General features: G+C 65.1%; 30 protein-coding genes (2 of these 30 cut by a window edge). 15 read left to right on the forward strand and 15 right to left on the reverse strand.

Annotated features, from left to right (window positions below; translation table 11 throughout):
- From J5M73_RS23935 to J5M73_RS23950, 4 genes are all read left to right on the forward strand, one after another.
- Positions 1-5,796 carry the 3' portion of a non-ribosomal peptide synthetase gene (locus J5M73_RS23935; protein WP_102861761.1) on the forward strand. Its footprint begins 3,501 nt before the window's first position, so only the last 5,796 of its 9,297 coding nucleotides appear in the window; its start codon lies beyond the left edge, outside the window; it ends in the stop codon at positions 5,794-5,796.
- 68 nt (positions 5,797-5,864) lie between these two features.
- On the forward strand, positions 5,865-6,923 hold the full coding sequence (locus tag J5M73_RS23940; RefSeq protein WP_060840287.1) for a TauD/TfdA family dioxygenase: 1,059 nt from the start codon (positions 5,865-5,867) through the stop codon (positions 6,921-6,923).
- A gap of 10 nt (positions 6,924-6,933) precedes the next feature.
- Positions 6,934-10,005 carry a non-ribosomal peptide synthetase gene (locus J5M73_RS23945; protein WP_102861760.1) on the forward strand — a complete coding sequence of 1,024 codons (3,072 nt, stop codon included), beginning with the start codon at positions 6,934-6,936 and terminating at the stop codon, positions 10,003-10,005.
- Positions 10,005-20,567 (forward strand): non-ribosomal peptide synthetase, encoded by a 10,563-nt coding sequence (locus J5M73_RS23950; RefSeq protein ID WP_102861759.1) that lies wholly within the window; start codon positions 10,005-10,007, stop codon positions 20,565-20,567. Before J5M73_RS23945 ends, J5M73_RS23950 begins: the two co-directional genes overlap by 1 nt.
- A gap of 665 nt (positions 20,568-21,232) precedes the next feature.
- Here J5M73_RS23950 and J5M73_RS23955 read toward each other — a convergent pair.
- From J5M73_RS23955 to pvdM, 6 genes are all read right to left on the reverse strand, one after another.
- On the reverse strand, positions 21,233-23,710 hold the full coding sequence (locus tag J5M73_RS23955; RefSeq protein ID WP_159426431.1) for a TonB-dependent siderophore receptor: 2,478 nt from the start codon (positions 23,708-23,710) through the stop codon (positions 21,233-21,235).
- Positions 23,711-23,823: 113 nt separating this feature from the next.
- Entirely contained in the window at positions 23,824-25,479 is a 1,656-nt protein-coding gene (locus J5M73_RS23960; protein ID WP_060840283.1) for a cyclic peptide export ABC transporter, read from the reverse strand.
- A gap of 324 nt (positions 25,480-25,803) precedes the next feature.
- Positions 25,804-26,823 (reverse strand): GNAT family N-acetyltransferase, encoded by a 1,020-nt coding sequence (locus J5M73_RS23965; protein ID WP_060840282.1) that lies wholly within the window; start codon positions 26,821-26,823, stop codon positions 25,804-25,806.
- Positions 26,824-26,855: 32 nt separating this feature from the next.
- Entirely contained in the window at positions 26,856-27,746 is an 891-nt protein-coding gene (locus J5M73_RS23970) for a formylglycine-generating enzyme family protein (protein WP_060840281.1), read from the reverse strand.
- Between the two features lie 47 nt (positions 27,747-27,793).
- A complete protein-coding gene (locus tag J5M73_RS23975) occupies positions 27,794-29,080 on the reverse strand; it encodes an aminotransferase class V-fold PLP-dependent enzyme (RefSeq protein WP_102861758.1) in 1,287 nt (428 codons plus the stop codon).
- Between the two features lie 32 nt (positions 29,081-29,112).
- Positions 29,113-30,462, reverse strand: coding sequence for a pyoverdine-tailoring dipeptidase-like protein PvdM (gene pvdM, locus J5M73_RS23980; protein ID WP_102861757.1), 1,350 nt, complete (start codon positions 30,460-30,462; stop codon positions 29,113-29,115).
- Positions 30,463-30,635: 173 nt separating this feature from the next.
- Here pvdM and J5M73_RS23985 point away from each other — a divergent pair, with 173 nt between their 5' ends.
- Complete coding sequence (locus J5M73_RS23985; RefSeq protein ID WP_102861756.1) at positions 30,636-32,264, forward strand: PvdJ/PvdD/PvdP-like protein; 1,629 nt, start codon at positions 30,636-30,638, stop codon at positions 32,262-32,264.
- Between the two features lie 52 nt (positions 32,265-32,316).
- Here J5M73_RS23985 and J5M73_RS23990 read toward each other — a convergent pair whose 3' ends face one another.
- From J5M73_RS23990 to J5M73_RS24010, 5 genes are all read right to left on the reverse strand, one after another.
- Positions 32,317-32,754 (reverse strand): SMI1/KNR4 family protein, encoded by a 438-nt coding sequence (locus J5M73_RS23990; RefSeq protein ID WP_102861755.1) that lies wholly within the window; start codon positions 32,752-32,754, stop codon positions 32,317-32,319.
- 28 nt (positions 32,755-32,782) lie between these two features.
- Positions 32,783-33,082, reverse strand: coding sequence for a DUF3349 domain-containing protein (locus J5M73_RS23995; protein ID WP_102861754.1), 300 nt, complete (start codon positions 33,080-33,082; stop codon positions 32,783-32,785).
- Between the two features lie 116 nt (positions 33,083-33,198).
- On the reverse strand, positions 33,199-34,590 hold the full coding sequence (locus J5M73_RS24000) for an efflux transporter outer membrane subunit (RefSeq protein WP_102861753.1): 1,392 nt from the start codon (positions 34,588-34,590) through the stop codon (positions 33,199-33,201).
- Between the two features lie 7 nt (positions 34,591-34,597).
- Positions 34,598-36,571: a MacB family efflux pump subunit gene (locus tag J5M73_RS24005; protein WP_102861752.1), complete on the reverse strand. Its 1,974-nt coding sequence runs from the start codon at positions 36,569-36,571 to the stop codon at positions 34,598-34,600.
- Positions 36,572-37,744 carry an efflux RND transporter periplasmic adaptor subunit gene (locus tag J5M73_RS24010; RefSeq protein WP_102861751.1) on the reverse strand — a complete coding sequence of 391 codons (1,173 nt, stop codon included), beginning with the start codon at positions 37,742-37,744 and terminating at the stop codon, positions 36,572-36,574.
- 322 nt (positions 37,745-38,066) lie between these two features.
- Here J5M73_RS24010 and J5M73_RS24015 point away from each other — a divergent pair, with 322 nt between their 5' ends.
- The 4 genes from J5M73_RS24015 to J5M73_RS24030 all read left to right on the forward strand — a co-directional run bounded on the left by J5M73_RS24015 (position 38,067) and on the right by J5M73_RS24030 (position 41,870).
- A complete protein-coding gene (locus tag J5M73_RS24015) occupies positions 38,067-38,549 on the forward strand; it encodes a sigma-70 family RNA polymerase sigma factor (RefSeq protein WP_102861750.1) in 483 nt (160 codons plus the stop codon).
- Positions 38,550-38,746: 197 nt separating this feature from the next.
- The gene (locus tag J5M73_RS24020; protein WP_102861749.1) at positions 38,747-40,084 is read left to right on the forward strand and encodes a SidA/IucD/PvdA family monooxygenase; all 1,338 of its coding nucleotides are present in this window, start codon (positions 38,747-38,749) and stop codon (positions 40,082-40,084) included.
- A gap of 278 nt (positions 40,085-40,362) precedes the next feature.
- Complete coding sequence (locus J5M73_RS24025; protein WP_102880155.1) at positions 40,363-41,079, forward strand: MgtC/SapB family protein; 717 nt, start codon at positions 40,363-40,365, stop codon at positions 41,077-41,079.
- Positions 41,080-41,414: 335 nt separating this feature from the next.
- Positions 41,415-41,870 (forward strand): response regulator, encoded by a 456-nt coding sequence (locus J5M73_RS24030; RefSeq protein WP_102861747.1) that lies wholly within the window; start codon positions 41,415-41,417, stop codon positions 41,868-41,870.
- A gap of 92 nt (positions 41,871-41,962) precedes the next feature.
- Here J5M73_RS24030 and J5M73_RS24035 read toward each other — a convergent pair whose 3' ends face one another.
- Positions 41,963-42,871, reverse strand: a complete 909-nt coding sequence (locus J5M73_RS24035; RefSeq protein WP_102861746.1) for a LysR family transcriptional regulator — start codon at positions 42,869-42,871, stop codon at positions 41,963-41,965.
- Positions 42,872-42,968: 97 nt separating this feature from the next.
- Here J5M73_RS24035 and J5M73_RS24040 point away from each other — a divergent pair, with 97 nt between their 5' ends.
- The 3 genes from J5M73_RS24040 to J5M73_RS24050 all read left to right on the forward strand — a co-directional run bounded on the left by J5M73_RS24040 (position 42,969) and on the right by J5M73_RS24050 (position 46,192).
- Positions 42,969-43,844 (forward strand): pirin family protein, encoded by an 876-nt coding sequence (locus tag J5M73_RS24040; protein WP_207816283.1) that lies wholly within the window; start codon positions 42,969-42,971, stop codon positions 43,842-43,844.
- A 144-nt stretch (positions 43,845-43,988) separates the two neighbouring features.
- Complete coding sequence (ycaC, locus tag J5M73_RS24045) at positions 43,989-44,615, forward strand: isochorismate family cysteine hydrolase YcaC (RefSeq protein ID WP_102861744.1); 627 nt, start codon at positions 43,989-43,991, stop codon at positions 44,613-44,615.
- 134 nt (positions 44,616-44,749) lie between these two features.
- Positions 44,750-46,192 (forward strand): mechanosensitive ion channel family protein, encoded by a 1,443-nt coding sequence (locus J5M73_RS24050; RefSeq protein WP_207816286.1) that lies wholly within the window; start codon positions 44,750-44,752, stop codon positions 46,190-46,192.
- Positions 46,193-46,211: 19 nt separating this feature from the next.
- On the opposite strand, the gene J5M73_RS24055 is transcribed toward J5M73_RS24050, so the two are convergent.
- Positions 46,212-46,976 carry a helix-turn-helix transcriptional regulator gene (locus J5M73_RS24055; RefSeq protein ID WP_102861742.1) on the reverse strand — a complete coding sequence of 255 codons (765 nt, stop codon included), beginning with the start codon at positions 46,974-46,976 and terminating at the stop codon, positions 46,212-46,214.
- 99 nt (positions 46,977-47,075) lie between these two features.
- Between J5M73_RS24055 and J5M73_RS24060 the strand changes: the two genes are divergently transcribed.
- The 3 genes from J5M73_RS24060 (at position 47,076) to J5M73_RS24070 (ending at position 50,430) form a co-directional block, all read left to right on the forward strand.
- Entirely contained in the window at positions 47,076-48,206 is a 1,131-nt protein-coding gene (locus tag J5M73_RS24060) for an MFS transporter (protein ID WP_102861741.1), read from the forward strand.
- Between the two features lie 148 nt (positions 48,207-48,354).
- Positions 48,355-49,428, forward strand: coding sequence for an NAD(P)-dependent alcohol dehydrogenase (locus J5M73_RS24065; RefSeq protein WP_102861803.1), 1,074 nt, complete (start codon positions 48,355-48,357; stop codon positions 49,426-49,428).
- A 90-nt stretch (positions 49,429-49,518) separates the two neighbouring features.
- Positions 49,519-50,430, forward strand: coding sequence for a universal stress protein (locus tag J5M73_RS24070; RefSeq protein ID WP_102861740.1), 912 nt, complete (start codon positions 49,519-49,521; stop codon positions 50,428-50,430).
- A 32-nt stretch (positions 50,431-50,462) separates the two neighbouring features.
- Here the strand turns inward: J5M73_RS24070 and J5M73_RS24075 are convergent, their stop codons facing one another.
- Both J5M73_RS24075 and J5M73_RS24080 read right to left on the reverse strand, forming a co-directional pair.
- Complete coding sequence (locus tag J5M73_RS24075) at positions 50,463-51,200, reverse strand: Crp/Fnr family transcriptional regulator (protein WP_102861739.1); 738 nt, start codon at positions 51,198-51,200, stop codon at positions 50,463-50,465.
- A gap of 68 nt (positions 51,201-51,268) precedes the next feature.
- Positions 51,269-57,671 carry the 3' portion of a glycoside hydrolase family 94 protein gene (locus J5M73_RS24080; RefSeq protein ID WP_207816288.1) on the reverse strand. 2,288 nt of this gene lie beyond the right edge of the window, so the window shows 6,403 of its 8,691 coding nt (coding positions 2,289-8,691); its start codon lies off the right edge, out of view; its stop codon occupies positions 51,269-51,271.

The following is a 57,671-nucleotide window of genomic DNA, read 5'->3' on the forward strand; positions in this document are numbered from 1 at the left end:
CAGCAGGCCTATGCCGAGCCTGCCAGCCACTTCGACTTGTGGCAGTGCCGGGTCGAGCATGACCAGGCCCTGGCGGCAGTGTGCGACGAGGCCCAGCGCAGCCTGGACCTGCAAGCCGGCCCCCTGGTACGCGCGGTCCTGGTGGAGCACGAGTCGGGTCGCCAGCAACTGTTGCTGGTGATCCACCACCTGGTGGTGGATGGGGTGTCCTGGCGGGTGCTGCTGGAGGACCTGCAACAGGCCTACCGGCAGTTGGCGGAAGCTCAGACGGTGCAACTGCCACCCAAGACCAGTGCCTATCAGGCCTGGGCCCGGCGCTTGCGGGAGCATGCGCCGCAGCGCGAGACCGAACTGCCGTACTGGCTGGCGCAGCAGAGCGGAGCCGGCGACTTGCCCTGTGACAACCCAGCGGGCGGCCTGCAGAACCGTCATGGCCGCAAGATCGAGTCGCGACTGGATGTGGGGCTGACCCGCAAACTGCTGCAACAGGCTGTGAGCGCCTATCGCACCCAGGTCAACGACCTGCTGTTGACCGCCCTGGCTCGCGTACTGTGCCGCTGGACCGGGCAGGCTTCGGCCCTGATCCAGTTGGAAGGGCATGGTCGCGAGGACCTGTTCGACGATCTGGACCTGACCCGCACCCTGGGCTGGTTCACCAGCCTGTACCCGGTGCGCCTGCAGCCGGCCGAGCAAGCTGGGGCTGCAATCAAGGGGATCAAGGAGCAACTGCGCGCGATCCCCGGCAAGGGGCTGGGCTACGGCTTGCTGCGCTACCTGGGCAGCCCGGCCCAGCGTCAGGCGCTGGCGGCATTGCCGCAGCCACGGATCACCTTCAACTACCTGGGCCAGTTCGATCGCCAGTTCGATGAGCAGGCGTTGTGGACGCCGGCCAGCCAGAGCAGCGGGCAGGCTCAGGACCCACAGGCACCCCTGGCCAACTGGCTGACCCTGGAAGGCCAGGTCTATGGCGGCGAACTGGCGTTGCAGTGGGGCTACAGCGAGGAAATGTTCAGCGACTCCAGCATCCAGCGGCTGGCCGATGACTACCTCGCCGAGCTGCGCCTGCTGATCGAGCATTGCTGTGGGCTGGATCAGGCCCAAGCTACGCCTTCGGACTTCCCGCTGGCACGGATCTCCCAGCAACAGCTCGACGCGCTGCCGGTGCCGGCGGCTGCCATCGAGGACCTGTATCCGCTGACGCCGATGCAGCAGGGCATGCTGTTCCATACCCTCTACGAGCCCCAGGAACAGGCCTACATCAACCAGTTGCGCCTGGACATCCACCGCCTTGATCCCCAGCGCTTTGCCGATGCCTGGCAGAGTGCCCTGGATCGCCACCCGATCCTGCGCAGCAGCGTGCACTGGGAAGGGCTGGACAGCGCCCATCAGTTGGTCAGGAACCGGGTCAAGGTGCCGTTGCAGGTCTTGGCATCGGCCCCGGCGGATCTCGATCTACTGGCCGCGCAAGAGCGTTCCCGGGGGTTCGAGCTGGATCGGGCGCCCTTGCTGCGCCTGCTGCTGGTGCCCATCGCCGACAACCACTGGCACCTGATCTACACCTGCCACCACCTGCTGCTCGATGGCTGGAGCAATGCCAGCCTGCTGGCCGAAGTGATCCAGTTGTACGGCGGCGCTCGCTTGCCGGCGCCCCAGGGTCGCTATCGCGACTACCTGGGCTGGTTGCAGCAGCAGTCAGCCCCGGCTGCACAACAGTTCTGGAGCGAGCGCCTGCACGCCATGGACTCGCCGACCTTGCTCGCCGACGGGGTGCGCAAGCCGGTGTCGGGCAGCGGCCATGGGCAGCACCTGGAAGGGTTCGACCAGGCGCTGACACAACGCCTGGGCAGCTTTGCCCGGCAGCAGAAGGTCACCCTGAACACCGTGCTGCAAGCCGCCTGGGCGCTGTTGCTGCAGCGTTATTGCGCGCAGCAGTGCGTGATCTTCGGTGCCACCGTGGCGGGGCGTTCGGCGCCGCTGCCGGGTATCGAGCAGCAGTTGGGGCTGTTCATCAATACCTTGCCGATCATTTGCCAGCCACGTTCGCAGTGCAGCGTGGGGCAATGGCTGGAGCAGATGCAGGCGCTCAATCTGGGCCTGCGCGAACACGAGCACGTGCCGCTCTACGAGATCCAGGGTTGGGCCGGGCACCAGGGCGCCCCCTTGTTCGACAGCCTGCTGGTGTTCGAGAACTTCCCCGTGGCCCAGGCCCTCAAGGAGGGGGCTCCGGCCGGGCTGCAGTTCTCCGGCCTGGCCAACCACGAGCAGACCAGCTATCCGCTGACCCTGGGCATCGAGTTGGGCGAGCACCTGAGCCTGGACTTCAGCTATGACCGCAGTCGTTTCAGTGCTGATCAGGTCCAGGGCTTCTGTGCCCAGTTGCGGCATTTGCTGCTGCAGTTCATGTCCGATCCCGACGCGGCCCTGGGGGGCTTGCAGTTGTTGAGTGAACAGGCGCGCCAGGACTTGCTGCAGCACAGCCAGCTGGCCGAGGTGGTGCCCGCCCAGGCGCCGCTGGTGCACCAGCGGATCGCCGCGCAGGCGGCGGCCACGCCCGAGGCGCTGGCGCTGGTGGTCGATGGCGAGCAACTGGACTATGGCCAGTTGAACGCCCAGGCCAACCGCCTGGCCCATTGCCTGCAAGCCCAGGGGATTGGCCCGGGGGATCGGGTCGGCCTGGCACTCAAGCGCGGCCCGCAACTGATCGTCAGCCTGCTGGCGGTGCTCAAGAGTGGCGCGGCCTATGTGCCCCTGGACCCGCAATACCCGCAAGAGCGTCTGGCGTTCATGATTGCCGACAGCCGCCTGAGCCTGCTGCTCAGCGACACCGGCACCTGGGCCGCGCCGCTGCTGCCCGACAGCGTGCTGCATTGGGATCTGCCGAGCCTGGCGCAACGCTTGAGCCATTGCTCCAGCGCCGATCCGCAGAACCGCGCCTGCCCGCAAGACCTGGCCTATGTGATCTACACCTCGGGCTCCACCGGGGTCCCCAAGGGCGTGGCCATCGATCACCGGGCCTTGTCGGCGTTCTGCGAAGCGGCGGCGGATTATTCGGCGCTCACCGCCACCGACAAGGTGCTGCAATTCGCCACCTTCAGCTTCGACGGTTTCGTCGAGCAGTGTTACCCAGCCCTTTGCCTCGGCGCGGCCCTGGTGATGCGCGGCGACGAGCCCTGGGCCGTCGAGCAACTGGCGGCGGTGATCGTCAGCCAGGGCGTGACCCTGGCCGACCTGCCGGCGGCTTACTGGCACTTGCTGGCCAAGCAGTGCATGGCCGACGGTATCCGCAGCCTGGGGCGCCTGCGCCAGGTGCATGTCGGCGGCGAGGCGATGTCGGTGGAGGGCTTGCGCCTGTGGCACGCCGCCGGGCTTGGGGGGGTACGCCTGCTCAATACCTACGGCCCGACCGAGGCCACCGTGGTCTCCAGTGTCCACGACTGCCGGGAGCAGGATGCCAGCGAGGTCTACGGCATCCCGATCGGCCAGCCGATCATCGGCCGCGCCCTGCGGATCATCGACGGCGACCTCAATCTGCTGCCCGAAGGCGGCACCGGAGAGCTGTGCATCGGTTCTGCGTCGAGCCTGGCCCAGGGGTATTTTGACCGGCCGGGACTGACCGCCGAGCGCTTCATTCCCGACCCCTTTGCCGGTCAGCCCGGCGCCCGGCTGTATCGCAGTGGCGACCTGGCGCGTTACAACCCGCAAGGGGCGATCGAGTACATCGGCCGCATCGATCATCAGGTGAAGATCCGCGGCTTCCGCATCGAACTGGGGGAAATCGAGGCGCGCCTGTCGGCTCGGCCAGATGTGCGTGAGGCGGTGGTGCTGGCCGTGCCGGCCAACAACGGCATGCAACTGGTGGCCTATGTGGTGCCCTCTGCGTTGCCTGGGGATACCGACGACGGCCTGGGCGATGCTCAGGCACAGGCCGAGCGTTGCGCGCTGATCAAGGCCGGGCTCAAGGAAACGCTGCCGGATTACATGTTGCCCAGCCACGTGCTGCTGTTGCCGCGCCTGCCCCTCAACCCGAACGGCAAGCTGGACCGCAAGGCCCTGCCCAAGCCGGACTTGAGTGCCTTGCAACAAGCCTATGTGGCCCCGCACAGCAAACTGCAGCAGCAGGTGGCGGCGATCTGGCAGAGCGTGCTCGAAGTCGAGCGGGTCGGCCTGCAGGACAACTTCTTCGCCCTGGGCGGGCACTCGTTGCTGGCCACCCAGGTCATCAGCCGGGTGCGGCATGAGCTGGGCTTGCAGGCCGCGCTGCGGACCCTGTTCGATGCGCCCGACCTGCAAGCCTTTGTCGCCGCCCTGGGCGCCACTGAGGCTCCGGAGGCGGCCCCGGCCTTGTGCCGGGTGGATGACTCGCGGCCACAGCCGTTGTCCTTTGCCCAGCAGCGCTTGTGGTTCCTCTGGCAGTTGGAGCCGCAGAGCTCGATGTACAACATCGCCCGGGCCCTGGAGTTGCGTGGCGAGCTGGACATCGAGGCGGTGCGGCAAGCCTTCGAATCACTGATGCAGCGGCATTCGGTATTGCGTACCACCTACAGCGAGGTCGAAGGCGAGAGCTGGCAGCACGTCCATCGCCACCTGCCGCTGTCGTTCGTGTTCGATGACCTGTGCGCCTTGCCAGTGGCCGAGCGCGAGACCATGGCCCAGCTGCAGTTGCAGCAACAGGCCGCGGAGCCCTTCGACCTGATCGCCGGCCCGCCGATGCGTGTACGCCTGCTGCGGCTGGAGCCGCAACGGCACCTGCTGCTCATGACCCTGCACCACATCGTCGCCGACCATTGGTCGTTCGGCATTCTGCCGACCGAGTTCGTAAGCCTGTATCACGCCCATCGGACCGCCACGGCCAGCCCGTTGCCGGAGTCGGCCCTGCATTACGTGGACTTCGCTGTCTGGCAGCGCCAATGGCTCGAAGGCGGTGAGCTGCAGCGTCAGCTCGATTACTGGCGTGATGTCCTGGGCGATGACCATCACCTCACGCGCTTGCCCGCCAGTGCCACGGTGCAGCCAGGGCAGGCGCCGTCACCCTTGTGCGATCTCCACGAGTTCCATTTTTCGGCGGCTCAGAGCCAGGCGCTGCGCGCCTTTGCCAGTGCCCAGGGGGTGACGTTGTACATGCTGCTGCTGGCAGGTTTTGCCCTGGTGGTGGGGCAGCGCAGCGACAGTTCGCGGGTGCGTCTGGGGACCGATATCGCTAACCGCAATCACGCCGGCGTTGAAGATCTGGTGGGCTTCTTCGTTAACCAACTGGTATTGCAGATAAGTGTCGAGGAACAACAGTGCGTCAGCGACTTGCTGCAGGTGACACGGAGCACGGTCATCGGTGCTTCGGATCACCAGGACCTGCCTTTCGAGCGCCTGGTGGAGGCGCTGCGGGTGGTCCGGCGCGCCGGTCGTTCGCCGTTGTTCAGCATCAAGTTCATCTATCAGGAAAGCCTTGATCAGCCCTTGTCGATCGACGGCCTGGACGTGCAGCCGGTGGCTGCCGGCAGGGCTGCCGCGGAGCTGGACCTGGTGGCCGAGTTCGTCAATGCGCCCCAGGGCATCTACCTCGGCCTGAAGTGCGATGCCGGGCTCTACACCGCCGCGGACATGGCGTGCCTGTTCGAGCAGTTGCAGGCGGTGTTCGAGCTGATGGTGGTCGATACCCAGGCGCCGTTGGCGGCGTTGCTGAACCAGGCACGGGATATCCAATACCTGCGCGAGCGAGACCAGTTGCAACAGCGCCAGGCCCTGCTCAAGCAACAGCACCCGATTCAGCGGCGCCGTCCAGGACGGGTGCCGGTCGAGTGAAGCCATATTGAACAATCATGCAGGCGCGTGCGATCGCCGCGCCTGATACCGCGAATCGGAGGTGGGTCATGTCGAAATTCGAGTCTCAAGCCATACCGGCATTGGGCAAGGGACGGCGCAAGAGCTTGAGCCTGGACCAATCCAGCCTGGTGACGTTCACGCCGCTGTTCGAGAACAGCTCGATTCCCCTGCTGTGTACGCCGAACGTTCCTGGCGTGGGGCTGGCGCAGTGGGCCGGGGAAAACCGCGAGCTGCTCCAGGAAAAGCTCGACCGGCACGCAACGTTGTTGTTCCGCGGCTTCGCGGTGCAGGACATCAACGAATTCAACCAGTGCGTCGATTCGATTTCCGGTGGTGCCCTGGAGTACCTGTTCCGGGCCTCGCCGCGGACCCAGATCACCAAGAAACTCAACGTCTACAGCTCCACCGACTACCCGGCCGTGGAAAAGATCTTTCCCCACAACGAGCACTCCTATTCCCCGGTGTTTCCGCTGCACCTGTATTTCTACTGCGACGTGCCGTCGACCACCGGCGGCGAGACGCCATTTGGCGACACCCGGCATTTGCTGGCGCGGATCGATCCACAGGTGCGCGAAGAGTTCCAGCGCAAGCGCGTGCTCTATGTGCGCAACTATGGCGACGGCATGGGGCTGCCCTGGCAGACCGTGTTCCAGACCGACAACCGCGCCGAGGTCGAGGCCTATTGCGCGAAGATCGGCGTGACCCCGGAGTGGAAATCCGGCAACCGCCTGCGCACCCGGCAACAGGGCCCGGCCATGGTCCGGCATCCGCGTACCGGCGAGAGCGTGTGGTTCAACCATGCGACGTTCTTCAATGCCCTGACCCTGCCAGAGAGCATCCGCGACAGCCTGCTGGCGGAGTTCGCGCCCGAGGACCTGCCGCAAAACACCTTCTTTGGCGATGGCAGCCCGATCCCCGATGACTACATCACCCATCTGCAACAGCTCTATCGCGAGGTGATGGTGGAGTTTCCCTGGGAGAAGGGCGACGTCGTGATGCTCGACAACATCCTCACCCTGCACGCCCGCAACGAATATTCAGGCCCGCGCAAAATACTCACAGCCATGGCCGTCCCGCTGAAAAGCACCGACGTGGCCATTGGTTAAGGACATCAGCATGACCGACTTTTCCCAAGCAGAGACGTTTCAGATTTCGGCCCAGCAGGCCGCGATTCTTTCCCAGCAGCAGTACCTGGGCCAGCCGCTGGCGGCGCAGGCGCTCCTGTCCTTCGACACGCCGCCCGAGCGTGCTGTGCTGGAGGCCGCACTGAACGAGGTGTGCCAGCGCCACGAAATCCTGCGCACCCGCTACCGGCAGGTGCCCGGCTTCAAGCAACCGGTGCAGGAAATCACCCCCCAGGTGCGCCTGCGCCTGTCGCTGGAAGCGGGGCGCAGCCTGCAACAGGCCCGTGCCGAGGATCGCCTGGCCCTGGCCGAAGTGCCCCTGGTGGCCTCGCTGCTGGATCGTCAGTTGCTGATCAGCGTGACCCTGGCCAGCTGTGACCGCCAGTCTCTTTCATTGCTGATGACCGAACTGCAGCAACTGTGCGCGGGACGGCAGTTGCCAGCGTTCGACAGCCTGCAGTACGCCGATTACGCCGCCTGGCAGAGCGAGCTGGGGGAGGAGGCGATCGGTCGCGAAGGCCTGCAGTTCTGGCGCACTCTGTATGCCGGACACCAGCCGGGCGTGCGCCTGCCGTTCGAGCGCCGCCTGGACTTTGCGCCGCAGTTGCAGGAATGCCGCCTGGACACCGATCTGGCACCGGCATTGCGCCAATTGGCCAGTGCGGCCGAGCTGAGTGTCGAGGACAGCCTGCTGTTCCTCTGGGCCGGTTTCCTCGCCGGGCTGAGCCAGCAGGACTCGCTGTTGGTGGCGCTGACCGTGGACGGTCGCAGCGACCAGTTGCAGCAGACCCTGGGCCATTTCAGCCGGCGCCTGCCCGTGGCCGTCACGTTGCAGCCCCAAGCCACCTTGCAGGACAACCTGCAGGCGTTCCGTCATCAGCTGGACCTGAGCCGCTCTTGGCAGGATTGCCTGAACGAGCTGGAAGCGTTCGGCGCCGAGCAGCCCCGTCCCCTGGACCTGGGTTGCTCCTACAGCGAAGGCGCCGAGGTGCAGGAGCTGCTCCTCGATCGGGCGTACTTCGAGAAGCTGCACCTGCAGGCCCGGGCCGAGGCCGACCAGCTGTCGCTGCAACTGAGCTGGCAGCCCCGTCTGCTGCCCGACGGCCTGCCTGCCGCCTGGCTCGAACAGTTCGCCCAGTGGCTCAAAGCGGCCGCCGCGGACAGCAGCCTGACCCTTGAGCAATTGCCGTTGGTCAGCGCTGATCAGGCGCAGCGCCTGTTGCAGGATTTCGATCGCAGCGCGGACCTGAGCGCCGCCGATGCACCGCTGCTGCACCAGCTGTTCGAAGAGGCCGCCCGGGCCTTTCCCGAGCGTGCCGCGATCCATGTCGATGGCCGGGAAATCACTTACGCCGAGCTCGACCGTCAGGCCAATCAGCTGGCCCACAGCTTGCGCCAGCAAGGGGTCGACAGCGACGCCATCGTCGGGGTCTATGGGGCGCGTTCCATCGAGATCGTGGTGGCCCTGCTGGGGATTCTCAAGGCCGGTGGCGCCTACCTGCCGCTGGACCCGGCCTATCCCAGCGAGCGCCTGTCCTTCATGCTCGAGGACGCAGCGGTGCGCTGCCTGATCAGCCTGCAACCCCTGCATCCGGACATCGTCCTGCCGGCCGACCTGCCCCAGATCAGCCTGGACCCTCAACTGTTGAGCGGCAACGCCCAAGCGCTGCCCAGCCGCAGCACGGGCGACAACCTTGCGTATGTCATCTATACCTCGGGCTCCACCGGCAAACCCAAGGGCGTGATGGTGTCCCACGCCAATGCCAGCACCTCGACCCTGGCCCGCGGCGCGTTCTACCAGGCGCCCCTGGAACGTTTCCTGATGCTGTCCTCGTTCTCCTTCGACAGCTCCGTGGCGGGGATCTTCTGGACCCTGAGCCAGGGCGCGACCTTGTACCTGCCCAGCGAAGAACAGCACAAGGACCCGCAGCAGGTCGCCGAGCTCATCGACGCGCAGCGGATTTCCCACTTTCTGGCCCTGCCATCGTTCTATGCGCAAATCCTCGAAGCCCTGCAGCAGCCGTCACTGCGCTGTGTGATCGTGGCCGGCGAAGCCTGTCCGGTGGAGCTGGCCCTGCGGCACCGGGAACGGCTGCCCGAGACCTTGCTGGTGAATGAATACGGCCCTTCGGAAAGTGCGGTCTGGTGTTCGGCTTTCGCCGTGGAGCAGCCGCTTGTGGATGAGCGGGTGGCCATCGGTGGCGCTATCGCCGGTACGCGACTGCGGGTGCTGGATGAAGAAGCCGGACTGGCCGGTATCGGGCGCGAGGGCGAGCTGTTCATCGGAGGTCCGGGCCTGGCCCGTGGCTACCTCAAGCGTCCGGCCCTGACCGCCAGTCGCTTCCTCCCGGACCCGTTCGCCAGCACCCCCGGTGCGCGCCTGTATCGCACCGGGGACCGGGTCAGCAGCTTGCCCCAGGGCACGCTCGACTACCTCGGTCGGATTGACTTCCAACTGAAGATCCGAGGCTTTCGCATTGAGCTGGGCGAGATCGAAAGCCTGCTCGGACAAGCTGCCAATGTGCGCGAAGCCGCTGTCGTGGCCCGGGACACGGCGGCCGGCAAACAGTTGGTGGCGTATGTGGTGCTGGCCCAGGTCGACGACCGCGAGGCCCAGGAGCAGGCCCTGCTGGCCCAGCTGCGCGAGCAGTTGCCCGAGTACATGGTGCCGTCGTTCCTCAGTGTCCTGGAGCGTTTCCCCCTGACCCCCAACGGCAAGCTGGACCGTAACGCCCTGAGCGCTCTGGAGCTGCAAGGCAGCGCCTATGTGGCGCCGCGCAACGAGCTGGAGGCCACCCTGGCCGCCATCTGGCAAGAGGCGCTGCAACTGGAGCGGGTCGGTGTGCATGACAACTTCTTTGCCCTGGGCGGCCACTCGCTGCTGGCCACGCGCATTCGCTCCAAGGTGCAAAGCGAGCTCAACCTGTCCTTGCCGCTGCGGGTGTTCTTTGAGGGCGAAACGGTGGAGCTGCTGGCCCGACAGGTCGAGCTGCATCGTGATTCCGGGGTGACAGGGGACAAGGTCGATGCCTTGGAAGCCCTGTTTGCGGAGGCCCAGGAGTGATGAATCCGTTACCCGAGCGCATGCTGGCGCTGTCCAAGCGGTTCGCCGCGTTCAGCCCCCAGGAGCGTAGCGCCTTGCAGCGCAAGATGATCGAGCAGGGGCTGTCCCTGGACCTGTTGCCGATCCCTGGGCGCAGCCAGGACCAGACGCTGATGTGCGCGTCCTATGCCCAGCAGCGCCTGTGGTTTCTCTGGCAACTGGAGCCCACCTCCAGCGCCTACAACCAATTGGCGGTGCTGCGCTTGCAGGGCGACCTGCAGGACGCTGATCTGCAACGCAGTATCCAGTACCTGATCGACCGCCATGAGGTGCTGCGCAGCACCTTCAGCCTGGACGGCCAGCAAGTGATGCAGGTGATTCATCCGCAGCGCGAATTCCTCCTGCAACGGCTGGATTACAGCCACCTTGAGGACGCCGGCCCACAGGTGGCCGAACAGGTGACGGAGCAGGGCGAACGCCCCTTCGACCTGGAGCACGACCTGCTGTTGCGGGCGACCCTGATCAAGCTCGGGCCCCAGGAACATGTGCTGCTGTTCTGTACCCATCACATCATCAGTGATGCCTGGTCGCTGCCGATCCTGGTGGGCGAGGTGACCAGCGCCTATGAGCACTGGCGCCAATACCAGCGCGCGCCGGACCTGGCGCCGCTGGCGGTGCAGTACGCCGACTTCGCCGTTTGGCAGCGCCTGTGGCTGGAAGCCGGTGAAGCCGAGCGGCAGCTGCAGTACTGGCGCGAGCGCCTGGGCAGCGAACCCTTGACCCTGGAACTGCCTCTGGACCGGCCGCGCCCGCCGCTGCGCAGTGCCCGGGGCGGGCGCCACGCCATGGTCTTCGATCAGGACCTGGACCGCGGTGTGCGCGAACTGGCCGCGAGTACCGGCTGCACCCTGTTCATGGTGCTGCTGGCGTCCCTGCAGGTGCTGCTGCAGCGCTACAGCGGTGCCCGCAGCATTCGCGTGGGCACGCCGGTGGCCAACCGCACGCGGGCCGAAGTCGAGGGGCTGATCGGCTTTTTCGTCAACACCCAGGTGCTGCAGGCCGAGATCGACCCGCAGCAGTCATTCAGTGCCTTGCTGGCCCAGGTCAAGACCCGGGTGCTGGAGGCCCAGGCGCATCAGGACCTGCCGTTCGAACAACTGGTCGATGCCCTGCAGCCTGAGCGCAGCTTGAACCAGAGCCCCTTGTTCCAGGTGCTCTACAACCACCTGGCGGGGGACAACGAAGGCGCGCGGGTGGAGATTCCCGGGCTGAAGATCGAGGCCCTGGCCAGCGACAGCGAAGCCGTGCGCTTCGACCTGACCTTCAACACCCATGAAGAAGGCGGACGCCTGCAGGGGGCGCTGGTCTACGCTAGCGACCTGTTCGACCCGCAGACCATCGAGCAGATGGCCCGGCATTGGCACAACCTGTTGCAGGCGGTGGTGCGCGAACCGCAGCGTCGCCTGGGCGAACTGCCGATGCTCGATGCGGCAGAGCGCACGCAGATACTGGAGCAGTGGAACCTCGGCAGCGCCTTTGAGCGTCCACCCTTGTCGGTACCGGCCTGTGTCGAGGCGCATGCGCTGCGCAGCCCCGATGCGCCGGCCGTGGTCTGCGCCGGGCAGCAACTGACGTATCAACAGCTCAATGCGCAGGCCAACCGCCTGGCGCGTCAGCTGCGCGAACGCGGCGTGGGGCCGGATGTGCTGGTGGGCATTGCCGCGCAACGCTCGATCGAGATGATCGTGGGCCTGCTGGCGGTGCTCAAGGCCGGCGGCGCCTACGTGCCTCTGGACCCCGAATACCCGCAGGAACGCCTCAACGGCATGATCGAGGACAGCGGGATTACCCAGTTGCTGGCCCAACAGCAGCTGATCGGGCGTTTTGCCGATCTGCCCGGGCTCTGTATCGAGCCCCTCGAGGATTCGCCGGCACGCCAGGCCCTGAGTGCCGACAACCTCGAACCCCTGACGGCTCCCGGACACCTGGCGTACGTGATCTTCACGTCCGGCTCAACGGGGCGGGCCAAGGGCGTGACCATCAGCCACGGCGCCCTGGCCAACTACGTGGCGGCCATTCATCAGCGTCTGCCGCTGGCGTCGGCCCGCAGCATGGCGCTGGTGTCCACGCCGGCGGCGGACCTTGGGCACACGGTGCTGTTCGGTGCCCTGTGCGGCGGCCAGGCGCTGCATGTGATCAGCGCCGATCTGGCGGTGGACGGTGCGGGCCTGGGCCAGTACCTGCAACAGCAACAGATCGATGTGCTGAAAATTGTCCCCTCGCACCTGGCGGCGCTGTTGGGTGAGGACAATGGCGCGGTGCTGCCACGTCAATGCTTGGTCCTGGGTGGCGAAGCCTGCCCGGTGAGCCTGGTTGAGCGCATCCAGCGCCTGGCGCCGCAGTGCCGGATCGTCAACCACTACGGGCCGACCGAAAGCACCGTGGGCGCCCTGACCCAGGCCGTGGAGGGCGACTGGTCCCAGGCTGCGTCGATTCCCCTGGGCCGGCCGCTGGCCAATGTCCGCGCCTATGTGCTGGACAGCGAAGGCCAGCCGGCCGCCGTCGGCAGCCTGGGCGAACTGTATCTGGCCGGTGCCGGACTGGCCCGTGATTACCATCGGCGCCCTGAGCTGACCGCTGCCAGCTTCATCCCCGATCCTTTCGACCCGCAGGGCGGCGCCCGCCTGTACCGCACTGGCGATCAGGTGCGCTACCGCCGTGACGGCAGCATCGAGTTCTGCGGGCGCATCGACCAGCAGATCAAGATTCGTGGCTTCCGGGTCGAGCCGGGAGAAATCCAGGCCTGCCTGCACAGTCATCCCTGGGTGCGCGAGTGTGCGGTACTGGCCCTGGATGGACCCCAGGGCAAGCAGTTGGTGGCCTATCTGGTGTGCCAGTCCGGGCTCGACCCGGATCAGTGCAAGGAAGGGCTCAAGCAGCACATGAACGCGCACCTGTCGGCCCATCAGGTGCCCAGCCATCTGCTGTTGCTGCCGGCGCTGCCCCTGAGCCCCAACGGCAAGCTGGATCGCCAGGCTTTGCCGCGCCCTGAGCAGGGCCGTCCGCAGGACCTCTACCGTGCGGCACAGAACCCCGTGCAACAGACACTGGTGGATATCTGGCAGGAGGTCTTGAACCAGCCGCGAATCGGTATCAACGACAACTTCTTCGAACTCGGTGGCGACTCGATCATCGCCATCCAGATGGTCAGCCGCGCACGCCAGGCGGGCTTGCAGATTTCCTCCCGGGACGTGTTCCGCAGCCAGAGCATTCTTGAGCTGGCAGCGGTGGCCAAGCAAGGCACGGCCTTGTTCATCGATCAGGGACCGGTGCGTGGCCCGATGCCGCTGACGCCGATCCAGCAGGTATTTTTTGCCAGCGACATTCCCCAGCGCCAGCACTGGAACCAGTCGCTGCTGCTGACCCCTCGCGAGCCGTTGCAGGTGCCGCTGCTGGAGCGCGCCCTGAACCAACTGCTGGTGCAGCACGATGCGTTGCGCCTGAGGTACCGACAGCACGCCGGCCTCTGGCAGGCCGAACACCAGGAGCATCCCGAGCCGGTCAGCCTCTGGCGGCAGTGGGTGGCGGATGCCGCAGCTATTCAGGCACTGGGCCAACAGGCCCAGAGCAGTCTCGACCTGGAACAGGGGCCGCTGTTGCGCGCGGTGCTGATGGACCTGGACGATGGCAGCCAGCGTTTGCTGCTGGTCATCCATCACCTGGTGGTGGACGGCGTGTCCTGGCGGATTCTGCTGGAGGACCTGCAAAGCCTTTATCGGCAGTTGGCCGAGGGTGCGGTGCCGGTCCTGCCGTCCAAGACCAGTGCTTTCCAGGATTGGGCCGTGCACCTGCAAGACTGGGCGCAGCGCCTTGGGCACACCGACGAACTGGATTACTGGTGCCGGCAACTGGAGCAGGCGCCTCAGGGCCTGCCCCTGGACTATCCCGCCGGGGCGAACCTGGCGTGCCATGGCACGGCGATCAATGCCCGGCTGCCTCGGGAGCTGACCAGCCAGCTGTTGCAGGAAGCCCCCAAGGCCTATCGCACCCAGATCAACGACCTGTTGCTGGCCGCCCTGGCGCGCGTGATCTGCCGTTGGACCGGGCATTCGCAGATGCTGGTGCAGTTGGAAGGTCACGGGCGCGAGGAACTGTTTGCCGATGTCGACCTGTCGCGTTCGGTGGGCTGGTTCACCAGTCTCTATCCGCTGTGCCTGACTCCGGCGCAGCCACTCTCGGATTCGATCAAGGCGGTCAAGGAGGACTTGCGTCGGGTCCCGGCCAATGGCCTGGGTTATGGCGCGTTGCGTTACCTGGGGCCGGACGCGGTCCGCGAACGCCTGCAGGGGCTTGCGCAGCCGAGGATCACCTTCAACTACCTGGGGCAGTTCGACCAGAGCTTCGACTCGCAGTCACTCTTGGCTCCGGCGCCGGAAGCGGCCGGTGACGAACGTCACCACGAGGCGCCACTGAGCAATTGGTTGACGGTCAACAGCCAGGTCTATGGGGGCGAACTGTCCCTGAGCTGGAGCTTCAGCCATCAGTTGTTCAAGCCGCAGACGGTTCAGCGCCTGGCCGATGATTACCTGCTGGAACTGCAGGCGCTGATCGAGCATTGCACCCTGGATACCTCGGCGGGCGTCTCGCCATCGGACTTCCCCCTGGCCGGGTTGAACCAGGCTCAGCTGGATGCGCTGCCGGTGGCCCCACGTACCATCGCCGACTTGTACCCCTTGTCGCCGATGCAGCAGGGCATGCTGTTCCACACCCTCTACGAGCAGGCCAGCGACGATTACGTCAATCAGCTCCGGGTGTCGGTGCAGGGCCTGGACCCGCAGCGTTTCCGCCGGGCCTGGGAAGATGCCCTGCAGGCCCACGACATCCTGCGTACCTCTTTCCACTGGCAAGCGGAGCTGGAGCAACCGGTGCAGATTGTCCAGCGTCAGCTGGTGCTGCCGTTCCGGGTGCTCGACTGGTCGGACGGGCAGGCCAGCGAGCCTGCCCTTGACGCGCTGGCCGGCGAAGAACGCAGCCTGTGTGCGCATTTCGACCGTGCACCGTTGTTGCGCCTGTGCCTGGTGCAGACCACGGCCCAGGACTACCAACTGATCTACACCAACCACCACATCCTGATGGATGGCTGGAGCAGTTCGCAGTTGATGAACGAGGTCCTGCAACGCTACGCCGGGGTGGTGCCGCCACAGGCTCCGGGGCGTTATCGCGACTACATCCAGTGGCTGCAACGCCAGGATCTGAGCGCCTGTGAACGTTTCTGGCGCGAGCAACTGGGGCGTTTATCGACCCCGACCCGGCTGGCAGGCAGCATCGCCCTGGAAAACCCGGGCGCGGATGCCGGCCATGGCGAGTTCCACCATGATTGGACCCAGCCGTGGACCGAGCGCCTGGTGGCCTTCGCCCGGCAGCAGAAAATCACCGCCAACACCCTGTTGCAGGCGGCCTGGCTCCTGCTGTTGCAGCGCTATACCGGACAGAGCACCGTGGCCTTTGGCGCGACGGTGGCGGGGCGTCCTTCGGAGCTGCCGGGGATCGAGCAGCAGATCGGTCTGTTCATCAATACCTTGCCGGTGATCGCCACCCCCGATGCGCAGATGAGCGTGGCGCAGTGGCTGCAACAGGTGCAGGCGCACAATCTGCAACTGCGCGAATACGAACATACGCCGCTCAACGATATCCAGCGCTGGGCCGGCAGCAGTGGTGAAGCGCTGTTCGATACCCTGCTGGTCTTCGACAACTACCCGGTGGCCCAGGCCCTGGAGCAGGAGGAGGCTTCCAGCGTGCGCTTCGGTGCCGTGCACAGTCGTGAACGCACCAACTATCCGTTGTCGGTGGCGGTGGCGCTGGAGCAGCGCCTGAGCATCAGCTACGGCTATGCCCGGGAGGCCTTCAGCGCGGCGGTGATCGAGCGCCTCAACGGCCATCTGCTGCACCTGCTGGCGCAACTGATTGATAACCCCCAGTTGCAACTGGGCGCCATCGAGCTGCTGACCCCGGCCGAGACGGCGAGCCAATGCATAGCGCCCGTCGCGCCGGGGATCGAGCCGGCGGTACACGAGAGCATCGGTGCCCTCGCACAACGCTGGCCGGAGCGTCAGGCGGTGCTGTTTGCCGGGCAACGCTTCACTTACGCAGAACTGGACCAGCGGGCCAACCGCCTGGCCCATGAACTGGTGGCCCGTGGGGTCGGCCAGGAGGTCCGGGTCGGCGTGGCATTGCCCCGGGGCGAGGGGCTGCTGGTGGCCTTGCTGGCGGTGCTCAAGGCCGGCGGCGCCTTCGTGCCGCTGGATCTGAGCTACCCAGCCGACCGCCTGGCCTACCTCATGGCGGATTCCGGCATGGCCCTGTTGCTCAGTGACACCGAGTCGTTGCAGCGCCTGCCTTCGGCCGCCGGTCTGGCGGTGCTCGATCTGTCGCGCCTGGAGGTCGGGCAGCATCCGCTGACCGCGCCTGCGGTAACAGTGGCGCCAGAGAGCCTGGCCTATGTGATCTACACCTCGGGTTCCACCGGTCAGCCCAAGGGCGTGACCGTGGCCCATGGTCCGCTGGCGATGCACTGTCGCACCACCGGCGAACGCTATGGCATGACGCCCGAGGACTGTGAACTGCACTTCCTGTCGTTTTCCTTCGACGGCGCTCATGAACGCTGGCTGACCGCCTTTGTCTGCGGCGCCAGCCTGCTGCTGCGTGACGACAGCCTGTGGACCCCGGAGCAGACCTGTGAAGCGATTCGCCGCCATGGCGTGACCATGGCCGGTTTTCCTCCGGCGTACCTGCATCAGTTGGCGGAACATGTGCAGCGGGTCGGCAATCCGCCGCCCATGCGCCTCTACAGCTTTGGCGGCGATGCCATGCCGCAGGCCAGCTTCGAGCTGGTCCAGCAGGTGTTGCGTCCCCAGTACATGATCAACGGTTACGGGCCCACCGAAACCGTGGTCACGCCGCTGGTGTGGAAAACCGCTGCCGGTGAGCCTTGCAAGGCTGCTTATGCGCCCATCGGCCATTGCGTCGGCGAGCGCAGCGCCTATGTCCTGGATGCCGATCTCAATCCCTTGCCAGTGGGGGTCGCCGGAGAGCTGTACATCGGCGGCAATGGCTTGGCGCGAGGTTATCTGCAACGTTTCGCGCAGACCGCCGAACGCTTTGTTCCCGATCCCTACAGCCCCTTGGGGGGACGTCTGTATCGCACCGGGGATGTGGTGCGCCAGGGCAGTGACGGGGTGTTCGAGTACCTGGGGCGTATCGACAACCAGGTGAAGATCCGTGGCTTCCGCATCGAGCTGGGCGAAATCGAAGCGCGGTTGATGGCCCACGAACAGGTCAGCGAGGCGGTGGTTCTGGCCCAGGACACCGCCCATGGCCGGCGGCTGGTGGCTTATCTGGTGCCGGCCGCGACCGCGCGTGAGGACGAGCAAGACCAGGAAAGGTTGCGTGAAACCCTGCGCCAGACGTTGAAGGCCTGCCTGCCCGACTACATGGTGCCGTCCTATTGGCTGTTTCTCGAACGCTTGCCGCTGTCGCCCAATGGCAAGCTGGATCGCAAGGCGCTGCCCATGCCGGAAATGGTCCAGGCCAGCCACGCCTATGTGGCGCCACGCAGCGATCTGGAGAAGCGCCTCGCACAGATCTGGCAGGACGTGCTGAAGCTGGCGCAGGTCGGTCTGACCGACAACTTCTTCGAGCTGGGCGGGGACTCGATCATCTCCCTGCAGTTGGTCAGTCGAGCGCGTCAGGCCTCGATCCGCTTTACCCCCAAGGACCTGTTCGAGCAACAGACCATCGGAGGGCTGGCGGCGGTGGCGCAGTGCGGGGTGCAGGACGACATCGACCAGGGACCGGTGAGCGGCGACATGCCGCTGCTGCCGATCCAGCGTCTGTTCTTTGCCGAGCCGATTCCCCAGCGGCACCATTTCAATCAGTCGGTGCTGCTGATTCCGGCCACGCCCTTGAACCCGCTGGCCCTGAAGCAGGGCTTGCGAGCCTTGCTTGAACATCACGACGGATTGCGTCTGCAGTTCCAGCAGGGGAGCGCAGGCTGGAGTGCCAGCCATGGTCCGCTGGATCAGTCCGGGCCCGGTCCGGACCTGTTGTGGCAGGCCGAAGCCGCCAACGCCGCCGAGCTGGAGCAGCTCTGCGAGAAGGTCCAGTGCAGCCTCGACCTGCAGCGCGGGCCTTTGTTGCGGGCGCTGTTGGTGACCCTGGCGGACTCCACTCAGCGCTTGTTGCTGGTGGCCCATCACCTGGTGGTGGATGGCGTGTCCTGGCGCCTGTTGTTCGAGGACCTGCAAAGCGCCTACACCCAGGCGCTGGCCGGGCAAGCGCTGCAGTTGCCTGCCAAGAGCAGTTCCTATCAGGCCTTTGGCCGACGCCTGCAAGCCTATGCCCATGGGCCCGAGGCCCGGGCCGAACTGGCCTACTGGCGCGCGCAACTTGCGGGCGCACAGGCATCGTTGCCTGGGGTCGAACCTGGCACCCAGGCCTTGAGCCGTGACGCTGGCAGCGTGCAGGTCCAGCTCGATGCCGCGACCACCCAACGCTTGCTGCAACGCGCTCCAGCCGCCTACCGGACCCAGGTCAACGATCTGTTGCTGGCGGCCCTGGCCCAGGTTATGGGGCAGTGGACCGGACAGCCTTCGACCCTGATCCAGCTGGAAGGCCACGGGCGTGAGCAACTCTTCGAGGACCTGGACCTGAGCCGCACCGTGGGCTGGTTCACCTCGGTGTTCCCGGTGCGCCTGAGCGCCGGGGACAGCGCCGAGTCTTCGATCAAGCGGATCAAGGAACAGCTGCGGGCCATTCCCAACAAGGGGATCGGCTACGGTGCCCTGCGTTACCTGGGGGATACCGCCAGTCGCGAGGCGTTGCAGGGGCTTGCCCAGCCTCGGGTCACCTTCAACTACCTGGGGCAGTTCGACGGCAGTTTCGATGATCCTCAGGCGCTATTCATTCCGGCGCCCGAGGCCCATGGCGCGGATGCCAGCATCGATGCGCCCCTGGGCAACTGGCTGTCCATCAGCGGCAAGGTGTACGACGGCCAGTTGCGCCTGGACTGGAGCTTCAGTCAGCGCATGTTCGACAGTGCGCAGATCGAGTCTTTGGCCCAGGACTATGTCCAGGCGCTGCAGGCACTGGTGGAGCATTGCTGCCAGGCCCGCGGCGGCGTTACGCCATCGGACTTCCCGCTGGCGCGGCTGACCCAGGAACAGCTCGACGCCCTGACGCTGGTGCCGGCGCAGATCGAGGACATCTACCCATTGGCGCCGATGCAGCAGGCCTTGTTGCAGCATGAGTTGCAGGACCATGAGGCGGGGGACTTCGTCAACCAGATGTGCATGGATGTGCAAGGCGTCGACCCGCAGCGACTGCGTCAGGCCTGGCAGCAGGCCATGGATACCCATGAGATCCTGCGCAGCCGTTTTGTCTGGGGCGGGTCCCTGGTGCAGCCGCTGCAGGTGGTCCACAAGCAGGTCGAGGTGCCGTTCCAGGAGCTCGACGGTACTGTGTTGAGCAGCGCTGCGCTGGAGCGTCTGGCCCTGGCTGACCGGCTCAAGGGCTTCGACCTGTCCCAGGCGCCGTTGCTGCGTCTGCAGGCGATCAAGCTGGGGGAGGGACGCTACCGGCTGATCTGTACCAACCATCACATCCTGTTGGACGGCTGGAGCGGGTTCCAGTTGTTCAACGATGTGTTGGCGGCCTACACCGGGCAGGCCATCAGTCACCGACCGGCTGGCTACCATGACTACATTGCCTGGCTGCAGGCCCGTGACCAGCAGGCCGACGAACGCTTCTGGCGTGAACAGCTCAAGCCACTGAAGGTGCCGACCTTGCTCAGTGCCTGCGCGATGGCCCAGGGCGATCGGCAGCGGGGTGGGCATCGTCAGCATTACTTCGAGTTCGACGAGGCCCAGACCGAGCAACTGACCCGTTTCGCCCGGCAGCAGAAGATCACCGCCAACACCCTGGTGCAGGCGGCCTGGCTGTTGCTCCTGCATGTGCATTGCGGTCAGTCGACGGTGGCCTGCGGCGCCACCATCGCCGGCCGCCCGCCACAGCTCAAGGGCATCGAGCAGCAGTTGGGGCTGTACATCAACGATGTGCCGCTGGTGGCCAGTATCGAGCCGGGTCAGCGTGTGGGTGATTGGCTGCAGGAACTGCAAGGGCGCAACCTGCTGATGCGCGAGCACGGTTACAGTGCCTTGAGCGATATCGAACGCTGGGCCGGGTTGCCGGGCGGGGAGTTGAGCGACACGGTGATCGTGTTCGAGAACTATCCGGTCAGTGCGGCGTCGGCGGGTGGGGATGTCGGTGATTTGCGTCTGGAGAGCATGCACAGCTTCGAGCAGACCAGTTCGGCGTTGACTTTGTATGTCGAGCTCAAGGGGCAGTTGCAGTTCCACTATGACCATCGTCTCAATGCCTTCAGCGAGGCGGCGGTAGAGGCGCTGAATCTGCAGTTGGTGCAGATGCTCTGGCTGTTGGCCGATGGTTCGGCGGAGCGGTCGCTGGCGCAGGTGTTGGCGCAGCAGGGCGGGACGCCGGTTAGGCGGGAGGTGCTGTTAGGGGTTTAGGTATCGTTGATTGGTGTGATGGGCGGGAGGACAGGTGACTGTTCTCCCGTTTTTTTTGGATGGGGGAAATCTGGTGGTGGTTGGGCTTTTGCGGCGTGGGTTGGAGTACAGGTCCATTGCTGCGGGGCTGGCCGCTGGCGGTTGGGAGGGGGCATATCCATTGCTGCGGGTGCGGCGGCTGGCGGTTTCGCCCTTACGGCGAGTCACTTTGGGGCCCCAAAGTAACCAAAGGGCTTTGCCCCTCCACTCGGTGCCTCGCATAGCGAGGCATGCCCGAACTCCGGCATTGATCCGTGGGCCGCCGCCACCGGCCATCCCTGGCCGGGTGGCGCCTAACCCGGCATCCCTGCCGGGTTACCCACGGCTCAATACCTGCGTTCGGCCATCGTGGTTAACGGGGGCGTTCAGATCAAGATCAAGATCAAGAGCCAGACGGCGGCCTTGCGGCCGGCCTGAAGCTGAACGCGCGCACTCATTCCCCTGAAGCTGGCTTGCCAACAAGGCTTTGGCTCGGGCGCTGTATGGCTTGCGGGCCTCTTCGCCGGAGCGCAAATCCAATGGCAATGCCGAAGACTGGGGGCGAAACGTCGGGTCGAGGCTGGCGCCTCGGGCAAAAAAATCCCCGCCCCGGTGACCGGGGCAGGGAGGGGTTCAACTGGAGGGAATCAGAAGCTGTATTTGACGTTGAACATGACGTTGCGCGGGTCGCCGTAGTAGATCGAGTTGTAGGTGCCGATACCGCTGTAGTAGTTGCGGTCGAAGACGTTGTTCAGGTTGACCGTGGCCTTGAGGTTCTGGTTGAAGTCGTAGCTGCTCATCAGGCCCACCACGGCGTAGCTGGCACGGGTGAATTTGTGGCTGGGCAGTTGGTTGTAGGCGGCATCGACGAAGCTGTTGTCGACGAAGGAGGTCGAGCTCTGCCATTGCATGTTGCCGCCTACGGTGACTTTGTTCAGTTCGCCAGGCAGGCGATAGGTGGTGGCTACCTTGAACAAGTGCTGTGGCTGGGTGGTGGCCACGCGCTTGTTCTTGGCGTCGTAGGACTCCTGGTAGACGTAGCCGGCGTTGACGTTCCAGTCCGGCAGCACTTCACCGGCCATTTCCAGTTCGACGCCGTTGGTGGTGGCGCCCTTGATCGCGCGCATGGCCTCGAAGCCGTCAACGCCCATGACGCCTGTATTCTCGCCCAGGTTGTCCTGCTTGAGCTGGAACAGCGCCAGGCTGGCGTTCAGGCGACGGTCGAAGTATTCACCCTTGACCCCCACTTCGTAGCTCTGGCCAGTGAGCGGCTCCAGGGACTTGCCGCTGACGTCCAGGCTGTAGGGCTGCGGTTTGAAGATGTCGGTGTAGCTGGCGTAGACCGTGTGGTAGTCGTCCAGGTCATAGGTGATGCCGGCATAGGGAATGACTTCCCCGGAGTTGGTGGTGGAGATGCTCGGCAGTTGGCGCAGGGCGTTGACCCGATCGATCTGCCAGTCGTAGTCGGTGACCCGGGCACCGAGTATGAAGTTCAGGGCATCGGTGGGCTTGAGGATCACCGCTGCGTAGGAGACTTTCTGGGTGCTCTTGATGTCGAAGGTCGACCACCAGGCCCAGTCGGTCGGGTAGGGCATGCTGTTGTTCCAGTTCAGCACGTCGTCGATGACTCCAGTGGTGGTGCCGTCGATACGCTTGGAGCGGGTGGTGGCGTGGGAATAGTTGTAGCCCAGCACCAGTTCGTGGGTGCGCCCAAACAGCGCGAACGGACCCTTGGCGTAGGCATCGAAGGACTTCTCGTCGCTGTTGGAGCCGAAGTTGGCCACGCCGCCCGGCGGCAGGTAGCCATAGTCCTGGCTGTTGTCGAGATTGACGTGCTCGCTGGACATGCCGGCGATGATTTCCCGCGAGGTGTACTTGCGCGTATTGACTGTCGCCTTGAAGGTCCAGTCGTTGTCGAACTGGTGATCGAGGCCGACAAAGGCGTGCTGGGTTTCCTGGTTGCGGTAGGCGAACTTGTCCGCCGGGTTGGTGGAACGGGAGAACTTGATCCGATTACCGTTCTTGTAGAACACCGGCAAACTGGTGTTGGTCGTGGCGTCGTTGTTGTTCTTCTGGTAGTCGTAGCCGACGCTGAGGGTGGTGGAATCGCTCAGGTCGCCTTCGAGAATGCCGTAGAAGACGTTCTGTTCACCTTTCTGGTAGTCGATGAAGCTGTTGCGCTTGCCGGTGCCGGCCACCATCCGTCCGCGTATCGCACCGCCTTCCACCAGCGGGCCGGAAACGTCCACTTCGCTGGTGTAGCGGTCCCAGGAACCGGCGCCGGCGGCGACGTGGCCCTGGAATTCCCGGGTGGGGCGCTTGCGCACCATGTTGATCACCCCGGACGGATAGCCGATGCCGTTGACCAGGCCGGTAGCGCCCTTGAGCACTTCGATACGGTCGTAGATCAGGGTGTTGCCGATGCTGTAGTTGTCGCGGATGTTGCCGCCGTCGGTGCCCAGGCTGGGAATGCCGTCGTACTGGAAGTTCTGGATTTCAAAGCCCCGCGAGTAATACACGTAGCCTTCGGAGCTCTCGCGGTTGACGGTGATCCCGGGGGTCTGCTGCATGACGTGCGCCAGTTCGGTCAACCCTTGGTCGTCCATCTGCTGGCGGGTGATGACGCTCACCGACTGCGGCGTTTCACGCAGCGACAGGTCCATGCGCGTGGCCGAGTTGCTTTGCCCGGTGGTGTAGGAACCGGTCCCCTCAGTGGTGCTCCCCAGCCCCTGAGTGGAAATGTTCATGGTCCCCAGCTCCACAGCCCCACTGCTTTGCACCAGGGTCACGGTGTTGCCTTGGCGCTGATAACTCACCCCGGTCCCGCGCAGCAGTTGCGACAGGGCCTGGTCGGGCTGCAAGGCGCCCTTGATCGCCGTGCTGCGCTTGCCCTGGACGCTGTCCTGGTTGTAGAGCACTTGCAGGTCGGCTTGCTGGCCGAATGTCTGCAAGGCGCTGCCCAGGGACTGTGCAGGAATATCGAAATTGGCTTGCTGGGCCTGTACCTGGGCGGCACAGGGCAGCGCCAATACGGCCCCAAGCAGATAGGGACGCAAGCTCGGCCGCAGCGCATGGCGCATGAGCAGGGCTTTTTTCAGGGGGGTGAGTCCAAGAGGTGCTGGCATGTTCATTTGCTCTTATTAAGCGGCAATGGGAATTCGTTTTAAATGTGAATGTTTCTCAAACTTGTTATGAGACGTTCGACTTCCCGAAAACCGGAAAGCCGATACGAAAAAAATCAGGCCGGTTCGAGTTCGCAACTGACCTTGCCCGCTTCCATGCGCACCAACTGGTCGGCAATGTCGAAATAGCGATCGTCGTGGGAGATGACGATGATGGTCTTGCCCAGGCGTTTGAGGTCCGGCAGCAGCTCGGTGTAGAAAATCCGCCGGAAGGTCGGGTCCTGGTCGGCGGCCCATTCGTCGAACACCAGCACCGGGCGTTCCTCGATCCAGGCGTTGACCAGCGCCAGTCGCTTGCGTTGCCCGGTGGACAGATCGGTGGTGGTGAAGGCCCCGTCGCGGATGCTCACCTTGTGCCCGATCTCCAGGCGGCGCAGATACTGTTCGGCCTCTTCGGGCAGTTGTTCGCCACCCTGGACCAGGTCATCGAACAGGTAGTAGTCGGCAAAGATGGTGGTGAACAGTTGTCGATAGTCGTCGCGGGTCTCGGCGGTGACAGGGCGGCCGTTGAGGCGGATCTCGCCTTCCTGGGGTCGGTACAGGCCCAGTAGCAGCTTGATCAGGGTGGTCTTGCCGCAGCCGTTCTCGCCAACGATGAAGACGATGTCGCCCTGCTTGATCCGCAGGTTCACCGGGCCCAGGGCAAAGGGCGCGCTGCCTTCGACGGCCGGGAAGGCGTAGCGCACATCGTGCAGTTCCAGGCTGTGCACGGTCTGGGGTTGGCTTGCGGTTTCACTGAGCAGCAGGTGCGGTTCGGGGGAGGAGAAGCGCTCGGACAGTTCGGCGATGCGGCGGAAGGCCACCTGGGCGCGGCTGACAATCGGCAGGTTGCCGATCAGCAATTCCAGGGGGCCCTTCATGTACAGCAGCACCAGGACGAAGCCGCTCATCACTGCGCGGTCGTTGTTGGGCCAGAAGGACTGCAGGGCCAGGGCCAGGCCGATGACCACGAAAAACAGCATGGAGCCGAAGGTCTTGGCGACGATGAAAATGTTCACCGACTCGATCTGTTTGTTGCAGATGTGCTCGGCGCTGTGCTTGATCCGCTGGTTGAACATGCGGTTGCGGCGCGGCCGGTGGATGCGCAGTTCCTTGGCGCCGTCGGCAATGGCGTTGTAGTGCTTTTGCAGGTTGTCCTCTTCATCCCGGGCGTCCATGAAGCCCTTGATGCCCTTGGTTTGCGCAACAAACTGCACGCTGCAACCAATCACGATGGCCACCAGCATCAGCAGGAACATCGGCCATGAGAGCAGGGCCAGGTAACCCAGGCAGCCCAGGGTCACGGTCAGGGAAATGGCCAGTGGCGCAAAGGCGAAGGCGAAGTCGCTGATGGTGTCGATGTCGTGGGTCAGTACCGGGATCAGGCGATGGCTGCGATAGCGTTCGATCTGCTCGATGGGCGCGCTGAGGACTTTTTCCCCCAGGTCTTTGCGCAGCTTGCTGATGATGTGCTGGCCGACGTAGTTGCTGCCGATGTCCGACAGAATCGAACACAGCAGCGCCAGCAGGCACAGCCCGGCGAAGGTCAGGACCACGCCGCGACTGAGGCCGTCGGCGCCGTTCAGGGCCTGGTTGATGGTCGCTAGCAGGACGGTGATGCTCAGGCCGCCGATGATGCCCAGCACGATCGAGACGGCCACGGTGGGCCAGAAAGGTTTGAGCAGGCCCAGCAGGTCACGGATGGCGCTGCGGCTACGCGGAGGGCTGTTCATGATGACTCCTGGTTCAAGCACGGATAAGGGCGGGTGAGAGGCGGTTTGCGTTGGGGCATGGGGGCCGGGGTGCAGCCGTCGGGTTCATCTGGTGCGCTTCCTCTGAAATGGATCGACATACGGGCAAGGGTCCGGGGTGCACAGCGCGACGCTGCGTGCAGTGCGCTGCAATGCCGGGCTTGAGGAGGCTGTCGCGTTCGGGACGGGGCTTGACTCAAGACCGTTGCAGAGAAGACGAAGTGGCACTGGGGGGATTTAGCGCAGGCCCGGCGTCGCGCCGTGCGCCGGTCGCTGCCGGGAGGCTGCAGCGACCGCTGGATCAGCTCAAAGTGGCCGATCGAAGAAGAACTCGCGTTCCAGGCGCAGCAGAGCGGCTTTCTTGTGGGCCAGTTGGATGTCCTTCAAGTGACCGAAGCCCTGGGACTTGAGGAAGTCGATCTGCCGGTCATGGTCGATGCGCGGTTCGCCAAGGATGCGCTGGGTACGTGGATCATCCAGGAACATGTAGTGCATCAGCGAATTGAACCAGCCCTTGAGCTTGCCGATGCCCTGGTGCTTGTTCTCGCCCACCACCACGTGCCAGCCGCGGTCGTGGTCCTGCACGTCGTAGTAGGGGGCGATGCGGTCTTCCTTGCACCAGTAGACTTCGAAGTAGGCGAAGGGCTCGTCGTCGTAGCAGCCGATCAGCGGATGGACCCGCGGGTCGGCGAGCATGTCTTGCAGATAGGCGGCGTGCTCGTCGAGGCTGCCGGCCTGCTCCCAGAAGAACGCCACCTGCTCCAGGTTCATCCAGCGATTGAAGGCTTGCAGGTCACGGTCCGGATCGATGGTGCGCAGGCTGAACTCGGTGTTGAGCCCCGGCAGACGACGGCGGTACACCTCGCCCTGGGGCAGTGGCGGGCGTTGCGGGTGACGTTTCTCGCCGCTGAACTGGTAGAAGGGCGCGGTGTGGGCGCTGGCCGGAGCGCTGAGCCAGGGCAGCGGGTGCTGCCAGAAGGTACTGCGTCGGCACTGTAGCTCCACCTGGTGGGCATCGACGGCGAGCAAGGTGTCAAAGACCCCCTGGCGGATGGCTGACACGGCAAAGTCGCGGCTGGCACGCAGGCGAACCCGCACCTGGGCGGACTTTTTCTTGTAGCAGAAATGCCCGCCCAACAAGGCCAGCAGCGCGCTGGCCGGGTAGTTGGGGGCAATCTCGCCGGCGATCTCGATCAGTTCGCCATCGCTGCGAAAGGTCAGTGCCGCGAAGCCCTCGGTGTGCAGGCTGCCCTGGTTCTCTTCGGCGTCATGCACGCTGGCGGTGGAACCGTCGCTCAGCGACAGGGTGAACAAAGCTGCTTTCATGGTGTGTCTCCGTCAGTCGATGAGGGGAAGGGTCAAAGGTCGCGGGCAACCCGGAACCCCAGCCAGTCACCACGATCGGTGGGGTAGATGTTGTTGCGGTTGCCTGAGCGGGAAAAAATCGGCGCTTCGGTCCAGTCGTTGCCGCGCATCTGCAGGACGCTGCAGTTGGGCTCGGTCCAGGCGCTGCCGTCGGTGGGGGCGCCGACATAGCTGTCATGCCAGCAGTCGGGGGTGAACTCGTAGACATTGCCGTGCATGTCGTAGACGCCAAAGGCGTTAGGGGGGAAGGAGCCGGCGGGCGAAGTGAAGCTGAAGCCGTCTTCCGGGCCGTAGGTGTTGGCGTGCTTGGCAATGCTGTATTCCTTGCCCTCGTCGAAAGGGAAGGGGAAGGGGCCGGTGCTGCCGGCGCGGGCCGCGTATTCGCGCATGGCTTCGCTGACGATGTAGTAGTGCTGGCCGGTGCGCTTGGACAGCCAGGCGGTGTAGGCCTGGGCTTCGTTGAAGTCCATGCACACCGCCGGTTGGCGCGGGCCGACTGGGTAGCGGGGTTTACCGGCCTTGCATTCGCGACCGGGGCGCGTGTCGCCGTCGGGCATCTGGTAGCCGGTTTCCTTCAGGTAGGTGGCCCATTCGCCGGCCAGGACCTGGAAGCGTCCGATGGCGAATGGCTTGGCGAAGGTCACTTCATGCATCGGACCTTCGTCCTCCTGGCGGCCGACCTCGTCAGCGGGGGTACCCATGGTGAAGGTGCCGGCGGGCAGCACCACCATTTCCGGACAGTCCTTGCAGTCCTTGAACACCTTGCCCGGCTGGGGCGAGGCGGCGGCCTGGGCGGCGGTCGGCAGCAACAGGCTCAGCAGCAGGGCCAGGGAGAGGCTGGCCAGGGGCGGGCGGAGGGCGGTGCTCAGTGAATGCTGTTTCATCATGACTCTCTTTTTAAAAGTGACGCAGGGCGCAAGGAGGAGCGGTTTCAGACCTTTTTGCGCAGCAGGTCCATGAAGCGATCGATCTGTTGTTCGTCGTTGAGCAGGCCAGGCGCGGTACGGATCACCGGACCGACGTCCCGGTCCACGGCATCGACCACCACCCGATTGGCCATCAGGTAGGCGGCGAACTGGTCGCAGTCCTGATTCTTGATCCGGAAGAAGGTGAAGCCCGCCGACAGCTCGGGGCTCAGGGGGGTGACCAGTTCCACTTGGGGCAGCTCCTGCAGACGTTGCTTGAGGTAGCTGTTGAGGGCGTGGATGCGCGCCTGGACCTGGGCCTTGCCCAGTTGCAAGTGCAGCTTGAAGGCTTCATCCAGGGCCCAGCGGTGTTCAAAGGCGTGGTAGCCGCCGGGGGTCATGCTGGTAGCGAAATTGTTGTCCTCGGAAAAGGTCGGCACGCTGGGGGTAACGTCCTTGAGCTCTTCGGAACGGGCGCAGATGATCCCGGTGCCGCGAGGGCCGAACATCCACTTGTGAGTGCCGGAAATGAAGTAGTCGCAGTGCATGTCGGGGAAATCCAGGTTATCCACGCCAAACCCGTGGACCCCATCCACCACATAGATGATTCGGTCTTTGTCGTCGCGGTTGCGGTTGAACTCATCCACCAACTGGCCGATCTCGCCGATCGGCAGCTTCACGCCACTGCCCGACTGCACCCAGGTCATGCCCAGGACTCGGGTATTGGGGCGGATGCTGCGCTTGATCGAGCCCAGGATTTCATCCTTGGACACCCGGTGCGGGTCCTTGAACAGGCTGATCTTGCGCACCTGGGTGCCTTGTTTGGCCACGCGGAAATTCAGGCTGTATTCGGTGGCGTAGTGTTCGTGGACCGTGGTCAGGATCTCTTGATCGGGCCGCACGTGAAGGCCGCCGTAAATCATCGCCAGGCCTTCGCTGGTGCTGCCGGTGAGGGCGATCTGGCCGGGCTTGGCTTGCAGGTAGCGGCCCGCCCATCGACGCACCTCGGCCTCGCGTTTCCAGGGTTCCTGCAGGTCCCAGTCCATGGCCAGCCCCGGGTTGCGGTCGATATTGGCGCGATGCCGTTCGATGGCTTCACGCACGGGCCTTGGGTGCGAGGTCACCAGGAAGTTGGAAAAGTGAATGGAGTCCGGGTCCTGGTCGAACAGCAGGCGCAGTTGCGCCCATGGGTCCTTGGGCGCAGGGGACGGGGCGCTAGTGCTGGTGCCGGACGCGGCCAGGGCGCCGGCGCCCAGAGGCAGGCCGGCGGCGAGGATGCCGGCCTGTTTGAGAAATGTACGGCGATCGGTCATGAGCTCATTTCACTGGTTGGCAAAAGGGGGGATCAGCGATGGGCCAGGGGCTTGGCGGATTTCTGCACCTGCTCCCAGACCCGCAGGAAGTTGCCGCCCCAGAGCTTGGCGATATCCGCTTCGCTGTAGCCGCGCTGCAGCAGTTCGGCGGTGACGTTGCGGCCCTCGCTGACATCCTTCCAGCCGTCCAGGCCGCCCCCGTCGTTGAAGTCCGAACTGATGCCGACGTGGTCGATGCCGATCTTCTTCACGGCGTAGTCGATGGCGTCGCCGAAGTCCTTGAGGGTGGCCTTGGGTTCTGCTTCGACAATGCTGTACAGCTCGCCGGCGTATTCGCCGAAACGCTGTTCGGGCCACACGGTGATGATGGCGTCGCCGGGCATCAGGGCCATTTCCAGCCCGGTCAAGGGTTGCAGGTCGAAACGCGCGCGCAGGGCGTTGAGCTTGTCCCGGGTCGCTTGGCTCAGGGGACGGATGTAGGTGGGGAAACCGACGATCTGCACCACGCCGCCGCTGTCCTTGATCAGCTGCATTTCCCTGTCGCTGAGGTTGCGCGGGATATCCACCAGGGCCCGGGGCGCCGAGTGCGAAGCGACGAAGGGCGCGCGGCTGAGTTGGCTGACCTGCTCCAGGGCCTTGGTCGACATCTGCGAGACGTCGATGATCACCCCCAGGTCGTTGAGTCGGTGCACGGCCTGCCGGCCCAGGTCGGACAGGCCGCCGAGGGCGTCCGGGGTGTCGTTGAAGAACGGCAGTGGACGCGAGGAGTCGGACCAGGCGTTGTTGCCCACGTAGCTGAAACCGAACATGCGCATGCCCCGGGCCGCCCAGTGATCGAGCTGGTCGAGATCGGTGCCCAGGGGGTAGGCGTTGAGCATGCTGAGGAACACCGCGAACTTGCCTTCGCCGTTGAGGCGGCGGAAGTCGTCTGGGGTATAGGCAATGCCCACCTGGTTGGGGAAGTCGCGGACCATGCCGGTGAGGATCTTGTAGCGCGCTTCCTGCTCGTTGCGCGCGGCGTCGACAAAGCCCGCCGTGGGACGATGAGGGGCATTTGCGCCGTTCCAGATTTCCGGCCAGCCGAAAATCGTCAGGGCTGCGCCGGACAGGCGCCCGCGTCCGGCCTTGGTCAGGTCGAACTGGCCGCTGCCGTCCTTGTCGGCCTCGTTGCCGGCACTGCCGAAATCCAGGGGCACGGTAATGTGGCTGTCGAAGGAGAGGATGCGCTCCTGCAATTCTTCGGCCTGCTTCATCACCTTGACCGGGTAGCCCGGGTTGTCCCTGAACCAGTAGTCCCAGGCCAGGAAGCCGGCACCGGCGCCAATCGCCAGGGCCAGCGGCAGGCCGATGTAAAGAGCCTTCTTCGAACGTGGTTTTGTCATTGCCATCTCAGTCGGTTTCGCCGTCAAGGTGCAGGCACGGGGGCCTTTGCTATCTGGGAAGAACGAGCCAGTGACGAAGAAATTTAAGTCCCCTGCGCGGGCGGTAAATTTCCGTGGGCAATAAACGTTCTAGCTTGGATAAAGCCTGCATCAGGGCTGACACAGGTAGGGCAATGACGATTTCTCGACGAGGGTTCATGGCGGGCTTGGCGCTGACTGGCGCTGCCGTGCCGGCGGCGTTTTATGTGCATCGCGAGTTGACGCGTGAGGAATTCCCGATCACCCCGGGCGAGGCCACGGTGGAGCTGGCGGATACCGCCGGGCAACGCTTGGCGGACCAGTTGCGGGGCATCTGGAGCATTCGCTTTGAAGGCGCCGATGCCGGGCTCGATGGCCTGGGGCGCCAGGACTTGGAAGTGTTTCTCGACATCGCCCAGCGCGGGCGTGGCCTGCGCGGTTACCTGGATACCGCCGAGGGCCTGCGCGGCGCCGCCGAGCCGCGCTACCGGATCGTTGCCGACCTGGTGAGCCCACAGCCGGGTGAGATGTACTGGCGATTGATTCCTGCCACGGCGGTGGACGGTGCCGCCACTTATGAGTTCAAGATGAGCCTGGATGAAGTCTGGGCCGATTTCGCCAACGCCGGCAGCGGCACCCTGAGCGGCCGTGTCGAGCGCCTGGACCGGCCCCTGGCGCTGCCCGCCTTGGACAACCGCTTTGTCGCCACCAAGCAGATGTTTCCCGAGGCTCGCCAGCGTATCGGCCTGAACCCGACGCTGCTGGCCTGGCTGGTGTCGCCCGAGCATCGGTTGTTCCACCAGCTGTGGCACGCGACCCGGGACAAGTGGCACCGGCTTTCCGAAGAGAAGCGTGACGCCCTGCGCGGCATCGGCTGGCAGCCCGGTCCTCGGGGGCAGGAGCGCGATGCGCGCGGTCCGAAGAAGGATCGCAACGGCTCGGGTATCGATTTCTTCTTCATGCATCGGCACATGCTGGGCACGGCGCGTTCCATGCAGGACTTGCCGTCCTGGCAGCATTTCCCCCTGCCGCAGCCGGAACTGCTGCGTGATCGCCTGGGTTTCGCCCGCTATTTCGACAACCATGACGGCGGTTCCCTGCCGCCGGCGTGGCTGGCCGATGACGATGACGACTACAGCCAGTGGGTCAGCGACATCAAGGCCGGCGAGACCTACCACAGCAACTTCCAGGTCTGGGAGTCGCAGTACCGCAACCCGCGCTACCTGGCGAACCTGACCTTGGGTCAGTTCGGCTCGGAAATCGAACTGGGCCTGCACGACTGGCTGCACATGCGCTGGGCCTCGGTGCCGCGTGATCCTTCCAGCGGTGCACCGGTGCCCATGGCTCGCGATCCGGCGGACTTTTCCCCGCGCTGGTACCAGCCGGAAAACGACTTTCTCGGCGATCCGTTCTCCTCCCATGTCAGCCCGGTGTTCTGGCGTTTTCATGGCTGGATCGACGACCGCCTGGAGGACTGGTTCCGTGCCCACGAACGTTTCCATCCCGGCGAGCTCAAGCGTCTGGAAGTCAATGGCGTGCCCTGGTTCGCCCCGGGGCGCTGGGTCGAGGCCGGCGATCCCTGGCTGGGGCCGGTGACCCACGGTTGCAGCACCATCCCTGGATTACAGACCGGCAAGACCGTGGAGATGGACCCGGAAACCATGAAGCTGGCCCTGCGCATCACCTTTATCGAGGATGAAAAGCAGTTGGCCGATCTGCTGCGCAAGGTGCCTCGCCGGCCCTGGTATGCGCGGCATTTGAAGGTCAGGCAGCGACTGCTGTAGCGGCGCCGGACTGAGCGTGAACTTCGAGTCTGGAGGTCGTTGCTAGGGGTGTTCAGATCGAAAGGGCCACTTCGGCCAGGAAGCTGAACAGTTCTGGGTATCCGGTCTGCTGCCATGCTTGGGTTTCATGATCAAAAAAGCACACCTCTGCCAGGCATTGGGTATTTTCAATCCGGAATCCGTAGAAGTCGCCGCAGCCGTTCTCTGAAAACAACAGATGACACTTGCCAATCAGTGGGTGTTGTCGATTGATTCTGGCCAGGTTGAAATCGCTGTCTCTGTCCAGTGAGTAGACGATTCCCAAGGCAAAGTAGCCGCCCCCATGCTTCAGCAGGAGCTGGCGGTACTCGACAGGAAGTCGCAGCGCCAGGTCATTTTGAGCCTCGGTGATGTCCTCCTCGGTGGCGGCGCTGTCCGAAGGGAGCTCAAACCAGATCGGATGGAGGTTCTTCTTGGCATTCAGCAGTTGTTCAAATTCACTGAAGTTCATTGTCCTGGTCTTCTTGAGGGGCGATGCATCAGCTGTCGGCCAGTGTTTCAGACGCTCCGTGATGGTTCAGGCGCTGAGTTAGCGATGCTATCTCCTGGGCTTTCGGTTTCTTGCTGGTCACGGCCTCGTAGATCTCGTTGAGGACCAGATCCGGGTCCTTGTGGGTGAGCTGTGAGATGACATTCGCCAGGTTTCGATCTGACAGATGTTCATATAGCGCTGCCAGAAGAGGGCGGTAATCGGTTGGGCTGACTCCGTTCGGGAATGCTCTTTTCAGCATCGACAGTACGTCTGCCAGGGAGGCGTCCAGCTCGGTTCCGATGGGCATGGTGGGGGTGTTGCTCGCGTCTGTTGGTGGTCGCAGATTCTAGGTCATCAGGGCCCCGGCCGTCGTTGCGACGATGGCCAGTGGTGATACCGCTGGCCATGCGAGCTTTTGCTGATTCATTGATTCCAGCCGCCACCCAGGGCCTTGTACAGGGCAATGCTGGACTGCAGCCGTGACAGCCGCAGTTGCACGTTCTGATCCTGGGCGGCGTACAGGGTGCGCTGGGTTTCCAGAACGGTCAGCAGGTCTTCGGCGCCGGCCTGGTAGCGGCTCTGGGCGATCTCGAAGGCCCGTTGCGCCTGGTTCAATTCCTCGCTCTGCCACTGGCGTTGCTGGTCCAGGCCGCGAATGCTGTTGAGGGCCTTCTCCACATCGGCAAAACCATTGATGATCGCCCCGCGATAGCTTTCCAGCAGTTCTTCTTGGCGGGCCGTGGCCTTGTCCCGTTCGGCGCTCAGGCGCCCGGCGTTGAAGATCGGTGCCACGAGCCCGGCGCCGAGGTTGTAGAAGGGACTGCGCAGCAGGTCCGGGGCGTGGCTGGCACCGGAGCCGAGGCTGGCGCTCAGGGTCACGCTGGGCAACATGGCCGCCCGCGCCACTTTGACGTCGGCCTGGGCCGCGGCCAGTTTGGCCTCGGCGCTGGCAATGTCCGGACGCCGGCTCAGTAGGTCGCTGGGGACGCCGGCATTGATGCTCGGCCATTGCAGTTGGGTGAAGTCCTGGTGGCCCAGGTTGAGCGCCTGCACCGGTTGCCCGAGCAGGGCGGCGAGGGTGATCCGGGCTTCTTCGGCCTGTTGCTGCGCCAGGGGCAACTGGCGTTGCTGGGCGGCGACCAGGCTGCGTTGCTGGGCCAGTTCCAGGGCCGTGGCCGAGCCCGAGTCGTAGCGGGTCTGCACCAGCTTGAGCACGTTCAGGGCGTTGTCCAGGTTCAGCTGGGCGATCCGGCTTTGTTCGCTCAGCGCCAGGGCCTGGGTGTAGCTGTTGGCGACGCCGCTGAGCAGGGTCAGTTCCACGGTGGCCCGGTCGAACTCGCTGGCCTTGACCCCCAGCAGGGCGCTGTCGCGGGAGGCGTGGCGGCCGCCCCAGAAGTCGATCTCGTAGCTGGCGCTGAGGCTGGCATCGAAATAGTCCACGGCCTGGTTGTCGCTGGTGGCGTCCAACTTGCTGTAGCCCTTGCCGCGCAGCAGTTTCTGCCGGTTGGCGTTGAGCCCGCCCTTGAGCTCGGGTAGCAGTGGCGCGCCGGCGATCACGGCGCTGGCCTGGGCCTGGCGCACCCGGGCCACCGCTGCGGCCAGATCGAAGCTGCCATCGCGGGCCTGGGCGATCAGGCGGTCCAGGTCCGGGCTGGCGAACTGGCTCCACCATTGCCGGTTGTCGGCCTGGGCGGCGGGGGTGTTGGCTGTTTGCCAGGTGGCGGGGGCTTGCAGGCCGCTGTCCGGGCGCGGTGCGGGGCTGCTGCAGGCGGCCAGCAGTATGCAGGCGGCCAGAAGGCTCAGGGGTGTTTTCATCGTTCGATCATTCACTGGTAAGGGCCGTGACCGGGTCGAGCCGGGCAGCTTTGCGGGCCGGCATGAAGCCGAAGATGACGCCGGTGACCAGGGCGCAGCCGAAGGCGCCGAGGACGGCGACCAGGGAGAAGGCGATCGCCACTTCACTGAGGATCAGTACGCCACCGATCAGCAGGGCCAGGGCGATGCCGGTCAGGCCGCCGACCACCGAGAGCATCACCGCTTCGGTGAGGAACTGGCGCAGGATGTCGCGCTGGCGAGCGCCGGTGGCCATGCGGATGCCAATCTCTCGGGTGCGTTCGCGCACGGTCATGAGCATGATGTTCATCACCCCGATACCGCCCACCAGCAGCGAGATCGCGGCAATGGCGCCGAGCATCAAGGACAGGGTGTTCTGGGTGCGGGCCTCGGCCTGGATCATCGCCGCGTTGTTGGTCAGCTCATAGTCGCGCTGGCCGTTGTGCAGGCGCAGCATCAGTTGGTCGATGGCTTGCTCGGCTTCCTCGACCTTGCTGGCGTCCGCCGCGGCGATGGCCACGTACTCCGGATTGCGACTGCCAAACAGGCGGGTGCTGGCGGCGGAGTAGGGCACGGCGATGCGATCGTCGCTGTCCTGGTCGCCGGAACTGGCGCCTTTGCCCATCAGTACGCCGACCACCTGGAAGGGGGCGTTTTCGATCAGGATGTACTGGCCGATGGGGTTGGCGACGTCCTTGAGCAGTTTTTCCCGGACCTTCTTGCCGATCACCGCGACCGCGGCGCCGGCTCGTTCGTCGGCCTCGGTGAAGTAGCTGCCTTCGACCACCGGCCAGTTGAAGATGTGCGGGAAGTTGGTGTCGTTGCCCCCTACGTAGCTCATGTGATCGGCATTGCCGAAACGCACCACGGCTTCCGAGCCGTTGACCGGCATGATGCGCTTGACCTGGGGCAGGGTGGCCACGGCCGCGACGTCGTCGAGGCTGATGATGCCTTGCGGCGCGCGCGGGTTGGGCGAGTGTCCGCTGAGGTAAAGGATGTTCGAACCGAAGGCCCCCATCTGCGCCATCACCTGGCGCTTGCTGCCTTCGCCCACGGCCAGCATCACCACCACCGAAGCGACGCCAATGACGATCCCCAGCAGGGTCAGGGCCGTGCGGAAGCGGTTGATCCACATCACCCGCCAGGCGGCCTGCACCGCTTCCAGCAGTTCGCCCTTCCAGGCGCCGGTGGCTTCGCTGCCGTCGGCCAGGCGCTGGCGCAGGTCCACCGCCTGCAGGGCGCCGGCGTTGGCGCTGGTCTGTACCGATGGGTCGTGGTGGGCGGTGTCGCTGATGATTTCGCCGTCGCGGATTTCGATGATGCGCTTGGCCCGGGCCGCCACTTCACGGTCGTGGGTGATGAGGATCACCACGTGGCCCTGGCTGGCCAGTTCGTCCAGCAGGGCCATGACTTCGGCGCCGCTGTGGCTGTCCAGGGCGCCGGTGGGTTCGTCGGCGAGGATGATGTGGCCGCCGTTCATCAGGGCGCGGGCGATGGACACCCGTTGCTGCTGACCGCCGGACAGTTGATGCGGGCGGTTGCCGCTGCGACTGGCCAGGCCCAGGCGCTCCAGCAGGGCGGCGGCGCGGGCGTGGCGTTCGGCGGTCGGGGTGCCGGCGTAGATGGCCGGCATCTCGACGTTTTCCTGGGCCGAGGCCGAGGGGATCAGGTGGTAGCCCTGGAATACGAAGCCAAAGGCTTCGCGGCGCAGCCAGGCCAGTTCGTCGCTGTCGAGCTGGGCGACGTTCTCCCCGGCGAACAGGTACTCGCCGGACGTCGGACGGTCCAGGCAGCCGAGGATGTTCATCAGGGTCGACTTGCCGGAGCCGGAGGCGCCAACGATGGCGACGAATTCCCCGGCGTGGATCGATAGGTCGATGCCGCGCAGGACATCGACTTGCGGGCTGTCGCCGCCGCCGTAGGATTTGCGGATGTCTCTGAGGTCGATCAGCGGAGTCTGCATTCAACCCCCGCTGCTGTTGGCCGGGCCGATCAGCAGGTGATCACCTTCGTTCAAGCCGTCGAGGATCTGGATGCGCAGGCGGTCACTGATACCGACCCGGACTTTGCGCTCGTCGATCGAACCGTTCTTGGCCACCACCCGGGCAGTCTGCAGGTCCGGCTCAGTGCTGCCCTGCAGAGCGGCGATGGGGGCGGTGAGGACATTTTTTGCCTGGTTGGCGACGAAGAACACCTGGGTGGTCATTTCCGCCATCAGCGCGTTGTCGGCGTTGTCCACGTCCAGCAGTACGGTATAGAGCACTACCCGGCCGCTGCCGCTCTTGCTGGTGCTGGTGGGGCTGCCGCTGCCCTGGCTGGTTTCGTTCAGCGGCTTGGGCGGAATGGGCAGGATCTGCCGCACGGTGCTGGTCCAGCGCCGGTTGCCACCGCTCAGGGTGGTGAAGTAGGCCTGCATGCCGGGTTTGACGTGGCCGATATCGGCTTCCGAGACTTCGGCCCAGACGGTCATGGGCGAGAGTTTGGCGATGCGCAGGATCAGCGGTGTTTGCTGCTGGGCGTTGAGGGTCTGGCCTTCGCGAGCGTCCACCGCGACCACGGTGCCGGACATGGGGGCGTAGATGCGCGTATAGCCCAGTTCCGCCTGGTCGCTGCGCAAGCTGGCCTGGGCCTGGCGGATCTGCGCCTTGTACATGTCGATGCGTGCCTGGGTGGCCTTGAGTTCGGCCTGGGCGGTCTGTACGTCCTCTTCGCGAGTGGCGCCGCCGGCCGCCAGGTTCTGCTGGCGCTGGTATTTTTGCCGGGCCAGCTGGTTCTGGGCGTACTGCTCCTGCAACTGGGCCTGCAGGTTCTCAATGGCGAAACGGCTGGCGTCGAGCTTGGCCTGTTGGGTGGCAGGGTCGATCTCCACCAGCAATTGGCCTTCCTTGACTGTGTCGCCGGCCTCGACGTGGATCTTGCGGATCTGCCCGGAGGCCTGGGCGCCGACGTCGACATAGCGTCGGGGCTGCAGGGTGCCCAGGGCGGTGACGCTGCTTTCGATATCGCCACGGCTGACTTGCACCGTCGCGAACTGATCGCGCCCAGGGGGAATGAAGGTCCAGGCAGTGATGGCTACAACGGGAATCAAGCAGAGTGCGGCAAGCAGGGCGCGTCGGGTATGTCGGGGACGTTTCATGCAGGGTTCCGGCCAGGGGAAATCGGCCCGTCATCCAGCCGTTGCTGCTTCACGAGGCAAGGCCGGGCGCTGCCGTCGGGGCGGCAGATACGGGGAGCTGTCAGGTAAACGAGAAGCGCGCGGGGGAATTTAACTCCCGACACATGGGGTTACAGCTGCTTGAACACGAAATATCTACGGATCGCTGCAGCAGTACTTTAAATCTATATGAGAATTACTATAAATTACGTCGCTCCTAAACTGCCATCATTGAATGACTGGATCAGTCCCCTTGCCACGGATCTTGTTCAAGGACAGAAATCACCCACCTGGGTCGGGAGTCATGTTGGAAAGTTACTACCGCGAGCTGATGGGCTTCCTCAGCGCCAGGCTTGGCAACCGCCAGGCCGCCGAGGACGTTGCCCATGACGCCTTTGTGCGGGTGCTGGAGCGCCCCAGCGCTCCTCCCATCGAGCAGCCGCGGGCCTTCCTTTATCGCACGGCGCTGAATCTGGTGATCGATGACCATCGGCGTAACCAGCTGCGTCAATCCGAACCCCTGGAAGCACTCGACCAGCAAGAGCACTGCTTCAGTCCGTCACCGCAGGCGAGCCTGGATCAGGGGCAGCGCCTGGAGATGCTCCAGCGAGCCTTGGCGGAACTGCCCCGGCTGTGCCGCGAGAGTTTTCTGCTGCGCAAGCTTGAAGGTCTGTCCCATGTGCAGATTGCCGAGCATCTGGGCATTTCCCGCAGCCTGGTGGAAAAACACATCGTCAATGCCATGAAGCATTGCCGGGTGCGCCTGCGTCAGTGGGAAGCTCAGTGACCAGCGGCGCATGCTGGCGGCACTGAGCCTGGTGTAGTGGCGGCTGACTTTTGTTTGCCGGACAGCCGGGGCAGTGGGTTAAATTTTTTTTCATCGTCCTCGTTCCTACTCAACAGACGACCTGTTGGCCCTCAGGGGCCGGCCAGGTCACCGGCGTAATTCCCCGCGTTGAGGGGCTTCTCCAGAGGACACTGGACATGACACAGGCAATGGCATCGGCCATCGTTCACGATTTGATTGGTATCGGTTTTGGTCCCTCGAACCTGGCGCTGGCCATTGCGCTGGAGGAGCGCGGCCAGGTTCAGGGTCCTCTGGACGTGCTGTTTCTCGACAAACAGGCCGATTATCGCTGGCACGGCAATACCCTGGTGACCCAGAGTGAACTGCAGATTTCCTTCCTCAAGGACCTGGTCACCCTGCGCAACCCCACCAGCCCTTACTCGTTCGTCAACTACCTCAAGCACCATGGACGCCTGGTGGACTTCATCAACCTCGGGACCTTTTATCCGTGCCGCATGGAGTTCAACGACTATCTGCGCTGGGTCGCCGCTCAATTCAAGGACCAGAGCCGCTACGGCGAAGAGGTCCTGGCCATTGAGCCGCTGTTGCACAACCAGCAAGTCGAGGCGCTGCGGGTCATCTCGCGCAATGCCCAGGGGGAAGAGTTCATCCGCAGCACCCGCTCGGTGGTGGTCAGCGCTGGTGGAACGCCGCGGATTCCCGAGACTTTCAAGGCGCTCAAGGGCGACCCTCGGGTCTTCCATCATTCTCAGTACCTGGAGCGCATGGCAGAACAACCTTGTGTCGCCGGCAAGAAGATGAAAATCGCCATCATTGGTGGCGGCCAGAGTGCAGCGGAGGCCTTCATTGACCTCAATGACAGCTTCCCGTCGGTGCAGGTGGACATGATGATCCGTGGCTCGGCACTCAAACCGGCCGACGACAGTCCCTTTGTCAACGAAGTGTTCTCGCCCGAGTTCACCGACCTGGTGTTCCAGCAAGCCAGTAGCGAACGTGAGCGCCTGGTCAACGAGTACCACAACACCAACTATTCGGTGGTGGACATCGACCTGATCGAACGCATCTACGGGATCTTCTATCGCCAGAAAGTCTCGGGGATCGCCCGTCACGCATTCCGCACCCTGACCCTGGTGGAAAAAGCCGTGGCTACCGATCAAGGCATCGAGTTGGTGCTGCGCAACAATGCCACCGGCGCCTGCACCACTGAGCACTACGACGCGGTAGTGCTGGCCACCGGTTATGAGCGCCAGATGCATCGTCAACTGCTGGCGCCTCTGCAGGAATACCTGGGCGACTTCGAAGTGGACCGCAACTATCGGGTGATCACCGACGAGCGCTGCAAGGCCGGTATCTACATGCAGGGCTTCAGCCAGGCCAGCCATGGCTTGAGCGACACCTTGCTGTCGGTACTGCCGATTCGTGCCCAGGAGATCGCCGATTCGCTGTACGAACATGGCAAGACCCGCGGTCATAGCCGCTCGGTCCGCGACCTGCTGCTGGCCACCGCCAGCTGACCGGCGCCACGGCCGCTCTTGCGTGGCCTGCGCGGACGGGCGCCAAGACAATCTTGCAGAGCTCTTCGCCGGCAAGCCGGCTCCTGCCGTTCGGGGTTATCCCGGGTGTTTTTTGCAGGAGCCGGCTTGCCGGCGAAGGCGTTCCTGAACCTTGGCTTGAGAACTGTTCGATTCCTCTTGCCGCGTCGTGGTGGCCAGCGGCAAGTTTCGGGTTTGCGGCGTACTGCTTGTAACTTGCTGCTTGTAGCTTGCCGCTAGTCGCCAAGAGGATTTTCGATATGCAGGCCTTGCACAACATCAACCTGGACTCGCTGATCGATACCCTGGTCAGCCTCAGCGCGGCTTTTATCCTTGGCGGCCTGATCGGCTTTGAACGCCAGTACCGGCAGCGCACCGCGGGCTTGCGCACCAACGTGCTGGTGGCGGTGGGCGCGGCGATTTTCGTCGACATGGCCAACCGCCTGGGCGGTGCCGACGGCGCGGTGCGGGTGGTGGCCTACGTGGTGTCGGGCATCGGCTTTCTCGGCGCCGGGGTGATCATGCGCGAGGAGGGCAACGTCCGCGGGCTGAACACCGCCGCCACCCTTTGGGCTTCGGCGGCGGTGGGCGCCTGTGCCGGTGCCGATCTGGTTCTCGAAGCCCTGCTGGGCACCCTGTTCGTGCTGGCCGCCAATACCCTGTTGCGGCCCATCGTCAACAACATCAACCGCCAGCCACTGGACGTGATCTCCGCCGAGGTCACCAACATCGTCTACGTCATTGCCCAGCGTTCGAACCAGAAGGCCGTGTTCGCCTTGCTGGAAGCCGAGTTGACGCGCAGCAATTACCCGGCCAGCGATGTCGATGTGCATGCTTTTGGCAACGATGAAGTGGAGATCGAGGCGACTCTGGCCAGCACCTCGGTGGACGGTGAAGAACTGGATGCGCTGGTGGCGCGGCTGTCCACCTCGGCCCTGGTGCAGCAGGCGTTCTGGAGCCCGAGCACCACCGAGTGATAGGGGCTTGATGATGGCTGGCGTGTTGTCTTTTGCTGTTCTCAGAGACCGGCAGTGGGTTCTGGGAAAAGCCTTACAAAACAACAAGACCTTTCAGTCTCGTACCCCTCTGCTAAAAAAACCGGGCGGCGATTAAGGTAGTGAGCGACTTAGAAAGAGCTAGCGGTTGGGCTTGTGCAGTAGCTGACTTGTCCGAAAAAACTACGGCAAGAGCATGCTGGGCGTGGTTTTCAGATTAATCCTAGAGAAAACCCTCCGACACTTCCCTAGCCTTCTACCGATCTAGGAGGAAGGCCGGCAGTCGCCGGTCGTAGTCTCAAAAGCAGGATCCAGAAATGTCCAATAGAGCGCTGCGCATACTGATTGCCGATGATCAACATTTTCATCGCATGCAGATCGAACGAACCTTGAATCAACTGAATTACTACCGCATTGCACCCGTGCACACATTGGAGGAACTGCTTTCGCTGGTGGAGTACGCCTGTGATCCGTTCGATCTGCTGATCATCAACGGCAGCCTGGCCACCCACAGCGGTTTCGATCTGCTGGACTTCTGCCTGGACAATCCCCAGCTCGGCCACGCCCTGATCTATGACAGCCAGCGCTTTCCACCCATCCCCAGCAGCCTGCGGCACCGGATCCAGGCCAGCCGCGCCGAGTTGCCGGACAGCGAGGCGATCCGGCGTTTGATGCAGCAGATCGATCCGCCCGTGTTCCGGACCTCCAGGTCGGGCGGCATTCAGTGGCTGCCGGAACTGCAGCACGGCGGCTGGCGCGCCAGTGCCAATTGATTCAATCGCGCTCTATGCAGAACGGCATCCCCAGGGATGCCGTTTTACGTTGCGCTGCGGACAAGGCGCCGCCGATGGAGCCGGCGTCGGGGTCAGGCCATGTCGCTGTGGCTGAACTCCTCGCCGAGAAAGTCGATCAGGCTGCGTACCGAAGGCAGCAGGCCGCGGCGTGACGGGAAGATGGCGTGGACGATCCCGCAGCGCGGCGCCCAGCCGGGCACCAGTTCCAGCAGGCGCCCGGCGTCCAGGTCCTCGCGGACCACCACCTTGGGCAGGTGGGCGATGCCGACGCCCGCCAGCACCGCGTGGCGCAGGGCCAGCAAGTCGTCGGTGACCATCCGCGGCCGATGGCGGATCAAGGCTTCGGCGCCGTCGGGCCCCAGCAACTGCCATTGGTAATCGCGTTGCGCCGCTCCCCAGTGCAGGCTCGGCAGGCCACTGAGATCTGCCGGTGTAGCCGGGCTCGACAGGCGCTGGAGAAAGTCCGGATGGCCCACCAGGCTCTGGGTGCTGTTGCCCAGTACCTTCATCACCAGATCGGTGTTTTCCAGGGGCGGGAAGCGCACCCGCAGGGCAATGTCGAAGCCCTCGTGAATCAGGTCGACCCGGCGGTTGGTGCTTTCGATGAACAGCTCGACCAGGGGGTACTTGAGCATGAAACGGGTGAGCATCGGCCCGACCCAGGAGTTGAGCAGGGCCGTGGGGCAGGCCACGCGCACCAGGCCTTGAGGTTCGGAGCGATTGCGTTCGATGACTTCCGCCGCGCCCTCGGCTTCCACCCGCATGGCCAGGCAGCGCTGGTAATACTCCTGGCCGATCTCGGTCAGCGAACAGTGGCGGCTGGTGCGCTGGATCAGGCGCACGCCGAGGCGCTCCTCCAGCTGGGCAATCCGTCGGCTGAGCTTGGACTTGGGCATGTCCAGGGCGCGCCCGGCGGCGGCGAATCCTCGGTGCTCCACCACTTGGGTGAAGTAGTAGAGGGTATTCAGGTCTTCCAAGATCGTTCTCCAAATAGAACGCTAAGGGCGATTTTTGCAGTCTAGCGCGGCAAAGGTGTGAGTTTTAAGGTGTGTCCATCAGATAGTTCTGGAGGACGACATGAAAAACATCATCGGCATCTACACCAGCCCCCGGCCTCACTGGGTCGGTGACGGCTTCCCGGTCCGCACCCTGTTTTCCTACGACAACCTGGGTCAGCACATCAGCCCGTTCCTGCTGCTGGATCACGCCGGCCCCGCCCAGTTCAGCCCCACCAACACCCGCCGTGGGGTCGGTGAACATCCCCATCGCGGCTTCGAGACAGTGACCATCGTCTACGACGGCGAAGTGGAGCACCGTGATTCCACCGGCAGCGGCGGCAAGATCGGTCCGGGCGACGTGCAGTGGATGACCGCCGCTTCGGGGATTCTCCATGAGGAGTACCACTCCGCCGATTTCGCCCGGCATGGCGGCAATCTGGAAATGGTCCAGCTGTGGGTCAACCTGCCGGCGAAGGACAAGCTCGCAGCTCCCGGTTACCAGACCCTCGTTGCGGCGGACATCCAGCAGCTCCCGCTGCCCGGCCATGCCGGCAGCCTGCGCCTGATTGCCGGTGAGTTCGCCGGCCAGCGCGGCCCGGCGCGGACCTTCACCCCCATTGACGTCTGGGACATGCGCCTGCTGGCCGGCAAGCACCTGGAGCTGCCCCTGCACCCGGGGCGCAACACCGCCTTGGTGGTGCTGCGTGGCACGCTGCAGGTCAATGGCCAGGAGCGGGTCGCGCAAGGACAGTTGGCACTGTTGGAACGCGAGGGCGACCTGATCAGCCTGCAAGCCGGCAGCGACGCGATTGTGCTGTTGCTCAGCGGCGAGCCCATCGACGAACCCATCGTCGGTCACGGCCCGTTCGTGATGAACAGCGAAGAGGAAATTCATCAGGCCTTCGTCGACTTTCAATCGGGACGCTTCGGCCAGATGGACGCCACCGGTCACTGACCGGCAGCGCTGGCGCGGCGCGCATGGCCGACTAGGCTCTGCGAGTCGCGCGCTATCCCCAATGTCCGCCCTCACGCTACAGGTGCGGCCATGGGTTTAACCCCAGCCGGGTAATCCGGCATCGATCATTAGCGAGGACTCACCATGACTAACGCCTACAAACGTCTCGACAAGGAAAATGCCGCCGTTCTGCTGGTTGATCACCAGGCCGGCCTGCTGTCGCTGGTCCGCGATATCGAGCCTGATCGCTTCAAGAACAACGTGCTGGCCCTGGCCGACCTGGCCAAGTACTTCAAGCTGCCGACCATCCTCACCACCAGTTTCGAAACCGGACCCAACGGCCCGCTGGTGCCAGAGCTCAAGGCGCTGTTTCCCGACGCGCCGTACATTGCCCGTCCCGGCCAGATCAACGCCTGGGACAACGAAGACTTCGTCAAGGCGATCAAGGCCACCGGCAAGAAGCAACTGATCATTGCCGGGGTGGTCACCGAAGTCTGCGTGGCGTTCCCGGCGCTCTCGGCCCTGGAAGAAGGCTTTGAAGTCTTTGTGGTCACCGATGCCTCCGGCACCTTCAATGCGCTGACCCGGGACTCGGCCTGGAACCGCATGTCCAACGCCGGCGCGCAGTTGATGACCTGGTTCGGCCTGGCGTGCGAGCTGCATCGTGACTGGCGCAACGATGTCGAAGGCCTGGGCACTCTGTTTTCCAACCACATCCCCGACTACCGCAACCTGATGACCAGCTACAACACCCTGACCCAGGGCCAGTAAAGCCCCGGCAACGGCGGGCATCGCGCCCGCCGTTGCGTGGCATGGCCGCATCACCGGTTTTTGTCTTTTCCAGCTATACCTGCCCCAGCGTCTTTCGTGCGATCTTGCCGCCATTGTCCTGCTGGAGTTGCTCGATGCTTGCCCCATTCGCCGATCACCTGCTGTTGGCCGCGATGACGCTGTTGCTGCTGGACCTTGCCCTGTGGCACCTGATCGGTACCCAGGGCGATCGCTGGAAGCTGGCGGTACGGGTGCTGATGTTCTGCCTGTACAGCCTGATGCTGTTCAACCAGGGCCTGAGCCCCATGCAGACGGCGCCCTGGCCGGACGATGTGCCGTTGCACCTGGCGGCCACCGGTTTACAGATCGGCTGGTGGCTGTTCGGCGCCCGGACCCTGACGGTGTTGCTGGGCACCCTGATGATGCAGCGGGTCGGTCACACCGGGCGGCTGTTGCAGGACTTGATGGGTGCGGTGATCTTCCTGATCGCCATCATCGCCGCCCTGGCCTACGTGCTGGACCTGCCGGTCAAGGGCGTACTGGCCACCTCCGGGGCGCTGGCGATCATCGTCGGCCTGGCCCTGCAAAGCACCCTCAGCGACCTGTTTTCCGGCCTGGTCCTCAATACCACCAAGCCCTATCAGATCGATGACTGGATCGCCATCGACGGCACCGAAGGCCGGGTAGTGGACATCGATTGGCGGGCGACCCGGCTGCAGACCTCCCAGGGCAGCATGGTGGTGATCCCCAACTCCCTGGCGTCCAAGGCCAAGATCACCAACTTCAGCCGCCCCAGCGATATCTATGGTTTATCCATCAGCGTGCAGGTCAGCCCCCACGCTCGCCCACAGAAGGTCATCGAGGCCCTGGAACGGGCCATGCTCGGCTGCCGTTTCCTGCTCGGCACCCCGGCCCCCAGCGTGGCCCTGAAAAGCTCCGGCAGCAGCGGCGCGGAATACGAGATCAGCGGCTTCGTCGCCACCATGGGGCAGAAGCGCGAAGTGCGAAACCAGCTGTTCGACCTGGCATTCCGTCATTTGCAGGCCAGCGGCATCAGCCTGCTGTCCAGCGACGAGCCGGTGCAGAACCAGGTGCTGTCCCGACCTCGGGCGCTGCTGGACGCCTCCAGTATCTTTTCCACCCTGCGCCAGGAAGAGAAGGACACCTTCAGCCAGAACATGCAGTTGCAGACCTTCCGTGCCGGCGAAACCATCCTGCCGGCGGGGGCGGTCAGCGATCACCTGTTCATCATCGAGTCCGGCGTGGTGTCGGTGACCATGCAGCGTGACGGCAAGCCCTTCGAACCCGGGCGCATGGGCCCGGGTGAAGTGATCGGCGAGGCGGGCGTGGTGGCCGAGCAGGCGACGCTCGCGGAGTTTTCGGCCAAGACCTTCTGCAGCCTGTACCGCATCGACAACGAGTTCCTCAAACCCTGCCTGGATGCCCGTCACGACATCGGCGACGCCATGAAGACCCTGCTGGACTTCCGCCAGCACATTGCCCAGAGCCTGGCCCAGTCGCCACCCAAGCCTGTGGCCAAGAAGGGCTTTCTGCAGTGGTTGCGCAGCCGCACCTGAGGTGCCCCGTTGCGGTTCCTCATTTGAAGTAGGCCCGAGGCGTGGTGCCGGTCATGGCTTTGAAGAAGGCGATAAAGATGCTGTCACTGGCAAAGCCCAGTTCGAAGGCCGTGTAGCCGATGCTACGGCCGGTGGCCAGCAACTCGATGGCGCGCATCAGCCGCCATTGCTGGCGCCATTGCTGGTAACCCAGGCCGGTCTCGCGTTGAAAAATGCGGCCGATGGTGCGGCTGCTGGCGCCGACCCGGGTGGCCAGCACCTTTAGCTCCGGTGGCAGGCGCTGCAAGTCTTCCAGCAGCGGCTGCAGGCGCTTGTCCCAGGGCAGCGGCAAGGACAGCGGCTGGTGCAGCGCAGCGCCGATTTCCTCCAGGCACAGGCCCAGCAGGTGCGGGTAGCGGCCCTGGCTCCAGTCGCAATCGAACGCCGCCAGGGCCATGGGCTCCAGCACGGCGCGCAGCAGGGGACTGACATCGATCACCGCCACGTCCGCCGGCAGGCGCGGACTGAGTTCGACACTGAAATACAGCGAGCGGTAATCCACGCTCTGTTGCATCTGCGCCCGGTGCTGCACCCCACCGGGAATCCAGGCCGCCCGCGAGGGCGGCAGCAGGCACAGGCGGTCGGCGAGGGTGATCCGGGTGCAGCCCTGGCGGGTGTACAGCAGTTGCCCGCGACGGTGCCGGTGCAGGCCGGAGTCATGATCGCCGAGGGTGGCGGCAACGCCGATCACCGGTGCGCTGAAGGGGTCCGGGTCGAAGCGTGCCTGGGGATCGAGCCATGCCATCTTTGTCCGATTTCCGCTGTTTATTGGCCGGGTTGCGATAATACGCCAGCCGCGCCTGCCTAGAATCGCCGGCATGTTTTTTTGCCGAGCATCCACCTGATGAATCCCCGTTCCCTGTTGCCCCTGGCCATGGCCCTGCTGATGTTCCCGCAGATCGCCCAGACCCTCTTTAGCCCGGCCCTGACCGATATCGGTCGGGCCTTTGGCGTCCCGGCGCAGCAGGCGGCCCAGAGCCTGTCGGTGTTTATCCTGGGGTTCGCGCCGGGGGTGGTGCTCTGGGGACGCCTGAGCGATCGCTGGGGGCGGCGCCCGGCCTTGCTTGGCGGGCTGGCGCTGTATGCCCTGGCGCTGGTCCTGGAGTTGCAGGCCCGCAGCTTTGCCCAGCTGTTGCTGTGCCAGGGTCTGGCGGCCCTGGGCGTGGCTGCCGGTTCGGTGGTGACCCAGACCCTGCTGCGGGACCTGTTCCAGGGCCGCGAACTGATCCGGGTGTTCTCGCTGATGGGCATGGTGCTGGCGGCCAGTCCCGCTATCGGCCTGTTCGCGGGAGCGGCCCTGAGCCGTGCTTTTGGCTATCAGGGCGCACTGACGGGGTTGCTGGTGCTGGCCCTGGCGTTGTTCGGCTGGTGCGCCCGGGCCTTGCCGGAAACCCGTCCGCCTGCGCAGCCCCTGGCGCCCCTGGCCGGCACCTTGTGGCAGATGCTGCGGGACCCCGCGATCTGGCGCTCGGCGCTGCTGGTGGCGGTGTTCAACCTGGCCTTGCTCAGCTATTACAGCCTCGGGCCCTTTGTGTTCCGTAGCCTGGGGCAGGGCGCGCAATGGTTCGGTTACAGCGGCGCGTTGCTGGCCCTGGGCTCCGGCCTGGGTGCCTGGCTCAACCGCCGGCTGTTGGGCCGGGGCTGGCACAGCGAGCGGCTACTGGTATTGGCAGCCCTGGCGGTGTTGGCCGGGGGCGGCGGGGTCCTGGCCTTGCAGCACAGCCTGTGGCTGGTGCTGCCGATGCTCGGGGTGGTGCTGGGCTTTGGCCTGGCGATTCCGAACATTCTCGGCTCGGCCCTGGCGGCCTACAGCGACCGGCTGGGCAGCGCCGGGGCCTGGTTCGGCTTGTTCTATTACCTGCTGATCGGCGCCGGCCTGCTGCTGGTGGGTTGGGGGCAGGCCCTGGGCCCGAGCCTTTGCCTGTGCGGCGCGGCGGCCTTGTTGCTGTGCCTGGGTGCGCGCCGCCGCACATGAAAGCCGGGTTTGCGACACGCGGTCGCCGCACCGTCCCTGAAGGGTCCATTGTTTGACCATGATCAAGCCGTTGCCCGGCGCATCCGCGCAGCCTGTAGGCAGATCTGTGCAACGGCGCAGCCCTTTCCCGGAACTGGAGATCGGCAACATGGCCAAGATGAAAGCCGCGGTATTCGTCGAAAAGAACCGCATCGTCCTGGAAGACAAGGACATCCCCGAAATCGGTCCGCTGGACGCCCTGGTGCGCATCACCACCACCACGATCTGCGGCACCGACGTGCACATCCTGCGCGGCGAATACCCGGTGGCCAAGGGCTTGACCATCGGCCACGAACCGGTGGGCGTGATCGAGCGCCTGGGCTCCCAGGTCCGCGGTTTTCATGAGGGCCAGCGGGTGATCGCCGGGGCCATCACTCCCAGCGGCCAGAGCTACGCCTGCCTCTGTGGTTGCGGCTCCCAGGATGGGCCTGACACCCGCCATGGCTTTCGCGCCACGGGCGGCTGGAAGTTCGGCAATACCATCGACGGCTGTCAGGCCGAGTACGTGCGGGTGCCGGACGCCCTGGCCAACCTGTGCCCGATTCCCGACGGTCTGAGTGACGAAGAAGTACTGATGTGCCCGGACATCATGTCCACCGGCTTCTCCGGCGCCGAGCGCGCCGAGGTGAACATCGGCGACAGCGTGGCGGTGTTCGCCCTGGGGCCCATCGGCCTGTGCGCGGTGGCCGGGGCCCGGCTCAAGGGCGCTACCACCATCATCGGCGTCGACACCGTGGCCGCGCGCATGAGCGTGGCACGCGGGTTGGGGGCGACCCATGTGGTGGACTTCAAGCAGGGCGACGTGGTCAAGCAGATCATGGAGCTGACCGACGGCCGCGGGGTCGATGTGTCGATCGAGGCCCTGGGCACCCAGGGCACTTTCGAATCGGCGCTGCGGGTGCTGCGCCCGGGCGGCAAGCTGTCGAGCCTGGGGGTCTATTCCTCCGACCTGCGCATCCCGCTGGATGCCTACGCCGCCGGCCTCGGCGACCTGAGCATCCTCAGCACCCTGTGCCCCGGCGGCAAGGAGCGCATGCGCCGCTTGATGGAGGTGGTCGCCAGTGGCCAGGTGGACCTCAAGCCCCTGGTTACCCACCGCTTCAAGCTCGATGACATCGAAGCCGCCTACGAGCTGTTCGCCAGCCAGCGCGACGGGGTGATGAAGATTGCCGTGACGCCATGATCCGAGCACCGGGTGGCCTTGATGCATATCAAGGCGCCCGGGGTCGTCTGCCTCGACACTCAGGCCCATCAACGTCCAAGGAGGTCAACCATGAGCCAGTACCAGCGTCTGTTGCTGATTGCCGATCCCCAACAGCATCAGTCTCCCGCGGCGCGCCGCGCTGCCGCCCTGGCCAAGGCCAGCGGAGCAGCCTTGCATGCCCTCGTGTTCGTCGAACCACCGGCGCGCACCTACCTGTGGGAAGAGCACCTGGAAGAAAGTGAACGCCAGGCCTACCTGCAACGCCATGAGCGCTGGCTGCAGGTGGAAGCCGAGTGGATGCGCGAGCAGGGGGTGGAAGTCACCACCCAGGTGATCTGGAGCACCCAGGTGCTCAAGGACATGCTGGCCTACATCAACGAATTCCAGCCTGACCTGCTGATCAAGGACGTGACCCTGGAATCGGCCCTCAAGCGCGTTTTCGTCACCCCCCTGGACTGCCACCTGCTGCGTGAAGCCCCGGTGCCGGTGCACCTGGTCAACGACGCCCCGCACAAACTGCCCCGGCGCATCGTCGCCGCCGTCGACCCGGCCCAGTCCGACACCCAGATCAGCGGCCTCAACGGCCTGATCATCCAGACCGCCAACGCCCTGGCCCTGCAATGCGATGCGCAACTGCACCTGCTGTATGCCTACGACCTGATGCCGATGCTTGATGGCGTCGCGCCGGTGGCGTCCACCGCCTGGAGCGTCAACTGCCTGGACGAGTTGCGCGACTCCCTGCACAAGGAGTTCGAACGCCTGGGCGATCAATACAACGTGCCCCAGGAGTTTCGCCATTTCATCATGGGGCCGCCGGTGCCGGGCATCGCCCAGTTCGTCGATGAGTACCTGGTGGACGTGGTGGTCATGGGCACCGTGCACCGCACCGGTTTTGGCCGGCTGATCGGCAGCACCACCGAGCGTGCCCTGTACTCGATGCCGGGCAGCATCCTGGCGGTGAAGGCGTTGAGCCCGAACTGAAATCCCCGCTCTGACCTTGCCAGCGGCGAGCCTCAGCCCGGCTCGTCGCGCTGGCTGCCCGGCAAGTACGGCAGCAGCCGCGCGGTCTCCTTGCGCACCACCGCGTAGCACTCGCAACTGTGCTGTTCCAGGCGCGGCCGGTCGAGGACGTTGATGCGTCCCCGGCTGTACTCGATGATGCCCTGGCGCTGCAGTTTGCCGGCGGCCTCGGTGACCCCTTCACGGCGCACCCCGAGCATGTTGGCGATCAACTCCTGGGTCATCACCAACTGGTTGCCCGGCAGGCGGTCCAGGGACAGCAGCAGCCAGCGGCACAGTTGCTGGTCGATGGAGTGGTGGCGGTTGCACACCGCAGTCTGGGCCATCTGGGTGATCAGCGACTGGGTGTAGCGCAGCATCAGCAGGAGCATCTCGCCGTGGCGGTTGAACTCGTCCTTGAGGCGCTGCCCGGGCAGGCGCAAGGCATGCCCGGCGCTTTGCACGATGGCCCGGCTGGTGGTGCTCTCGCCGCCCATGACCAGGGACACGCCCACCAGTCCTTCGTTGCCCACCACGGCGATTTCCGCCGAGGCGCCGTTCTCCATCAGGTACAGCAGCGACACCACCGCGTCGGTGGGGAAATACACGTGGCGCGGGATATCCCCGGACTCGTAGAGCACCTGGCCCAGGGCCAGGGGCACCGGCTTGAGGTGGGGCAGCAGGCGCTCTTGCACCTGGGCCGGCAGTGCGTTGAGCAAGTGATTGGGCCCGAGCCCAAGGTTGTCGAACATCTCAGAACCACCGGATGGCAAGGCGTCAGCGCTCACTCAGGGTAGTCCAGGGCGTTGCCCGGTGTCTGTCATGGCGCCGACTCGGTGATGGCCGCTGTCGGGGAATGCCCGGTCTGCGGCGGTGGGACACTGACGGGCCAGGTGAGTAACACCCGGCGTGTGGTGCCGTCGTCCAGCAGCGGGATGGCCAGCTCCGGCAGGGGGCGTCCGTCCAGGCTCAGGCTGAGGCTGGCGCCTGGAGTCTGCTGCACCTCGATGTGGTAGACCGTCGCGCCAAACCGGTAGTCCAGGCTGTAGCCCGGCCAGTGGGCCGGGATCACCGGTTCGATGTACAGCTGCTCGCCTTCGCGGCGCAGCCCCAGCAACGACTCGACGATCAGCCGGTACATCCAGCCCGCCGAGCCGGTGTACCAGCTCCAGCCGCCGCGTCCGGTGTGGGGCGCCACGCCATAGACGTCGGCGGCCATCACATAGGGTTCGACTCGGTAGGTGGCCACCTGCTCGGCGCTGCGTCGGCTCACCGGGTTGATCATGTGCAGCAGCTCCCAGGCCCGGGCGCTGTCCCCCAGACGGGCGAAGGCCATGCTGGCCCAGATCGCCGCGTGGGTGTACTGGCCGCCGTTCTCCCGCACCCCGGGCACATAGCCCTTGATGTAGCCCGGGTCCAGGGGGCTGTGGGCGAACGGCGGGTCCAGCAGCAGCACCACGCCGCTGTCGCGGCGCACCAGATGCCGGTCCAGGGACTCCATGGCCTGATGCTGGCGGACGTCACTGGCGGCAGCGGAGAGCACCGACCAGCTCTGGGCGATGGAGTCGATGCGGCATTCCTGGTTGTCGGCGGAGCCCAGGATCTGGCCGTCGTCGAACCAGGCCCGGCGATACCACTGGCCGTCCCAGGCCTGGCTGTCGAGGGCTGTGCGCAAGGCCAGGGCCTGCTCGCGACAGGCCCGGGCGAAGGCCGGATCGTTGTGCTGTTCGGCGGTGACGGCGAACCGTTGCAGCACCTCGTGGCTGAAGAACCCCAGCCACACGCTTTCCCCCAGGCCCCGCTCGCCGACCCGGTTCATGCCGTCATTCCAGTCCCCGGTGCCCATCAGCGGCAAGCCGTGGACGCCGCGCCGGCTGCCGTGCTCGATGGCCCGTTGGCAGTGGCGGTAGAGGCTTTCCCGCAGTCCGCTGGCCTGGGGCAGGTCGTAGTAGGACTCTTCCCCGGGATTGAGCTGGCGACCTTCCAGGTAACCCACTTCAACCTCCAGCACACTGCGGTCGCCGGTGATCTGCACATAGCGGCTGGTGGCCAGGGGCAGCCAGAGGAAGTCATCGGAACAGCCGGTGCGCACCCCGCGATTCTGTGGTGGGTGCCACCAGTGCTGGACGTCGCCCTCGGGGTACTGGTGGGCGGCGCAGAGCAGCAGGTGCTCGCGGGCCAGGGTCGGCTCGGCGTGGATCATGGCCATGCTGTCCTGCAACTGGTCGCGAAAACCGATGGCGCCACCGGACTGGTAGAAACCGCTGCGCGCCCAGAAGCGGCAGGCGATGGTCTGGTACATCAGCCAGCCGTTGGCCATGACATCGATGGCCGGGTCCGGGGTATGCACCTGCAGTGTGCCCAGGCTGTGCTGCCAGTGCTGGTGCACGGCGGCCAGTTCGCTCTGCGCCATCTGCGTGCCGCGGTATTGCAGGACCCGCCGGGTTGCGGCCTTGGCGTCCACCTCGGCCCCCAGGCGGAACAGTACTTCCTGGCTCTGGCCGTCCGCCAGCTCCAGCGCCACCTGCATCGCCGCGCACGGATCGAAACCGGCGCCGGAACGTCCGGACAGGCGCCCCCGAGTCAATGCGGCCGGCGCCGCGAGGCTGCCGTTGCGGCCAATGAACTCGCTGCGGTCGCCGGTGAAACTGCGCACCGCCGAGTCGGTGTCGAGAAACGCCACATGCCCGGAAAACTCCATGTTGTAGGGGTTGCGGGCGAACAGTGCGCCACTGACCGGATCGCTTTCAGTGACCACATGCATGGCCGAGCGACCGCGCAATTCCCCCAGCACCCATTCCACGTAGCAGGTCACTGTGAGGCGCCTTGGCCGGCCGCTGCGGTTGCGGATCTTCAACCGCGAGAACTTGATCGGCGCCTGCAGCGCCACATAGATCGTCAGCTCGCTGTGGATGCCATTCTCCTCATGTTCGAACACGCTGTAGCCGAAGCCATGGCGGGTGCGATAGCTGCCGTTGCCGGGGCAGGGCTGGGGAGTGGGCGACCAGACCTGGCCGCTGTCTTCGTCACGCAGGTACAGGGCTTCGCCGCTGGGGTCGCTGACCGGGTCGTCGTGCCAGGGGCTGAGGCGGTACTCGTGGGCGTTTTCGCGCCAGCTGTAGGCGCCGCCGCTTTCCGAGATCACCGTGCCGAACAGCGGGTTGGCGAGCACATTGGCCCAGGGCGCCGGGGTAGGTTGCCCGGGGTTGAGGGTGATCAGGTATTCGCGGCCGTCGCTGCTGAAGCCGCCGTAGGGCGTTTCCAGGATCAGTTCCGGCAGCGGGGCTGGCGGGGCACTGCTGGCCGTTTGTGGCAGGCGCACCAGGGGCGCTTCCAGGCGCGGCAGCGACGGATCGGCGCGGCGCCGGTGGACCTGCTCGGCGAGGCTGCCGCGGCTGTCGCTGATCACCAGGCGCGCCACCGCCAGCATCAGCACCCGGTCTTCGCCCGACAATTGCTGGGCCGGACGCACGAAGATGCCCCCGGGACGGTCGATCAGGCTGGCTTCGCTGCCGGAGGTCACCAGGCCCATGATCAGGTCCTGGAGCTGCTGGCGGTAGCCGACCTGATCCTCGTTCCAGATCACCAGGTCCACCGCCAGGCCTTTCTGCCGCCAATAGGCGTGGGCCTTGATCAGTTGCTGCACCAGGGTGATGTTGGCCAGATCGCCCACTTGCAAAAGGACGATCGGCAGGTCCCCGGAAATGCCCTGGCCCCAGAGCCCGGACTGGCTGCGGCGGTTGGCCAGCAGCAGGCTGCTGTCGGCCCGCAGGCTGGCGTTGGCATAGAGCAGCGAGGCGGCCATCTGTTGGAACAGCCGGGCTTCGGCCAGTGAGGCGTTGAGCTGGCGCAACAGCACCTGGCTGTGGGTCCAGGCCAGGTCGAAGACCCAGTCCGCCAGGTGCCGGTCACGGTATTTGTGGATCAGTTGCAGGCAGTGTTCGCGGCTCTCGGCGACCCCGGTCACCAGGTCGATGGTGGCGCTCTGGCCGGGGTCGAGGGTGATCCGGCAGCGGATCGCCACGATCGGGTCGAGCACCGGTCCGGCGCTGCCCGAGAGTCGTTCGACCTGCGGGTCCAGGGCCAGGGGCGAGGCCAGATCCCGGCCGCGGCCGATAAAGCGTGCGCGATCGGTTTCATAGGAGATGGCGTCGATGTCCACGCCGTGGGCCGCCAGCAGGTGGCACAGCCACGGCACTGGCTGCTCCTGGGCCCGTGGCCGGCGGCTGCAGACGATGGCCTGCAGGCTGGGCAGCAGTTCGGTTTCGATGAACAGGTTGCTGAAGGCCGGGTGGGCCGCATCGCTCTGGGCCGGGGCCAGGACCACCTCGGCGTAGCTGGTGAGCTCGATGCTGCGGCGCCCCCGGGCCCGGTTGCACAGGTGCAGGCGGCGCAGTTCGATGGGGTCCTCGGGGGACACGACGATTTCCAGGTGGCTGTCGAAGTCCCGTTCACGTACCCGGAATTCGGCCCGGGCATCGGTGAAGATCGCCTCGAAATGCTCTGGGCGGCGGCGGGTTGGCTGGTAGGCCGCGGACCAGAAGTCGCTGCTGGCCACGTCCCGCAGGTAGCAGAACTGCCCCCAGTGATCGCGGGTCGGGTCTTCGTGCCAGCGGGTCACCGCCAGTTCGTTGCAGCGGCTGTAGCCACCACCGGCACTGCTGAGCATCAGGTGGTAGTGACCGTTGGACAGCAGTTGCACGGCCGGGCGCTTGCGGTCCGGGTCGGCGAATACCCGCAGTTTGTTTTCATGGGCCCGGGCCGCTTCGTCGGCTTCCGGAGCACCGGCGGCGTGCAGATACTGGGCGGCGGTTTTCGGCACCCGTTCCTGCAGCAGCAGGGCGATGGCCTGGAACTGCGGATCGGATTCGAAGCGCCGTTGCATGGGTTGATCCAGCAGCAACCAGGCCAGGGCCAGCAGGCTCATGCCCTGGTGGTGAGCCATGAACGACTGCACCACGGCATGGTCCTGGCCCCGGGGCAGGCGCGACTCGGTGTAGTCCACGGCTTCATAGAGGCCGAAGCGTCCACCCAGCCCCAGCTGTGCCAGGCGCTGCAGGTTCTGGCAGGCGGCCTGGGGCGCCACCATCAGCGCCAGGACACTGGCGTAGGGCGCCACCACCCGTTCCGCGCCGAGGCCACGCTTGAGCCCCAGGCCCGGCACGCCGAACGCCCGGTACTGGTAGTTGAACTGACTGTCGAGGGTGTTGTAGCCCGACTCGGACACGCCCCAGGGCAGGCCCAGTTGCTGGCCGTGCTCGATCTGCAGGGCCACCGCGGCGCGGCAGGTCTGGTCCAGCAGGGTGCCCTGGTAGCTGGGCATCACCAGCATCGGCATCAGGTATTCGAACATCGAACCGGTCCAGGACAGCAGCACCGGGGTGCCGGCGCTGCTGGTGAGCAGGCGGCCCAGGGCGAACCAGCTTTCCTGGGGCAACTGTCCCTGGGCGATGGCGACAAAGTGGGTCAGGCGCACTTCCGAGGCCAAGAGGTCGTAGTAACCGGCATCCAGGCGGTGTTCATCGGCGTTGTAGCCGATCACCAGCAAGTGGCGACGGGTGTCGTAGAGAAAGCCGAAGTCCATCTGCGCCATGCTGGCTACCGCTTCCAGCAATCGACTGAGGCAACTGATGCGCTCCAGGGCCAGCTCCTGCACGGCGGCGATCCGCTCATGGTGCATCGGCAACCAATACCCGGCGTCCAGTTGGGCCAGCTGGCGCCAGCTCAGGGTGCCGAAGCGGCGGCCATCGGCCATGGGCGGCAGGCAGCGCCATTGCAGTTCGTCATGCAGGTCACGGCATTGCGCGGCCAGTGCCTGGCGCCAGAAGTCCACATCGTCCGTTGTGCCGGCCTGCGCCTGCTCGACGCTGTCGGCAATCCGTTGCAGCAGCCCCAGCAAGGCATCCGGAGCCACATCGGCATGCAGGCTCAGGTGCTCATGCACGGCGCGGGTTTCCAGGCGCCAGCGCAGCACTGGGGCGGTGTCCTGGCCGGCCGCCGTGAGGGCGTCCTGGAACACATCGAGGCTGTCCAGCAGGCCGTTGGCGATCTGCAGCAGCGCCGGAGGGCTATCCACCAGGGCCTGCAGGCCGGGGCGCAGGGTCAGCAGCATGCCTACCAGGTTGCCGCTGTCCACGGTGGACACATAGCGCGGCGGCAAGGGTTGCAGGCTCTGGGTGTCGTACCAGTTGTAGAAGTGCCCGCGATAGCGTTCCAGCCGGCCCATGCTGGCCAGCATCTGCTCCAGGCGTTGCATCAGTCGGCGGCTGCTCAGGTAGCCGAAGTCGTGGGCCGCCAGATGGGCCAGTAGGGCCAGCCCGAGGTTGGTCGGCGAGGTGCGATGGGCGATGCGCTGCTGGGGCTGTTCCTGCAGATTGTCCGGAGCCAGCCAGTTGTCATCGGGGCCGACGTACTGGTCGAAAAAGCCCCAGGTGCGGCGGGCCAGGCTCTGCAGGAAACGCCGTTGGCCGCTGGAAGGCTCGAACGCCACCTGGCTTGCCGGGCGGCTGAGCCACCAGGCCAGGGCCGGGCCGGCCAGCCAGGCCAGGAGCAAGGGCGCGGCCATCAGCAGTTGCGGCCGCGGCCACAGCAGCCCTGTCAGCAGCAGGGCCAGCAACGGGCCGATCCACATCCGCCGGTACAGCTGCAGCAGGTTGTCATCCGGGCCGCGCTCGGCTTCCCGGGACGGTTGCCACTGCAGGCGATGAGCTTTGCTGATGCCCATGCGCCACAACGCGCGGGCCATGGCGTCTAGGCTGTAGGCGACCTCATAGGGCAGCCAGGCCAGGGGCAGCAGGGCCCGGGACAGGTGCTGGCCGGCGCTGCCCAGGGCAGCGGTCAGTTGTTGCAGCAACGGTACTTCCGGGGTGTTGTGCACCAGCTCGCGCAAGGCGGCGGACAGGGGCAGCACCAGCAGCACAATCAGCACCGCCAGGGTCCAGGCCAGGGGCTGGGTGGAGCCCAGCCAGCCCCACAGCAGCATGCTCAGCAAGGCCAGGGGTTCGAGGCTGCGGCGCAGGTTGTCGAGGATTTTCCAGCGTGCCAGCGGGCTCAGGCGATTGCTTTCCAGGCCGCCGGCGGCCTTGGGCGACCAGGGCAGGAGCCAGGGCAGCAGTTGCCAGTCGCCGCGAATCCAGCGCTGGCGGCGCTTGACGTCGGCGCTGTAGCGCGCCGGGTATTCCTCGAACAGCTGCACATCACTGAGCAGCCCGGAGCGGGCGTAG

The sequence above is a fragment of the Pseudomonas sp. 50_B genome (assembly GCF_017491625.1).
Lineage (GTDB): Bacteria > Pseudomonadota > Gammaproteobacteria > Pseudomonadales > Pseudomonadaceae > Aquipseudomonas > Aquipseudomonas danubii.

Bases quoted from the DNA above. Each gene is read 5' to 3' on its own strand.
- J5M73_RS23940 (WP_060840287.1), top strand. From the start codon at position 5,865: ATGTCGAAATTCGAGTCTCAAGCCATACCGGCATTGGGCAAGGGACGG.
- J5M73_RS23945 (WP_102861760.1), top strand. From the start codon at position 6,934: ATGACCGACTTTTCCCAAGCAGAGACGTTTCAGATTTCGGCCCAGCAG.
- J5M73_RS23950 (WP_102861759.1), top strand. From the start codon at position 10,005: ATGAATCCGTTACCCGAGCGCATGCTGGCGCTGTCCAAGCGGTTCGCC.
- J5M73_RS23955 (WP_159426431.1), bottom strand. From the start codon at position 23,710: ATGCCAGCACCTCTTGGACTCACCCCCCTGAAAAAAGCCCTGCTCATG.
- J5M73_RS23960 (WP_060840283.1), bottom strand. From the start codon at position 25,479: ATGAACAGCCCTCCGCGTAGCCGCAGCGCCATCCGTGACCTGCTGGGC.
- J5M73_RS23965 (WP_060840282.1), bottom strand. From the start codon at position 26,823: ATGAAAGCAGCTTTGTTCACCCTGTCGCTGAGCGACGGTTCCACCGCC.
- J5M73_RS23970 (WP_060840281.1), bottom strand. From the start codon at position 27,746: ATGAAACAGCATTCACTGAGCACCGCCCTCCGCCCGCCCCTGGCCAGC.
- J5M73_RS23975 (WP_102861758.1), bottom strand. From the start codon at position 29,080: ATGACCGATCGCCGTACATTTCTCAAACAGGCCGGCATCCTCGCCGCC.
- pvdM (WP_102861757.1), bottom strand. From the start codon at position 30,462: ATGACAAAACCACGTTCGAAGAAGGCTCTTTACATCGGCCTGCCGCTG.
- J5M73_RS23985 (WP_102861756.1), top strand. From the start codon at position 30,636: ATGACGATTTCTCGACGAGGGTTCATGGCGGGCTTGGCGCTGACTGGC.
- J5M73_RS23990 (WP_102861755.1), bottom strand. From the start codon at position 32,754: ATGAACTTCAGTGAATTTGAACAACTGCTGAATGCCAAGAAGAACCTC.
- J5M73_RS23995 (WP_102861754.1), bottom strand. From the start codon at position 33,082: ATGCCCATCGGAACCGAGCTGGACGCCTCCCTGGCAGACGTACTGTCG.
- J5M73_RS24000 (WP_102861753.1), bottom strand. From the start codon at position 34,590: ATGAAAACACCCCTGAGCCTTCTGGCCGCCTGCATACTGCTGGCCGCC.
- J5M73_RS24005 (WP_102861752.1), bottom strand. From the start codon at position 36,571: ATGCAGACTCCGCTGATCGACCTCAGAGACATCCGCAAATCCTACGGC.
- J5M73_RS24010 (WP_102861751.1), bottom strand. From the start codon at position 37,744: ATGAAACGTCCCCGACATACCCGACGCGCCCTGCTTGCCGCACTCTGC.
- J5M73_RS24015 (WP_102861750.1), top strand. From the start codon at position 38,067: ATGTTGGAAAGTTACTACCGCGAGCTGATGGGCTTCCTCAGCGCCAGG.
- J5M73_RS24020 (WP_102861749.1), top strand. From the start codon at position 38,747: ATGACACAGGCAATGGCATCGGCCATCGTTCACGATTTGATTGGTATC.
- J5M73_RS24025 (WP_102880155.1), top strand. From the start codon at position 40,363: ATGCAGGCCTTGCACAACATCAACCTGGACTCGCTGATCGATACCCTG.
- J5M73_RS24030 (WP_102861747.1), top strand. From the start codon at position 41,415: ATGTCCAATAGAGCGCTGCGCATACTGATTGCCGATGATCAACATTTT.
- J5M73_RS24040 (WP_207816283.1), top strand. From the start codon at position 42,969: ATGAAAAACATCATCGGCATCTACACCAGCCCCCGGCCTCACTGGGTC.
- ycaC (WP_102861744.1), top strand. From the start codon at position 43,989: ATGACTAACGCCTACAAACGTCTCGACAAGGAAAATGCCGCCGTTCTG.
- J5M73_RS24050 (WP_207816286.1), top strand. From the start codon at position 44,750: ATGCTTGCCCCATTCGCCGATCACCTGCTGTTGGCCGCGATGACGCTG.
- J5M73_RS24055 (WP_102861742.1), bottom strand. From the start codon at position 46,976: ATGGCATGGCTCGATCCCCAGGCACGCTTCGACCCGGACCCCTTCAGC.
- J5M73_RS24060 (WP_102861741.1), top strand. From the start codon at position 47,076: ATGAATCCCCGTTCCCTGTTGCCCCTGGCCATGGCCCTGCTGATGTTC.
- J5M73_RS24065 (WP_102861803.1), top strand. From the start codon at position 48,355: ATGGCCAAGATGAAAGCCGCGGTATTCGTCGAAAAGAACCGCATCGTC.
- J5M73_RS24070 (WP_102861740.1), top strand. From the start codon at position 49,519: ATGAGCCAGTACCAGCGTCTGTTGCTGATTGCCGATCCCCAACAGCAT.
- J5M73_RS24075 (WP_102861739.1), bottom strand. From the start codon at position 51,200: ATGTTCGACAACCTTGGGCTCGGGCCCAATCACTTGCTCAACGCACTG.